This is a genomic window from Nesterenkonia sphaerica (assembly GCF_005771565.1).
GTDB lineage: Bacteria > Actinomycetota > Actinomycetes > Actinomycetales > Micrococcaceae > Nesterenkonia > Nesterenkonia sphaerica.
The window spans coordinates 1-45,445 of record NZ_VAWA01000017.1 but is presented as its reverse complement, the minus strand read 5'-3'; the positions used below and the strand labels follow the sequence as shown (position 1 = coordinate 45,445).

48 protein-coding genes and 1 tRNA gene are annotated in these 45,445 nt (G+C 64.0%); 28 read left to right on the top strand and 21 right to left on the bottom strand.

Annotation, left to right across the window (positions count from 1 at the left end):
- Nucleotides 1-91: 91 nt before the first annotated feature.
- The 4 genes from FEF27_RS11145 to FEF27_RS11130 are packed head-to-tail and all read right to left on the bottom strand — an operon-like array spanning nt 92 to nt 4,326.
- Nucleotides 92-1,228, bottom strand: a complete 1,137-nt coding sequence (locus tag FEF27_RS11145) for a bifunctional 2-methylcitrate synthase/citrate synthase (protein WP_138170956.1) — start codon at nt 1,226-1,228, stop codon at nt 92-94.
- On the bottom strand, nt 1,225-2,151 hold the full coding sequence (gene prpB / locus FEF27_RS11140; RefSeq protein WP_138170955.1) for a methylisocitrate lyase: 927 nt from the start codon (nt 2,149-2,151) through the stop codon (nt 1,225-1,227). The genes FEF27_RS11145 and prpB overlap by 4 nt, the downstream gene beginning before the upstream one ends.
- Nucleotides 2,151-3,668: an MmgE/PrpD family protein gene (locus tag FEF27_RS11135; RefSeq protein ID WP_138170954.1), complete on the bottom strand. Its 1,518-nt coding sequence runs from the start codon at nt 3,666-3,668 to the stop codon at nt 2,151-2,153. Before FEF27_RS11135 ends, prpB begins: the two co-directional genes overlap by 1 nt.
- Nucleotides 3,669-3,684: 16 nt before the next feature.
- Nucleotides 3,685-4,326 carry a GntR family transcriptional regulator gene (locus tag FEF27_RS11130; RefSeq protein WP_138170953.1) on the bottom strand — a complete coding sequence of 214 codons (642 nt, stop codon included), beginning with the start codon at nt 4,324-4,326 and terminating at the stop codon, nt 3,685-3,687.
- Between the two features lie 159 nt (nt 4,327-4,485).
- Between FEF27_RS11130 and FEF27_RS11125 the strand changes: the two genes are divergently transcribed.
- The 8 genes from FEF27_RS11125 to der all read left to right on the top strand — a co-directional run bounded on the left by FEF27_RS11125 (nt 4,486) and on the right by der (nt 13,205).
- On the top strand, nt 4,486-6,405 hold the full coding sequence (locus FEF27_RS11125; protein ID WP_138170952.1) for an acetate--CoA ligase: 1,920 nt from the start codon (nt 4,486-4,488) through the stop codon (nt 6,403-6,405).
- A 94-nt stretch (nt 6,406-6,499) separates the two neighbouring features.
- Nucleotides 6,500-7,387, top strand: a complete 888-nt coding sequence (locus FEF27_RS11120; RefSeq protein ID WP_138170951.1) for a ParA family protein — start codon at nt 6,500-6,502, stop codon at nt 7,385-7,387.
- A 2-nt stretch (nt 7,388-7,389) separates the two neighbouring features.
- A complete protein-coding gene (locus FEF27_RS11115) occupies nt 7,390-8,220 on the top strand; it encodes a segregation and condensation protein A (RefSeq protein WP_243729210.1) in 831 nt (276 codons plus the stop codon).
- A complete protein-coding gene (gene scpB / locus FEF27_RS11110) occupies nt 8,213-8,830 on the top strand; it encodes an SMC-Scp complex subunit ScpB (RefSeq protein WP_138170949.1) in 618 nt (205 codons plus the stop codon). Before FEF27_RS11115 ends, scpB begins: the two co-directional genes overlap by 8 nt.
- Before the next feature lie 71 nt (nt 8,831-8,901).
- Nucleotides 8,902-9,837: a pseudouridine synthase gene (locus FEF27_RS11105; RefSeq protein ID WP_243729209.1), complete on the top strand. Its 936-nt coding sequence runs from the start codon at nt 8,902-8,904 to the stop codon at nt 9,835-9,837.
- Entirely contained in the window at nt 9,830-10,960 is a 1,131-nt protein-coding gene (locus tag FEF27_RS11100) for a prephenate dehydrogenase (RefSeq protein WP_138170947.1), read from the top strand. Before FEF27_RS11105 ends, FEF27_RS11100 begins: the two co-directional genes overlap by 8 nt.
- Nucleotides 10,957-11,673 carry a (d)CMP kinase gene (gene cmk, locus FEF27_RS11095; protein WP_243729208.1) on the top strand — a complete coding sequence of 239 codons (717 nt, stop codon included), beginning with the start codon at nt 10,957-10,959 and terminating at the stop codon, nt 11,671-11,673. Before FEF27_RS11100 ends, cmk begins: the two co-directional genes overlap by 4 nt.
- Nucleotides 11,673-13,205: a ribosome biogenesis GTPase Der gene (der, locus tag FEF27_RS11090; RefSeq protein ID WP_138170943.1), complete on the top strand. Its 1,533-nt coding sequence runs from the start codon at nt 11,673-11,675 to the stop codon at nt 13,203-13,205. Before cmk ends, der begins: the two co-directional genes overlap by 1 nt.
- Before the next feature lie 5 nt (nt 13,206-13,210).
- Here der and FEF27_RS13375 read toward each other — a convergent pair whose 3' ends face one another.
- A complete protein-coding gene (locus FEF27_RS13375) occupies nt 13,211-14,488 on the bottom strand; it encodes a serine hydrolase (RefSeq protein ID WP_166430007.1) in 1,278 nt (425 codons plus the stop codon).
- Between the two features lie 157 nt (nt 14,489-14,645).
- On the opposite strand from FEF27_RS13375, the gene FEF27_RS11080 reads away from it, so the two are divergent.
- A tRNA-Pro gene (locus tag FEF27_RS11080) sits at nt 14,646-14,722 on the top strand.
- Between the two features lie 73 nt (nt 14,723-14,795).
- On the opposite strand, the gene FEF27_RS11075 is transcribed toward FEF27_RS11080, so the two are convergent.
- Together FEF27_RS11075 and FEF27_RS11070 are read right to left on the bottom strand one after the other, a co-directional pair.
- On the bottom strand, nt 14,796-16,046 hold the full coding sequence (locus FEF27_RS11075; protein WP_166430006.1) for a tyrosine-type recombinase/integrase: 1,251 nt from the start codon (nt 16,044-16,046) through the stop codon (nt 14,796-14,798).
- Complete coding sequence (locus FEF27_RS11070; protein WP_166430005.1) at nt 16,039-16,779, bottom strand: helix-turn-helix transcriptional regulator; 741 nt, start codon at nt 16,777-16,779, stop codon at nt 16,039-16,041. The genes FEF27_RS11075 and FEF27_RS11070 overlap by 8 nt, the downstream gene beginning before the upstream one ends.
- 146 nt (nt 16,780-16,925) lie before the next feature.
- Here FEF27_RS11070 and FEF27_RS11065 point away from each other — a divergent pair, with 146 nt between their 5' ends.
- From FEF27_RS11065 to FEF27_RS11005, 13 genes are all read left to right on the top strand, one after another.
- Nucleotides 16,926-17,165 (top strand): helix-turn-helix transcriptional regulator, encoded by a 240-nt coding sequence (locus FEF27_RS11065; protein ID WP_138170938.1) that lies wholly within the window; start codon nt 16,926-16,928, stop codon nt 17,163-17,165.
- Nucleotides 17,162-18,061 (top strand): hypothetical protein, encoded by a 900-nt coding sequence (locus tag FEF27_RS11060; protein ID WP_138170936.1) that lies wholly within the window; start codon nt 17,162-17,164, stop codon nt 18,059-18,061. The genes FEF27_RS11065 and FEF27_RS11060 overlap by 4 nt, the downstream gene beginning before the upstream one ends.
- Nucleotides 18,054-18,278, top strand: coding sequence for a hypothetical protein (locus tag FEF27_RS11055; RefSeq protein ID WP_138170935.1), 225 nt, complete (start codon nt 18,054-18,056; stop codon nt 18,276-18,278). The genes FEF27_RS11060 and FEF27_RS11055 overlap by 8 nt, the downstream gene beginning before the upstream one ends.
- A 16-nt stretch (nt 18,279-18,294) precedes the next feature.
- A complete protein-coding gene (locus tag FEF27_RS11050; protein ID WP_138170934.1) occupies nt 18,295-18,585 on the top strand; it encodes a hypothetical protein in 291 nt (96 codons plus the stop codon).
- Between the two features lie 104 nt (nt 18,586-18,689).
- Nucleotides 18,690-19,124, top strand: coding sequence for a hypothetical protein (locus FEF27_RS11045; protein WP_138170932.1), 435 nt, complete (start codon nt 18,690-18,692; stop codon nt 19,122-19,124).
- A complete protein-coding gene (locus tag FEF27_RS11040) occupies nt 19,121-20,491 on the top strand; it encodes an ATP-binding protein (protein WP_138170930.1) in 1,371 nt (456 codons plus the stop codon). The genes FEF27_RS11045 and FEF27_RS11040 overlap by 4 nt, the downstream gene beginning before the upstream one ends.
- 656 nt (nt 20,492-21,147) lie before the next feature.
- On the top strand, nt 21,148-21,963 hold the full coding sequence (locus FEF27_RS11035) for an Rv1352/Rv1906c domain-containing protein (protein WP_166430004.1): 816 nt from the start codon (nt 21,148-21,150) through the stop codon (nt 21,961-21,963).
- Between the two features lie 448 nt (nt 21,964-22,411).
- Nucleotides 22,412-23,077 carry an HGGxSTG domain-containing protein gene (locus FEF27_RS11030; protein WP_138170926.1) on the top strand — a complete coding sequence of 222 codons (666 nt, stop codon included), beginning with the start codon at nt 22,412-22,414 and terminating at the stop codon, nt 23,075-23,077.
- A 41-nt stretch (nt 23,078-23,118) separates the two neighbouring features.
- Entirely contained in the window at nt 23,119-26,916 is a 3,798-nt protein-coding gene (locus FEF27_RS11025; protein WP_138170924.1) for a tape measure protein, read from the top strand.
- A gap of 99 nt (nt 26,917-27,015) precedes the next feature.
- Entirely contained in the window at nt 27,016-27,465 is a 450-nt protein-coding gene (locus tag FEF27_RS11020) for a hypothetical protein (protein WP_138170923.1), read from the top strand.
- Between the two features lie 25 nt (nt 27,466-27,490).
- A complete protein-coding gene (locus FEF27_RS11015) occupies nt 27,491-28,120 on the top strand; it encodes a hypothetical protein (RefSeq protein WP_138170921.1) in 630 nt (209 codons plus the stop codon).
- A gap of 656 nt (nt 28,121-28,776) precedes the next feature.
- Nucleotides 28,777-29,250, top strand: coding sequence for a helix-turn-helix domain-containing protein (locus FEF27_RS11010; protein WP_166430003.1), 474 nt, complete (start codon nt 28,777-28,779; stop codon nt 29,248-29,250).
- 3 nt (nt 29,251-29,253) lie between these two features.
- Nucleotides 29,254-29,712, top strand: a complete 459-nt coding sequence (locus FEF27_RS11005) for a hypothetical protein (protein WP_138170918.1) — start codon at nt 29,254-29,256, stop codon at nt 29,710-29,712.
- A 45-nt stretch (nt 29,713-29,757) separates the two neighbouring features.
- Here FEF27_RS11005 and FEF27_RS11000 read toward each other — a convergent pair whose 3' ends face one another.
- Complete coding sequence (locus tag FEF27_RS11000) at nt 29,758-29,904, bottom strand: hypothetical protein (protein WP_208009818.1); 147 nt, start codon at nt 29,902-29,904, stop codon at nt 29,758-29,760.
- Nucleotides 29,894-30,367 (bottom strand): hypothetical protein, encoded by a 474-nt coding sequence (locus FEF27_RS13370; RefSeq protein ID WP_166430002.1) that lies wholly within the window; start codon nt 30,365-30,367, stop codon nt 29,894-29,896. The genes FEF27_RS11000 and FEF27_RS13370 overlap by 11 nt, the downstream gene beginning before the upstream one ends.
- Before the next feature lie 93 nt (nt 30,368-30,460).
- On the opposite strand from FEF27_RS13370, the gene FEF27_RS13365 reads away from it, so the two are divergent.
- The gene (locus FEF27_RS13365) at nt 30,461-30,634 is read left to right on the top strand and encodes a hypothetical protein (protein ID WP_166430001.1); all 174 of its coding nucleotides are present in this window, start codon (nt 30,461-30,463) and stop codon (nt 30,632-30,634) included.
- Nucleotides 30,635-31,017: 383 nt separating this feature from the next.
- Here FEF27_RS13365 and FEF27_RS10990 read toward each other — a convergent pair whose 3' ends face one another.
- The 6 genes from FEF27_RS10990 to FEF27_RS10965 form a co-directional block, all read right to left on the bottom strand.
- Complete coding sequence (locus FEF27_RS10990) at nt 31,018-31,359, bottom strand: DUF2283 domain-containing protein (protein WP_138170915.1); 342 nt, start codon at nt 31,357-31,359, stop codon at nt 31,018-31,020.
- Nucleotides 31,360-31,437: 78 nt separating this feature from the next.
- Nucleotides 31,438-31,686 (bottom strand): DUF4258 domain-containing protein, encoded by a 249-nt coding sequence (locus tag FEF27_RS13870; RefSeq protein WP_138170913.1) that lies wholly within the window; start codon nt 31,684-31,686, stop codon nt 31,438-31,440.
- Nucleotides 31,686-32,123, bottom strand: coding sequence for a DUF6941 family protein (locus FEF27_RS10980; RefSeq protein WP_138170911.1), 438 nt, complete (start codon nt 32,121-32,123; stop codon nt 31,686-31,688). The genes FEF27_RS13870 and FEF27_RS10980 overlap by 1 nt, the downstream gene beginning before the upstream one ends.
- A 1,040-nt stretch (nt 32,124-33,163) precedes the next feature.
- Nucleotides 33,164-34,222: a TerC family protein gene (locus FEF27_RS10975; protein ID WP_138170909.1), complete on the bottom strand. Its 1,059-nt coding sequence runs from the start codon at nt 34,220-34,222 to the stop codon at nt 33,164-33,166.
- Nucleotides 34,223-34,429: 207 nt separating this feature from the next.
- Nucleotides 34,430-35,095, bottom strand: coding sequence for an SDR family oxidoreductase (locus FEF27_RS10970; protein ID WP_243729207.1), 666 nt, complete (start codon nt 35,093-35,095; stop codon nt 34,430-34,432).
- A 55-nt stretch (nt 35,096-35,150) separates the two neighbouring features.
- Nucleotides 35,151-35,390, bottom strand: a complete 240-nt coding sequence (locus tag FEF27_RS10965) for a DUF6480 family protein (protein ID WP_138170906.1) — start codon at nt 35,388-35,390, stop codon at nt 35,151-35,153.
- Nucleotides 35,391-35,507: 117 nt separating this feature from the next.
- Here FEF27_RS10965 and FEF27_RS10960 point away from each other — a divergent pair, with 117 nt between their 5' ends.
- On the top strand, nt 35,508-36,242 hold the full coding sequence (locus tag FEF27_RS10960; RefSeq protein WP_138170904.1) for an SOS response-associated peptidase: 735 nt from the start codon (nt 35,508-35,510) through the stop codon (nt 36,240-36,242).
- Between the two features lie 22 nt (nt 36,243-36,264).
- On the opposite strand, the gene FEF27_RS10955 is transcribed toward FEF27_RS10960, so the two are convergent.
- On the bottom strand, nt 36,265-36,993 hold the full coding sequence (locus tag FEF27_RS10955) for a GAF and ANTAR domain-containing protein (protein ID WP_138170903.1): 729 nt from the start codon (nt 36,991-36,993) through the stop codon (nt 36,265-36,267).
- Between the two features lie 187 nt (nt 36,994-37,180).
- On the opposite strand from FEF27_RS10955, the gene FEF27_RS10950 reads away from it, so the two are divergent.
- Nucleotides 37,181-37,483, top strand: a complete 303-nt coding sequence (locus FEF27_RS10950) for an STAS domain-containing protein (protein WP_138170902.1) — start codon at nt 37,181-37,183, stop codon at nt 37,481-37,483.
- On the top strand, nt 37,480-37,893 hold the full coding sequence (locus FEF27_RS10945) for a CBS domain-containing protein (RefSeq protein WP_138170901.1): 414 nt from the start codon (nt 37,480-37,482) through the stop codon (nt 37,891-37,893). Before FEF27_RS10950 ends, FEF27_RS10945 begins: the two co-directional genes overlap by 4 nt.
- On the opposite strand, the gene FEF27_RS10940 is transcribed toward FEF27_RS10945, so the two are convergent.
- The 4 genes from FEF27_RS10940 to FEF27_RS10925 are packed head-to-tail and all read right to left on the bottom strand — an operon-like array spanning nt 37,884 to nt 41,834.
- On the bottom strand, nt 37,884-38,993 hold the full coding sequence (locus tag FEF27_RS10940) for a cysteine desulfurase family protein (RefSeq protein WP_138170900.1): 1,110 nt from the start codon (nt 38,991-38,993) through the stop codon (nt 37,884-37,886). The genes FEF27_RS10945 and FEF27_RS10940 overlap by 10 nt on opposite strands.
- Complete coding sequence (nadC, locus tag FEF27_RS10935; protein WP_138170899.1) at nt 38,990-39,865, bottom strand: carboxylating nicotinate-nucleotide diphosphorylase; 876 nt, start codon at nt 39,863-39,865, stop codon at nt 38,990-38,992. The genes FEF27_RS10940 and nadC overlap by 4 nt, the downstream gene beginning before the upstream one ends.
- Complete coding sequence (gene nadA / locus FEF27_RS10930; RefSeq protein WP_138170898.1) at nt 39,862-41,136, bottom strand: quinolinate synthase NadA; 1,275 nt, start codon at nt 41,134-41,136, stop codon at nt 39,862-39,864. The genes nadC and nadA overlap by 4 nt, the downstream gene beginning before the upstream one ends.
- On the bottom strand, nt 41,133-41,834 hold the full coding sequence (locus FEF27_RS10925) for an NUDIX hydrolase (RefSeq protein ID WP_138170897.1): 702 nt from the start codon (nt 41,832-41,834) through the stop codon (nt 41,133-41,135). The genes nadA and FEF27_RS10925 overlap by 4 nt, the downstream gene beginning before the upstream one ends.
- Nucleotides 41,835-41,953: 119 nt before the next feature.
- Here FEF27_RS10925 and FEF27_RS10920 point away from each other — a divergent pair, with 119 nt between their 5' ends.
- Nucleotides 41,954-42,922, top strand: coding sequence for a 2-hydroxyacid dehydrogenase (locus FEF27_RS10920; protein ID WP_138170896.1), 969 nt, complete (start codon nt 41,954-41,956; stop codon nt 42,920-42,922).
- On the opposite strand, the gene tgt is transcribed toward FEF27_RS10920, so the two are convergent.
- Nucleotides 42,923-44,200 carry a tRNA guanosine(34) transglycosylase Tgt gene (gene tgt / locus FEF27_RS10915; protein ID WP_208009816.1) on the bottom strand — a complete coding sequence of 426 codons (1,278 nt, stop codon included), beginning with the start codon at nt 44,198-44,200 and terminating at the stop codon, nt 42,923-42,925. It lies immediately after the preceding gene.
- A 38-nt stretch (nt 44,201-44,238) separates the two neighbouring features.
- Here tgt and FEF27_RS10910 point away from each other — a divergent pair, with 38 nt between their 5' ends.
- Nucleotides 44,239-45,273, top strand: a complete 1,035-nt coding sequence (locus FEF27_RS10910) for a YeiH family protein (protein WP_166430000.1) — start codon at nt 44,239-44,241, stop codon at nt 45,271-45,273.
- Nucleotides 45,274-45,445: the final 172 nt, after the last annotated feature.

Genomic DNA, 45,445 nt, shown 5'->3' with positions numbered 1-45,445 from the left:
GGATCACTGCGCCCCACCCTGACCTGGAACCCCACCCCCGTCACCATCCGCTACTAAGCAGGAGGGCGAACCAGGGCTGCGCGGCGTACTGTCAGAGGTGACGCTCTTCCGGACCGTTGTATTCGCTCAGTGGACGGATCAGGGAGTTATTCGCGCGCTGCTCCATGATGTGAGCGGTCCACCCGGTAATCCGGGAGGCAATGAACAGTGGAGTGAACATCTCGGTGTCGAATCCCATGAGGTGATAGGTGGGGCCGGCCGGATAGTCGAGGTTAGGTTTGATGCCTTTGGCCTCGTCCATGGCGGTTTCCAAGCCGTCGTAGAGTCCCATCAGCTCGCCCCGGCCGTAGTACTCGACCATCGCATCCAGCGCCTTCTTCATCGTGGGCACCCGGGAGTCGCCGTTCTTGTACACCCGGTGCCCGAAGCCCATGACCTTGCGCTTCTCGGCGAGCGCGTTCTCCATCCACGCCTTGGAACGGGCAGCAGCCTCTTCGCGGGTCTCCTCGGGGCGGATGCCGATCTCCTCAAAGGTGTGCATCACCGCCTCATTGGCACCGCCATGCAGGGGGCCCTTCAGCGCCCCGATAGCAGCAGTGACTGCCGAGTGGAGGTCCGACAGGGTGGACGTCACCACCCGAGCGGTAAAGGTGGAGGCGTTGAAGGAGTGCTCGGCGTACAGGACCATAGACACCCGGAATGCGTCCACCACCTCCGGCGGAGCCTCCTCGCCGAAAGTCATCCACAGGAAATTCTGTGAATAGTCCAAATCGTCCCGGGGCTCCACCAGCTCCTGGCCACGTCGGCGACGCTGGTCATAGGCCACTACCGCTGGGAACGCAGCAAAAAGCTTCTTAGCCTTCAGCAGCTCAGTGGGCCTGTCGGACTCCTCCGAGTGAGGATCATTGGCACCCAAGACCGACACTGCAGTGCGACCGACGTCCATGGGATGACAGTCTTTCGGGAGCAGGTCGATGGCGGCACGGACATTGTCCGCCAGCCCCCGGTGGCTGCGTTCGAAGTCGACGAATTCCTTGAGCTCCTGCTCGCTGGGCAGCTCGCCGTTCCACAGCAGCAGCGCCACGGCTTCGAAGTCCAGCTCGGCGGCCAGCTGCTGGACCGGATAGCCCTGATAGAGCAGGGAATTGGTCTCCGGGTTCACTTTGGAGACCGCAGTGTGGTCGGCCACCACGCCGGCTAAGCCTTTGTAGACGGTGTTCTGAGTCATCGTTGCGCTCCTTGGTTAGTAAAACGGTCCGGCACGTCGAAGTCGAAGACCCCGGCATCGAAACTGCTGTAGGCCTCATAGTCCACCAGCTCATAGAGCCGGGCGCGAGTCATCATCTCCGGCACTGCGGACTCTTGGGTCCCCGCAGCGGAGATGGTGTCCAGCGTACGTTCTATCGCACCCATTGCAGAGCGCAGCGATGTCACCGGGTAGATGATCAGCGCCACTCCGGCGGACGCCAACTGCTCGCGGGTGAACAGCTCGGACTTGCCGAACTCTGTCATGTTTGCCAGCACCGGCACATCCACTGCTTGGCACATGACCTCAAACTCACGAAGATCCTTCATCGCTTCCGGGAAGATCGCGTCGGCCCCGGCAGCGACCAGCGCCTGGGCGCGCTCAACCGCCGCATCCAACCCTTCGACGGCACGAAGATCGGTTCGCGCCATAATCAGGAAGTTCGCATCACGCCTGGCCTCGGCGGCCGCGCGGATACGCTTGGTGGCCGTTTCGGTGTCCACTGTGGACTTGCCGTCCAAGTGACCGCAGCGTTTGGGGTTGACCTGATCTTCAATATGGCAACCGGCTAAGCCCGCATTCTCCAACTCGTGGATAGTTCGGGCCACGTTCATCGGTTCGCCGAAACCGGTGTCAGCATCGGCGATGGTGGGCAGATCAGACATCCGGGCGATCTGCCCAGCCCGCTGAGCGACCTCGGTCAACGTGGTCAGGCCAATATCGGGCAAGCCCAGCTCGTTGGCCAGCACTGCCCCGGAAACATAGAGGCCGTCGAAGCCTTTCTCCTGAATCAGGGGTGCGCTCAGGGGAGTGAAAGTCCCCGGAAACTGCCGGGCGGCTCCGGGAGTAAGGATCTGGCGCAGGTGGGCCCGCTTCTGCTCCGGCGTGGTCTTTGCGTACAGCATCAGAACAGGCCCTTGGGGGAGGCGGAGAGGTCGACGACGCCGTCAGCAGCCTCAATGTTGAGACCCACCAGCTCATCCGCAGAAAGCTGGGGCAGCCGCTGGGCGGTGTCCAGGAAGCGTTCCGCCTCGGCGTCGTCGATGATCCCGGCAGCCAGGGAGCGGAACTTGGCGACGTACTGCTCACGAGCGAAGGGACGAGCCCCCAGCGGATGAGCATCCGCCACGGCGATCTCGTCGGTGATGGTGCGCCCGTCGGTCAGCCTAATCTCCACCGAACCGCCGAAGGCCTTCTCCGAGATGTCCAGTGAGTGGTACCGGCGAGTCCACTCCGGGTCCTCCTCCGTGGTGACCTTGTGCCACAGTTCCACAGTGTCCGGCCGCCCGGCACGCTCCGGAGCGTAGGAGTCACCGTGGTGCCAGCTGCCGTCCTGCAGCGCGACTGTGAAGATATAAGGAATCGAGTGGTCCAGCGTCTCCCGGGACGCGGTGGGATCGTACTTCTGCGGGTCGTTGGCCCCTGAACCGATGACGTAATGGGTGTGGTGGCTGGTCCGGATCAGCACCGAGTCCACGTTCGCCGGGTCAGTGACCTCGGGGTGCTCATGGTGGAGCTTCCGAGCCAGATCGATCCACGCCTGCGCCTGGTACTCGGCGGAGTGTTCCTTGGTGTAGGTGTCCAAGATGGCGCGCTTGGCCTCACCGGGGGCGGGCAGCGGGACCGTGTACTCGGCGTCGGGGCCGTCCAGAATCCATGCGATGACACCGTCCTCACCTTCGTAGATCGGCACCGGTGAGGTCTGCCCGCGCATCGCGCGGTCCACTGCCTCCACCGCCATCTTGCCTGCAAAGGCCGGGGCATGGGCCTTCCAGGTGGAGATCTCGCCCTTGCGGGACTGGCGAGTGGCGGTCGTGGTGTGCAGCGCCTGTCCCACCGCCTGGAAGATGGTCTCGGCGTTGAGCCCCAGCAGGGTGCCGATGCCGGCCGCCGCAGAGGGGCCCAGGTGGGCCACGTGGTCGATCTTGTGCTTGTGCAGACAGATGGCCTTCACCAGGTCCACCTGGATCTCATAACCGGTGGCCAGACCGCGGATGACATCGGCGCCGGTGCGTCCAGTGTGCTGGGCCACAGCGAGGATGGCGGGGATGTTGTCGCCCGGGTGGGAGTAGTCGGCGGCGAGGAAGGTGTCGTGGAAGTCCAGCTCACGCACGGCCACGCCGTTGGCCCACGCAGCCCACTCGGGGGACGACTTCTGGCTTATGCCGAAGATGGAGGCGCCGGTGCCGTTGGCGGAGACCGGGTGGTCCAGCGCCTGTGCGCGGGCCGAGACGATCGGGGCGCGGGTCAGCGACGCCACGGCCACCGCGGCGTTGTCGATGACCCGGTTGATCACCATCTCGGCGACGTCGTCCTCCACAGCTACCTCGTCCACGGCGACCTGGGCGATCTTGTAGGCCAGCTGGTCTTCGCGCGCAAGATTGGCTTTGCTCGGGTGGACTCGTACGGTGTGCTGGATCATCTGCTGGGGTGTCCTCTCATGGTGACGGTACCGGTTCGGCTTGTCGGAGTTCGGAAATATAGGCAAGGCTCCGGCGCAGGTGCAGGCTGGTGGCCGCCTCGGCCATCTGCGGATCGCCGGAAGCGATTCCAAGGCAGATATCCCGGTGCTCTGCGGCCGACTCGGCCAGCCTTTCTGGACGGTCCTTGGCCAGCCGGCGCACCCGAATCAGGTGCACACGGAGATTGGCCATCATCGTGCTCAGGTAGGGGTTGTCCAACGAGCCGTCGATAGCCTCATCCATCCGGGCGGCCAGCTGGTAGTGATTGTCTGCCTCAGGCGCGCGCTGCGCCTGCCGGAACTCCTCGGCCAGGGCCGTGAAAACCTCCGGGGCGCCGCGCTGGGCAGCTAAGCCCGCCGCCTGCGTCTCCAGCGGGATGCGCACTTCAAAGAGTCGGTCCACATCCTCAAGCGAGATATCGCTGACGACGGTTCCACGTCCCGGCTGCTGTACGGCGAGTCCCGCGGCGATCAGCCGGGAGAACGCCTCCCTAATAGGAGTGCGGGAGACACCCAGCCGCTCCGACTGGCCCACCTCGCCCAGGACCGTGCCGGGGGCCAAGCGGCCCTCCAGAATGTCCTCCTGGAGCGCAGTGTAGGCAGTATCACTTGCTCGCATACCAGCAGTGTATACAAATTCTGCGTATTTGGGCACCGTATTGCTGTCTGGGGGAGGGATTATTGTGGTTGCGCCTCAGTCTTGTATACAGCAGGCGCGGTCGGGGCTACACTACTAGTGACTGACGCCACACCATTGCCGCTGCGCGAAGGAGCTTCCATGTCCGCCACGCAATCCTCCAATTCCTACCGCGATACCTACCGCAAGTCGATCACGGCGCCGGAAGATTTCTGGCTGGATGCCGCCGCAGGTTTGGAGTGGGACACCTTTCCCGGCACGGCCGTCGACGACTCTGCCGCACCCCTGTATCGGTGGTTCCCGGACGGGAAGCTGAACATCACCCACAATGCGCTGGACCGGCACGTCGCAGCCGGCCGCGGGGACCAGACCGCGCTGATCTATGACTCCGCAGTCACCGAGGATTCGCGCACCTATACCTACACTCAGCTGCTCGACGAGGTCTCCCGCGCCGCCGGTGCCCTGAAGACACTCGGGGTCAGCTCCGGGGACCGGGTACTGATTTATATGCCCATGATTCCGCAGGCAGTGATTGCCATGCTGGCCTGCGCACGCCTGGGAGCGGTGCACTCGGTGGTCTTCGGAGGCTTTGCCGCTCGGGAGATTGCCGCCAGGATCGACGACGCCGCCCCGGACACTGTGCTCACCGCCACCGGCGGTATCGAACCGACTCGCCGGATCGAATATCTGCCCAAGGTGGCAGAAGCCCTGCAGCGGGCACACCACCGCGTCCGTGACGTCGTCGTCGTTCACCGTGAGGGATTCGAGACCAGTGCGGCTGAGGCAGCGGAGCAGACCGAGGCGACCTGGCACGATTGGGCGTCACTGACCACCCAGGCCGGCCCCAGCGACGCAGTCAGCGTCGCGGCCACCCACCCGCTCTATGTCCTCTACACCTCAGGGACCACGGGGAAGCCCAAGGGCGTGGTGCGTGATCAGGGCGGGACCGCGGTGGCGCTGCACTGGTCCATGCGCGCGATCTTCGACGTCGGGCCGGGGCAGACACTGCTGACCGCCTCCGACGTCGGCTGGGTAGTGGGCCATTCCTACATCGTGTATGCACCGCTGCTGGCGGGGGCGACCAGCGTGCTCTATGAGGGGAAGCCCATCGGCACTCCTGACGCCGGGGCCTTCTGGCGTATGGTGCAGCAGCATGGCATCTCCTCACTGTTCACCGCGCCCACCGCATTGCGGGCGATCCGGAAAGCAGACCCTGAGGCCTCCAAAGTCGCTGAGTATGACATCTCCAGCCTCAAGTACCTCTTCTCCGCGGGGGAGCGATTGGACCCGGAGACCCAGCGGTGGATCGGTGAGGCGCTGCAGGTGCCGGTGATCGACAACTGGTGGCAGACCGAGACCGGCTGGCCCATTGCTGCGAACCCGGTGGGCATCGAGCAGCTCCCAGTGAAAGCCGGCTCCGCCACCCTGCCCATGGTGGGCTACGACATTGCGGTGCTTGACCCGCTGGGGGAGCCGCTGCCAGCCGGCCAGGAGGGCAATATCGCCATCAAGCTCCCGCTTCCGCCGGGCACCCTGTACTCGCTGTGGGGCGACGACGCCCGCTACGTGGAGTCCTACCTCAGCGCGTTTGAGGGCTACTACGCCACCGGAGACTCCGGATATGTGGATCAGCACGGGTACATCTTTGTCATGGGCCGCACCGATGATGTCATCAACGTCTCGGGGCACCGGCTCTCCACTGGGGAGATTGAGGCGGCAGTCGCTGAGCACCCCGCAGTCGCAGAATGTGCGGTCATAGGTCTGGCTGACGAGCTCAAGGGTCAGCGCCCGGCCGGGTTCCTGGTGCTGAAATCCGGGGCGACGATCACTGAGGACCAGCTGCGCCAGGAGCTGGTGGCACACGTGAGATCGAGCATCGGTCCGGTGGCCGACTTCAAGGAGGTGGCCGTGGTGCCCGCGCTTCCGAAGACCCGGTCCGGAAAGATCCTGCGCAAGACCATGCGGCAGATCGCTGACGGTAAGGACTACACCGTGCCGTCCACCATTGAGGACGCCGGGGTCATCGAGGACCTGCTGCCGGTGCTGCGGAGGAACCTGTAGGGGTTGAACCTGCGCCTTGCCCGAAACGGCTCAGGCGGTAATCTGGTCTGGACATCGACACCCCGTCGCAGCAGACCACACCGGAGGGCCGCACGTGAACGCCGACCAGCCGCGAACGCTCTTCACCATTCAGGGTGAGGCGATCATCGGCCCCACCGGCCGCCCCAAGCATGAGTTCGCGGACCCGGAGCCGCTGGACGGTCACGGCCCAGCCCGCATCATCGCCATGGTCAACCAGAAGGGCGGAGTGGGCAAGACCACCTCGGCGATCAACCTGGCCGCCGCGCTCTCCGAATACGGACGCCGAGTCCTCATGGTGGACTTCGACCCCCAGGGGGCACTCTCGGCCGGCTTTGGCGCCAATCCGCACGATCTGGAGACCACCGTCTACAACGTGATGATGGAGAAGGACGTCACCATCCACGACGCCCTGGTCTCCACCCACGTGCCGGGAGTGGACCTGCTGCCGGCCAACATCGACCTCTCCGCCGCTGAGGTGCAGCTGGTTACCGAGGTGGGCCGTGAGCAGATACTGCAGCGTGCCCTGCGCCCGGTCCGCAATGATTACGACGTCATCATCATCGACTGCCAACCCTCCTTGGGACTGCTGACGGTCAACGCACTCACTGCCGCCCACGGGGTGCTGATTCCGCTGGTGGCAGAGTTCTTCGCCCTGCGCGCGGTGGCCCTGCTGAAAGACACCATTGAGAAGGTCCAGGACCGCATCAACCCGGATCTTGAGATCGACGGGGTGCTGGTGACCATGGTGGACCTGCGCACCACCCACTCCAAGGAAGTCATCCAACGGATTGTGGAGGCCTTCGGGGACAAAGTGTTCGAGACGGTCATCAAACGGTCGGTGAAGTTCCCCGACGCGACCGTCGCCGCCGAACCCATCACCAGCTATGCAGCCAAGCACGACGGCGCGAAGGCGTACCGTCAGCTTGCCCGCGAGCTCATCAGCCGAGGATGCTCCCCGTAGGCATGCTGTCGGCTGAGGCTGAGACCACCTCCGGCTTCCAGGTGCGTCTGGACGGTTTCGACGGACCGTTCGACCTCCTGCTGGGGCTGATCGCTCAGCGCCGGATGGACATCACCGCGGTGGCCCTGGCTGAGGTCACCGATGAGTTCCTCACCTACGTGCGCACCCTCGAGCCGGAGAAGGCCCTGGACGAATCGTCCAACTTCGTCTTCGTGGCCGCCACCCTGCTGGATATGAAGCTGGTGCAGCTGCTGCCCGGCTCTGAGGTGGAGTCCGACGAGGACATCGCCGTCCTGGAAGCCCGCGACCTGCTCTTCGCGCGCCTGCTGCAGTACAAAGCCTTCAAGCAGATTGCCGAACAGATGGCCGCTGCCGCCGCCGAGAACGCCGGGCGGTTCCCCCGCCGGCCGGGCACCCACCCCGAAATGGCCCACCTGCTGCCGGAACTGCAGTGGAGGACCACCGCGGAGCAGCTCAAGGAGCTTGCTGAGCGCGCCCTGCTGCGCCAACAGCTGGAACCTGACCATGTGGTCATGGAGCACCTGCACACCCAGCAGGTGAACATCCAAGAGGAGATGGCCAGCATGGCCGAACAGCTCCGCAGCGCCGGGGCCTGCACCTTCGGAGAGCTGGTCACCGCAGCGCCGAGCCGGCTCGTGGTGGTTGTGCGCTTCCTGGGGCTGTTGGAGCTCTTCCGTGACCGCACGGTGGAGTTTGATCAGCAGGCGCCGCTGGGTGAGCTGACCGTCACCTGGTCCGGGGGAGCCCACGACGACGCCGCACACGCCATCGCCCGGGCCGGGGCGGAATGGGGCGGGTCCGGTCATGACTGAGGCTCAGAATCCGGCGCTGGAGGAGGCCGACTCGCACCAGCTGGTCTCCCATGAGCAGCACCTCGCCGCTGTGGAGGCGGTGCTGATGGTCACCGAGGAGCCCGTCACCGCGAAGCAGCTGGCAGCCGCGGTGGACGTCTCGGAACACCGGATGGTGGCCCTGCTGGATCAACTCCGGGCAGAAGCCGACGGCGCCGCCGGGGGCAGGCAGCGCGGCTATGAGCTGCGGGAGGTGGCAGGCGGCTGGCGGTACTACTCCCGTGCCCGCTACGCCGAACAAGTCTCAGCGTTTGTGCTCGGCGACCAGACCGCCCGGCTCTCGGCCGCAGCACTGGAGACGCTGGCCGTGATCGCCTACAGGCAGCCAGTGGCCCGCTCTGCGGTGGCCGCCATCCGTGGAGTCAATGTCGACGGAGTGGTGCGCACTCTGGTGCAGCGGGGACTGTTGGACACCGCCGGGCACGACCCGGTCACCGGGGCGACCCTGTATGTGACCACCGCCCAGCTGCTGGAACGCTTGGGCCTGGACTCCCTGGCGGACCTTCCGCAGCTCTCACCTCACCTGCCCGGAGTCGAAGACCTCCAGGAGCACGAGCACCCGGGGATGTGATCGCTCGGTGACCAGCTGGCTGACAGGGGCAGCGGCAGGCCGGGGGCGCGCCGGGCGGTAGGATGGCCGGCATGACTTTTTCGGGGAAACCTGGCCGGAAGGCCCCGGCGCAGCGTGCCGCCCGCGCAGCGCGCACCCCCAAACCGGGATCCGGCGGCGGACCCTTCGCCCACGCCACACCGGAGCGGCTGATCTCGGCCGAGGCCAAGCCGGTGAAGATCCGCGCCGATGAGGCCGAGTCGAACTTCCGCTCGGTGCATCAGGAGAGCGGGACACGCCTGCAGAAGATCCTGGCCCAGGCGGGGGTGGCCTCCCGCCGCGTGTGCGAGGACCTCATCAGCGAAGGCCGGGTCACGGTGGACGGCAAAGTGATCATCGAACCCGGGGTGCGGGTTGACCCGAGCAGTGTGACGATTCACGTGGACGGGGTGCGGGTGACCCTGGACGTGCAGCACCGGTATGTGATGTTCAACAAGCCGGCGAAGGTCATGACCACCATGCACGACCCGCAGGGCCGGCGCTGCGTAGGGGACTATCTGGACCAGAGCATGCGCGATGCCAGACTGGTCCACGTGGGTCGGCTGGACTATGACACCGAGGGCCTGCTGCTGCTGACCAATGACGGCGACCTCACCCATAAGCTCACCCACCCCCGGTATGAGGTGCCGAAGACGTACCTGGTCGAAGTTCAGGGCCAGCTGCCGGTGAAGACCGCCAAGGTGCTCCAGGCCGGCATTGAGCTCGATGACGGTCCCATCGCCGCCGACCGCTGCTGGGTCATGGGCTCCACCGGCTCACGCACGATGGTGGAAGTGACCCTGCATTCGGGGCGGAACCGGATTGTCCGGCGTATGTTTGATCACGTGGGCTTCCCCGTGACGCGCCTGGTGCGCACGGCGATCGGCAAGATCGTCATCGGCGACCAGCCGCAGGGCACCCTGCGGGATCTGGAGACGCAGGAGATCGGCCATCTGCAGGACCTGGCGGGAAGTGCCGCAGATGGCTGAGCGGCGCGCCACAGTGCTAGTCCGCGGCACCGGGCTGCTGGGCACCAGCATCGGTCTCGGGCTGCGCTCCGCCGGACACCAGGTGTGGCTCTCGGACCCCTCACCCACAGCCCAGCGCATCGCTGAAGACGTCGGGGCTGGCACCTCATGGTCCCCGGAGCACACTGCGGAGCTGGTGGTCATCGCCTCACCGCCGGAGGTCACCGCCGAGGAGGTGGCGCAGGCCCTGCAGGCACACCCGCGCAGTGTGGTGATGGACATCGCCTCGGTGAAGGCGGCCGTGCTGCGGGACCTCTTGCAGTGGGCGCAGCAGGAGGATCATCCGCTGACCAGTGAGGACCTGCGCAGATACGTCGGGACCCACCCGATGGCAGGGCGGGAGAAGTCCGGCCCGGTCGCTGCCCGTGGGGAGCTGTTCACCTCCATGCCCTGGGTGATCTGCCCAGCGGTGGATCCGTCCACCCAGGAGCAGATCTCCGACCCGGAGGCGGTGGAAGCGGTCACCGCCCTGGCCCGGAGGCTGGGCGCCAGCGCGCATCAGATGAGTGCGGTCCAGCATGACGAATCCGTCGCGCTGATCTCCCACCTGCCGCAGATTGCGGCCTCGCTGGTGGCTTCTCGGCTGCAGGAGGCTGCGCCCGGGGCGCTCGCGCTCTCCGGCAACGGGCTGCGCGATGTCACGCGGATCGCCGCCAGTGACCCGAACCTGTGGGTGCAGATCCTCAGCGCCAATGCCCGCCCTGTAGTGGAGCTGCTCTACGGAGTGCGTGACGACGTCGAACGGCTGATCAGCACCTTGGAGGACCCAGCGGCACCGGGGGGCCAGGCGGATATCGCCCAACTCATCGCCGAGGGCAACGCCGGTGTAGCCAGAGTCCCGGGCAAACACGGTGCCCCGCCGCAGTCGTTCGCGCAGCTGACTGTTATTGTGGACGACCGACCTGGGCAGATCGCCGCTGTCCTCAATGACGTCGCAGATGTCGGAGTCAACGTTGAAGACCTGCACATGGCGCATTCGGCTGGCCACCAAGTCGGTATGGTGGAACTGTCGGTGCTGCCCGCCCGCCGCAATGAACTGGCTGAGGCGCTGACGACTATGGGATGGAAGGTAGTTCTTTCGTGAGTACACATACTGATGAGGTGCCTCCCGAGGCGCCCCACGCCGCAGACCGCCTGGTGGTGGCTGTGGACGGGCCCTCCGGCTCCGGCAAGTCCAGCGTCTGCCGGGCAGCCGCAGCCGCACTTGGCGCCGCGTACCTCGACACCGGCGCCATGTACCGCGCCGCGACCTGGTACTGCCTGCGCGAAGAGGTGGATCTCGGAGACCCGGAGGCCGTGGCTGTTGCCGTCGCCGAGCTGCCACTGACGATCTCCACCAACCCCGACCACCAGGTGGTCACCGTCGGTGAGGCCGACGTCACCGCAGCCATCCGCGAGGCCACCATTTCAGAGAAGGTCTCTCAGGTCGCCACCAACCCTGAGGCGCGTGCGGTGCTGATCGCCGCTCAGCGCAGGATCATTGACCGGGCCGGATTCATCGTGGCCGAAGGCCGCGACATCACTACGGTGGTTGCCCCGGATGCGCAGGTCCGGGTGCTGCTGACCGCCTCCGCGGAAGCCCGGCTGAAGCGCCGAGGGGCGCAGCTGGGCGGAACCCAGGACCCCGAGGCGCTGCGGCGCCAGGTGCTGGACCGCGATACCAAGGACTCAGCGGCGTCGAACTTCACTGAGGCCGCTGATGGGGTCGCCGTTCTGGACTCCTCCGATCTGAGTTTCGAAGAGACCGTCGAGTCGCTGACCAGCCGGGTCCTGCTCGCCCAGGGAGCCAGGTCCTGATGGCGCAGGATCCACAGGGCGCCGGCGAGGACTATGTCTCCTCCGGCGACGAGGAGCGGCTCGCCCAGCGGCTGGCCGCAATTACCGATGACGAGGCCGAGGCTCGGGCCGCCTCGCTGCGAGCCGGGCTGGCTGAGTATGAGCTGGAGCCCGACGACGCGGCGCTGTTGGATGTGGACGACGAGGCTGCCGAGGCCCGTCCCTATGTGCCCGCCCCGCCGGTGCTGGCGATCATTGGACGCCCCAATGTGGGCAAGTCCACCCTGGTCAACCGGATCATCCGGTCCCGGGAAGCCGTGGTGGAGGACGTCCCGGGGGTCACCCGCGACCGCGTCTCCTACCCGGCGGAGTGGAACGGGCGCGACTTCACCCTGGTGGACACAGGCGGTTGGGAGGCTGACGCGAAGGGCCTGCACAAGCGGGTGGCCGAGCAGGCCGAATTGGCCGTGGACGAGGCGGATGCGGTGGTCTTCGTCCTTGACGGTCTGGTCGGTGCGACCGCCGTGGATGAGGCCGTGGTGAAGATGCTGCGCCGGAAGAAGAAGCCGGTGCTGCTGGTGGCCAATAAGATCGACTCCAGCGCCCAGATGTCTGAGGTGTACCCGCTGTGGAACTTGGGTATGGGCGAGCCGTACCCGGTCTCGGCGCTGCACGGCACCGGTACCGGTGATCTGCTCGACGCCGCACTGGAGCACCTGCCGGAGACGGCCCAGCACGGGGGAATGGTGCCCCTGGGTGGACCCCGGCGTGTCGCCCTGGTGGGTAGGCCCAATGTGGGGAAGTCCTCGCTGCTGAACAAGCTGGCCGGTGCCGACCGGGTGGTGGTGGATAACGTCGCGGGCACCACACGGGACCCGGTCGATGAGCTCATTGAGCTCGGCGGTGAACAGTGGACGTTCGTGGACACCGCCGGGATCCGGCGGCGTCAGCACATGGCCTCCGGTTCAGAGTACTATGCGATGTTGCGCACCCAGCGGGCCCTGGAGCGGGCTGAGGTGGCGGTGATTCTGCTGTCGGTGGAGGAGCCGGTCAGTGAGCAGGATGTGCGGATTGTGCAGATGGCCCTGGACTCCGGCCGTGCCGTGGTGCTGGCGTTCAACAAATGGGACTTGCTCGACGATGAGCGCCGTTACTACCTGGAACGTGAGATCGAGCGAGACCTGGCGCATATTTCATGGGCGCCGCGGGTGAATGTTTCCGCGCTCACCGGCTGGCACAAGGACCGGCTGGCCCCCGCTCTGCAGAAGTCACTGGCTAACTGGGAGCAGCGAATTCCTACAGGGCGGCTCAACGCCTTTCTCGGTGAGCTTGTGGCGGCGCATCCGCACCCGGTGCGCGGCGGTAAGCAGCCGCGGATTCTGTTCGGCACCCAGCCCTCGACTCGGCCGCCGACGTTTGTGCTGTTCACCACCGGGTTCTTGGATCCGGGCTACCGACGGTTCATCATCCGGCGGCTGCGCGAGACCTTTGACTTCAGCGGCACCCCTATTGAGGTGCAGATGCGCGTGCGGGAGAAGCGTAAGCGCCGCTGAGCGGCTCAGCCGTAGAGGGCGGATTCGATGTCGCGGGTGATGCCAGCCAGGGCGTGCCAGTTGGAGCCCTGGCTCAGGATCGTCAGCACGTAAGTCCCCGAAGGGTGGTGCACGATCGCCGTGTCGTGCAGATTGCCGTTGATGAACCCGGGCTTGTTCAGCACCCGTCCCGCGGAGCCGGCAGGAATGCCTTCCCGGTGGATATTGGCGGCCAGCGCATTGCGCAGCCGTTCGTGCCCGGCCTCGCTCATGGACATTGAACCGGTGGCCAGGCTGGTCATAAACCTGGTGAGGTCTGCAGCGTTGGTCCGGATACCGCCTTCGCCGCCGGAGGTGCTGGTCGCGCCCACGGCCGCGGCATCGGCGTAGATCTTGCTCCAGCCGATGGCGGGGCCGATGGCTTCGGGGCAGGGGTTGTCGCTGAGGACGATCATGTCGTTGAAGCATTGGGCGAGGTCTTTGTCACCGTGGGCGGTGTCGTCCCAGCTGAGCTCGCCGGCTTCGACCTCGCGAATGAGGCTGTAGCCCACCAGCAGTTTGTAGGTGCTGGCCGTGACGAAGGAATCTGCGCCCCCCGTGGAGGCGCTGCGGGATTGGCCGCCCACCTCCTGCAGGCTAATCGAGATCGTGCCTGGATAGGCGCTGGCTATCTGGCGCAGGAACGCGTCCAGGTCGCCGTCGAAGCTCACCTCCGAGGACTCCGCAGGAGGTTCCGGTTCCGGGGTGGGCGTCTCTGGTTCAGGCTCGGGTTCCGGGTCCGGCTCGGGCTCTGGCAGTCCTTCCTGTGGCTCCTCCTCGGCGGAGGGCTCGTCCTCCTCGGGCTCGCTGCTCTGCGTCGGGGGCTCCGCTTCCGGGGTGGGCTCGCGCTCAGCCTCTTCCTCGGCGGTTTCGTAGGCCCTGGTGAGAGCCTCGGACCACTGCTGCAGTTCGGCGCGGGAAGACGTAGCTCCTTCTGACTCAGCATCCTCGCCGGTTTCCGGGGTTTCCTCCATGCCGTCGGCGCGTGGCTCTTCAGCGCGGGAGTCGTCGGTGTCTGTTTCGGCTGCTGCGGGGTAATGGAAGGTCAGCTGCTGCGCCACGGCCGCGGCGGCGTCGCGCATAGTTGTGTCGGCGGTGTTCTTCACCCTCTGCGGCAGGTGGTAGGTGTCACTGGCCGGGGCGAGGCTGGAGGTCTCGGGGGCGTGGAAGTTCGGTGCGCAGCCGGACACCAATAGCGCCGCAGTGACTGCGGCGACCGAAAGCCGTCCGTGCACACCCGCAAAATGGGGAAGGCGCGAGTGCATAAGAGGTACCGTATCCACGGCTGTGCCCGTGACTTGGGATTTCAACGGCCATGGGGAGTTACGGTTTCATCACAGACCGCGGTCCGAACTGCTCCGCTGATCATGTAGACTATTCCGGTGCTTCGGCCAGCTCCGCTGGACTCTACAAGCACAGTTACGGGCTATAGCGCAGCTTGGTAGCGCGTCCGTCTGGGGGACGGAAGGTCGTGGGTTCAAATCCCGCTAGCCCGACCAGCATCACAGACCCTCTACAAGCCCACCAACACAGGGAAGTAGAGGGTTTCTCTATGCTTGGCGGCGAGCGCCGCTAAGAGGCTGGCTGAGACGCCGGTACGAAATGGGTACGAACGGGTTTTGGCTGGGCCGGTTTTGGCTTGAGTTTCCCGAGGCTCTCGCCGAGCGCTTCAAGGTCGTCGTCGAACAGGTGTGAGTACACATCCAGGGTGATGGACGCGCTGGCGTGCCCCATGGCTCTCTGCAGCGCTTTCACGTTCGCCCCGGCCCGGACTGCCAGTGAGGCGTAGGTGTGCCGCAGGTCGTGCACCACACGCGGACTGTCGGGGTCGTAGAGGTCGCAGTCGACCAGCGCAGGAGTGAAGACCCGGTTGCGCCAGTTATCGGCCCGGACCGTGCCACCGCGGGGACCCACGAAGATGTCTTGCTTGCCGGTGCGTGCTTCCACAAGTGGGAGCAGTTCGCCCATGAGCTGGGCGGGGATCGGCACCCAGCGGGATTCGTGAGACTTCGGTGTGGACTCTATGGTGCGGCCGTGCTCATCCTGGCCGTAAGTGCGCCTGATGTGGATCCGGCGCCGGTTGAAGTCCACTGCGCTCGCAGTCAGGCCCAGCGCTTCGCCAACCCTGATCCCGGTGAAGCACAGTGTGAGCAGCAGTGCCCGGTCCACCTGCACTACGCCACTCTCGGGCTGGCCATCATCGTCTTTGATGGTCATGGCGTCGGCGAGCGCATAGACCTCTTCTATCGTCAGGGGGTACTGGTCGCGGGGCCTGCCCTTCGACGGGAGCTTCACTGTGACCATGGGGTCGAAGGCGATCCGACGGTCAGCGACGGCATCTTTCAGCACGGCATGCAACAGCATGGCGGCATCCCGTGCCCACTTCGAGCTGACCGGTTTCCGGTCATTCTCGCCGCGCATCATGGCGGCGATCCAGGCTCGCACGTCTGAGGCTTCTACGGCGCGGACTGGCACGTGCTGCCAGCGGGGGAGCACCTGTGTCTTCGCCAGGGACCGTTTTGTGCCCAGGGTCTTGGGTTTCCCCACGAAGGCGTCTAAGTGGTGCTCGACGAGTTCACCGACGGTGACCTTTCCGTGCTCGGGATTGACGTAGGTGTGCGTCTTCAGGGATGCGGTGACGTCGGCGAGGTGCGCTTTGGCTTCCTCTTTCGTGCCGAACATCGCGGTGTGTTCCTGGCCGAGATTATCGACCCAGAAGGCTCGCCACCTCTTACCCCGCTTGTGTCGCTGGGACGGGGTCTTGTCACGCTTGTACCAAAGGTCTTGAATGTGCGTGGTGCCTGGAACGTATCGCTTAGCCATCGGTGGCTCCCGCGCTCGCGGACGGCTCTTCGCCGGCGAATGTCGGGAGGTTGCCATGTGCCTCGTGGAGGCGCAGGAGGTCAGACCCCCACCAGTGGGATTTCACGTCCTCAGGGTTGCGCTGGGCGTACCGCAGCACGGCGTGGACTTTGTCGTCCGGGATCAGGTGATCTTCAAGAGTGTCACCGCTTGAGCCAGCCAGTTCCGCTGCATCTTCGGTGGCCCCTGGTGGCAGGTACTTGTGAAGACCGTGTCGCTGGAAAGCCCACTCGCAGAGCGCATACATGGCCGCTTTGACTGGCCCTGTCCTGTCGTTCACGTCGGCGAGTGCGGCCCGGTATCGCCCTGCTACTTCCGCGCCCATGACGTGCTCGTCAATGGAAGGCAGGACCTCGTGAAATTCGGAGATGGTCTCTAGCAGTTTCGTGCCTGACCGATGAGCGCTCTGCCACGGTGCGAACGTGTCCCAGCCTCTTTCCTCGACCTGTGAGAGGGGCGAAGGGGTGCGAAGCAATCCATCAAGGTCAGTTTCCAGTGCTTGGGCAATCATGAACGCTTCCCCGACCTTCACAGCGCGTTTACCCACCTCGATCTGTGCGATGGCGTGCTTACTCAAATGCACATCATCGGCTTTGAGCGTGTCTGAGAGCTTCTGCTGGGACATGCCTAGGTGTTGGCGCCGTAATTTCAGCTTCTCCGGGAACGCCTGATCGAGTTTCGTGGCATAGGACATGCTTGGACTGTAGCGAACACGCAACCACGACACAAGTATATGTGGATGATTGACACCGTTGCGGAGTGAAGTTAGAGTCATGAGTAGCGATAATCCATCCATATCGCCGCAAGAGTTGGAAGATAACTACAAGAAAGGCTCACCGCATGGTTACCGCCACCAGCACCCCCAGCGGGCACGACGCCGCTGGATCAGCTCAGGGCTTCCCGGAACTGCTGAGCTTCCCAGACCTGGAGCAGATGACCGGCATCCCTCAGTCCACGTGGCGCTGGATGCGGCACAAGGGCACGGGTCCAAAAACGATCAAGATTGGGCGCCGCGTCTATGTCGATAAGTCCGACGCTCTTGACTGGCTCAACTCCCACCGGGAGGAAACCGCCGCATGAGCACCACCGCAACCACCCAGCCAACAGAGCAGCGGCCCGGACTCCACCGCCAAGCAGATATCCGGACCGCTGAGAACGACCACCCAAGAAAGGCAGCGCTCATGACCAACGATACGCCTGTGCCCGCAGGGTTCGCACCGACCGGCCTCACCGTCGCCGACCTCGAAACCCTCGCCTCACATATCGGGGTGAAGGTCGAAGATCACCCCGAGCTTCCCGAAGGGTACTGGGGTGGATATAACGCGAATACCCGAACCATCGACCTGCTGGCCGGTCTGGCGCACGTACAGCGCCGCGACACCCTCGCCGTGATGCTCGCTCACGCCAGGCTCACAGACAACAGCCCCGGTGGTTACACCAGCGAGGAAGCCCACACGATGGCCGCTCGGATGATCATCACAACCGAAGACTGGGAAGTGATCGGCCCCGTCTGGGAGGAATGCCAGAAGCACGACCCGCAGCGCGTCTTCCGGCTCTGCCGCGTGCTGCCGAGCACGGCACGGGACTACGCCAGAGTCGCTGGACAGTGGCACCCAGAGGGCTGCATCGACTGGGATGGCCTCTGCGGACGTGACGACGATGACGACATCCATTCCTTCGCCCCGACCCGGTTCGAGATTGCCGACACGACCATCAGGGTCTCTCCGTCCTTGAATGGCACCCTCGGGGGACAAGAGCGGCTGGATCCAGGCATGGGGCTGGAGATTGACCTGCCATGGGCGCTTCGTGATTGCAGCGGCGGCTTCCACGCCACCCCAGAGCAGGCTCGCCAGTTGGCCGCGTTCCTCATCGCCCAGGCTGACCGTGTCGACGCCTGGACCGCAGACCACGGCCACCTGTTCGACCGCGAGCGCGAACTGGCCACCGTCGGGGCAGGAGGTGACCGTGATGGGTGAGCGGATGCCAGAGGCGCAAGCCCAGGCCCTGCAGGAGGCCACTGTCAGCATCACCGGCTGGGATGCGGCCATGGTCGAACGGATCGCAGCCCACACCGGCTACACCGTGGAGAACCTCAAGAGCGCGGCAGTCAGCACAGGGTTGCACCGCATCGCCGACGTCAACGGGGTTCCCAAGCTCATCGTTGACCACCCCTGGGCCCGGCCAGACCGGTGAAGGGCGAGTTGAGGGCATGACTACTCCGATGTCGCTAGAAGCGCCAGGAGAGGCCAAGGCCAGCTGGCTCGCTGACGCCAGGGAAAGCATCGAAGCCCTGGCGCGGCGAGCGCGGACCTACGACACCACCTTCACCGCCGACGACTTGCGGCGGCTCGTCGGGGAGCCCGCTCACCCGAACTGGGTCGGCGGCGCGTTCAGCAGCGCTCGCAGGCTCGGGATCATCACACCGGCCGGTTACACCACCAGCAGCACGCGCTCTCGCCACAGGGGCGTGATCCGTAAGTGGAAGGCCGCAGGGAAATGACAGCACCGCCGGGGCCACGCAGGGGCTCTCCCGGCGCCGGGTACGACTGACAGGACTAGAAGCGCTCCACACGGTAAAGCAGCGCAGGAAGGGACGACAGGCCCATGAGCAGGCAGCAGCAGGACAGGAACAGGGGCGGCCACAATGTGGTGTTCACCGCTGGCACGAGGCCGGGGTGCCGTGAAGCTGAGGTGATCCGCGCCTACTGGATCCGAGGTCTTGGGTTCGACGAGAACTTCATGCCACGGTTCCACCTGGGCGTAGAGGTCCGGTGCCCCTGGTGCGCCAGGACCCACACCCACGGGGTGAGCCTCAAGAGCAGACGTGAACACCGCATAGCGCACTGCGCCGGCCGATACGCAGACACCCACGGCACCCAGGAGTATTACATCGTCGGGATTGAGCACGTAGAAATCCCCCCGGATCCGCGCCTCAGGATAACCGAGCTGCGCAGGCTCAACGGTGACCCATTAGCCGGATTCTCTCGCAGCGAGCGTGAGCGAGCCCGCCAGATCATGGAGCGAGGAAACGCCGCATGATCGACTTCACCCACAGCATCCGCAACATCGTCGACAGACTCCCCGAGCCCGTCCAGGAGAGGTTCTGGGAGTCACACCGGGCGATCATGAAGGCCAGCCAAGATTCCCCACACGCCAGATATGCACGGGACTTCCTGGTGCCCTACGCAGCAGCGGACGCGCTCGCAGCGACCATCGAGGGCGAGCCGATAGCCGTCGACATACCCAAGCTGACCGACCTCCCCGAGAAGATCGAACGGTCCCAGCTTGATGAAGAGATCGCCTCTCAGCGGCGCCGCAAGCAAGCCCGTGAGGCGCTCGCAGCCGAAGACGCCAGGGATGTGCCACTCCCTGCATTGCCGACCCTGGATGCGTTCATTGAAGAGCACCTCGACGATCAGACTCCGTACCTGATAGATGGGCTGTGGCCAGCAATGTCACGGGTACTGTTCACCGCCGCCCCGAAGTTCGGAAAGACCTCGACGGTGGCGAACCTGCTCAGGTCGCTGGCAGACGGGGACCCCTTCCTCGGTCGGTTCGCAGTGGAGAAGGAACCCCCGGCGGTGCTGCTGATCGATACCGAAATGACAGCTTCCACACTCGCCCGGTGGCTCGACGGTCAACAGATCACCAACACCGAACTGATCCGGCCCATTACTCTCCAAGGCCACCTCTCCAGCTTCAACATCCTCGAACCCGAGACACGGGAGCGCTGGGCCCGACACCTGGAGGCTGGGCCCGGACAGGTGGTCATCCTCGACAACCTGCGGCCCATGCTGGACGCGCTCGGCCTGGACGAGAACCGAGAGGCTGGAAGATTCCTCACCGCCTGGGACGAGCTCATGGCGGACATGGGCGCGGCCGAGTCGATGATCGTTCACCACACCGGGCACAACGGCGAGCGCGCCCGCGGTGACAGCGCCCTGAGAGCCTCCAACGCGGCCATGTGGCAGGGCGTGCTCGGCAAGGCCGACGACATGACTAGCGATCGGTACTTCTCCGCCTACGGTCGGGACGTCAACGTGCCCGAGGCGAGGGTTGAAAGAGACGACCGGGGGCGGCTCGTCATCGCCGGAGGCAGCCGCAAACGGGACCGGCTCACAGCAGAGGCCCAGGCCGCCGCGATCACCGTGCTCACCCATCTTCAAGAACACCCCAGCGCGGAGCTGTCTAAGCGAAAGATCCAGGATGCACTGAAGGAAGACCACACCAGGGCTGCAATCCAGGCAGGCATCAATTGGGCTCTCGAGCAGGGTTACATCGTCACGCGGGCCGGGGGCAAGAACGCCACGCTGCACGACCTCACCCCCACGGGAGTGGTCTGGCTGGGAAAGATGGGGGCGAAAGGCACCCTCGAACCAGAGTTGAGTCAGCATGCTGTGTTCTAACACCTCCCCAGCACCGCCCCGAGACTGCGCCGGGACACCAAAAGCCCCGCCTTTACAGGGAAGTAGGGGGATCCAAGACCAGCCTATCGGGATGCGCGTCGAGCGCTCCGGAGTGCGCCGGCGCACTGGGGTTTTTGGGAGGGTCTTTGGCGCACTCAAATACAGCCAGTGCGCCGGGAAGATTTGGCGCACTCAAAAGCCCGTCATTACAGGGATGCAGAGCCATATCAGCCAGTGCGCCAGAGTGCGCCAAAAGTGCGCCGGGGCGGTAGTGCGCCAGTGCGCCGCGCCCCTTATAAGGGGCGGCGCGCTCGGCACGCTCTGGCTCACACGGCAGTCAAGGCATTCACAGACAGAGAAAGAGAGCAGGAGAAGCACCGTGATAATTCCACACCTGAACCCAGACAAGAGTGACCGCGTGATGAAGATCCGAACGGGGGGAGCCGAGCAGCAACCCCGGTTGGCCGTGAGGCGACATCAGACCGGATTCCCTACCGAGACCTCGGAGACCGGCCCGCGTGGGCACGGTGGAGGGCGAAGAGCGAAGAGGCGACCCCCTGAGGCCTGCGAAGCCGTCAAGGAATTGTCGTCCTCACCTCCCGTTCGGCGCTCGCTGGTTATAGGCTGGCGTCATGCGTAGGGCTATCCTGGCGACGATGGCAGCCACGCTCGCTGGCGCCCTGGCTGGATGTGGCGAGACCGAAGATGATGCGCCTGCTCAGCCAGCGACCGAAGCGGCGGAGACGACCGCGTCTCCAGTCGCTGAGACTTCCTCGCCAGCACCGGAGGCCACAACCGCGAGCGCGTCGCCTGCCTCGGTCAGTCCCGCTGAAGACCTCAGCATCTCCTGTCGCGAGATGGACACAGAAGAAACCGAACCTTCTGACTTGGGGTCCTATGAGAGCTTTGAAGCCGCCTGGGAGGGCTTCGACGCCCGGGACGATGTCCGGTGCGAGGCGAGCTATAACTCCAGCTTTGGCTCCTACGACCTGACCGAGACAGAACGCGAAGCACTCGAGACTGCGAACTACGACAAGGAAGAGTCACTGCGCGTTCTGTACGGAATCTGCGCCACTCCCTTGCTGGGTGACAACAGCACCCGATCTGGGGGCCTGCCGTGGAGCGAGGGCCAACAGGAGGAAGTCCAGGGCGCACTGGTGCTATGCCCAGACCATCCTGACCGCGGAGAGGTCGAAGAGCGGATCGCTGAGGTCAATGAGGCAAGAGAGCCTCAAGAGCCGGATGGCAGCTTCGGCAGCGGCTCTTACCGAGTGGGCGAGGACATGCCGCCGGGCTTCTATGTCACAGAGTCTGAATCAGGGTTCGATGGGTGCTACTGGGAGCGCCTGGACGCCGCTGGGAACATCGTTGAGAACAACCTCATGCGGAGCGGGTTCCGTGCTGAGGTAGACATCGCCGAAACTGACCACTCGTTCTTCACGGACCGTTGCGGCACCTGGGAGAAGCAATAGGCGGCCCTTGGGTCCGATTGCGGGTTGCTCCCGTGGCACGGCAACACTGACGCTGGCTCACCGGTAGTCCGGGACCCCGGCAACGCCAGACCCTCGGCGCTCGCAGTCCCTGCACTCGCTGACGACCTGCAAGGGTTGAATCCACACGCCAGGCCCGAAAGCCACCCTTCTGGCGCACCGCAGACGGCTTGAGCCTCGCCGCCCTGTCTACACAGAGAAGCGCCCCTCCGGGGGACAGGGGGGCCCGGAGGGGCGCTGAAGGTCAGAAACGACCCGGCGAGAGCAGCACCCTCAGTCTACCTTCCGACTTGGCCGAACTCTACTATTTACGGGTCAATTCGTTGTGGGAAGGCTACAATGAAACTTGACCTCCTTCCCCAGAGGGGAAGGCATCACACCAGGGGCAGGTCACCACATGCAAGAGCCAGCAGCAGACAGGGAGAGCGAGATGTCAGAGGACAGAAAAATCTGCGGGGCGAGAAACCGCACCACCGGGGAGCCCTGCCAGCGCTCGCCGATGATGGACTCCACGCGATGCCGCACCCACGGCGGAAGATCCCCGCAGTCACAGAAGGCCGCCAGCGAGCGCCGAGAGCGCCGCAACGCACTACGCCAGCTCTCCATCCTTGGAGAAGTCCCAGAAGCGAACGTGGACCCCACCCAGGCCCTACTGGAGCTCGTCACCCAGAAGCACGCACAGGTGCACGCGCTCAGGCAGATCGTCTCTGAGCTTGAAGCCCACGAGGGGGAATCCCACGATGGCGAGGTCGACCTGCGGCGGCACCCGATGGTGTGGGGACTCACCAGCCACGAGAAAGGCTCAGGCGTCCACGGGCCCATCGACAAGGAAACCGAGCAGGCTGGGGCCAGCATCTGGCTGAAGCTCCTACAGGAGGCTGAAGACCAGCTCGCCCGGTACACCACCGCAGCCCTGAAGGCTGGTGTAGAACAGCGCCAGTTGGACGTCACAGAGCGGCAGGCTGCCACGTTCTACAGCGCCATCAACCGGATCCTGGACTCGCTCGAGCTCACCACCGAGCAGCAGGCACGGGTTCCCTCTGTGGTTCCTGGCGTGCTGCGCCAGTTCGCCGCCAGCCACGCGGCGATGAACTAGGCGAGGTGTTCCGATGACGCGCTCAGGAGGCAGGGGAGACCATGGCTGACCGGACTGTGACCGTCGTTCTCTCCGCGGACATCAGCGGCTACATCCGGTCCATGGACCAGGCCGCCCAGGCTACCGACCGTGCGGCTACCTCGGCCGACAAGCTGGACCAGTCTGCCTCTCGAGCCTCGCAGGCCGCCCAGGCTTCCTCGCAGGGCTTCCAACAGGCCAGTAGCGCCGCTGACAGCGCCAGCGGCTCCATGGAAAACCTGGGTTCGGCTACGCAGGCGGCCAGCACCGGTGCCAGCGCCTCCTCTGAGGCGCTCTTCCGACTCTCCGGGGGGATCTCAGGCACCGCCTCGGAGGCTGACCGAATGAGCGGCGCGTTCACTCAGGCCACCACCACCACCGGCACATTCGCCAACGGGCTTCAAGGGCTCGGATCATCGTTCGCCGCGGGCCTGTCCTACACCGAAGGGTTCAGCGGGGCACTGCTGTCCCTGGGAGGCGCCGCAGTCACCGCCGGGGAACACTTCGGCACCTTCGGCCGGGAAATCTCACGCATCAACCAGGAGAACCGCGGGTTCGCCGCAGGGCTGGCCATCACTGGCGGTGGCATCGCAGCAGTGATGACCTCGGTGATTAACACCGGCATCGCCTACAACACGCTGCAGCAGGTCGCAGGGCGCGCCATGGAGACCATGACCGGCTCAGCTGAGGCCGCCGCGAATCAGATGGACCGGCTCCACGAGTTCGCTGACACGTCCCCCTTCGCCCGTGACGTGTGGATCGAGGCGCAGCAGCAGCTGATGGCCTTCGGTATGGAGGCCGAAAACGTGGTCCCCACCATGGAGGGCATCCAGAACGCGGTGGCCGCCATCGGTGGCGGTGACCAAGAGGTCATGCGACTGGTCGAGATCCTCGGTCAGGTACAGGGCCAGGGGCGCATTACAGGCCGAGAGCTCCAGCGCATGGGCCAGATGGGTATCAACGCCGCCGACATCATCGGCGAAGCCATGGGCGTCTCCGGCAATGAGATTCGTGAGCAGATCACCGCCGGCGCACTGGACGCTGAAACCGCGATCAGCGCGCTGACTGAGGGCATGAACACCCGCTTCGCTGGTGCCGCTGAGGGTCTGCGGGACACCATGACGGGCGCCCTGGACCGCATCCGTGCCCGCATCCGTGACCTGGGCGGGATCATCGCCACACCACTGGTGAACCCCAACGGGGGAGGCTTTCTGGTTGGGGCAATCAATATGGCAGCAGACTTTGGGTCAGCACTGCTGGAAATTAACCCTCTCATCCTGCAGCTCTCCGGGCTCGGGCTCACTGCAGCCGCCGGGATAGTCGCCATGGGTGGCGCTTGGGGTCTGGCAAGAACACAAATCCTTGCGTTCGCCACAGGGGCGAAACAGGCGCTGGTTGCCACAGCGAACCTCACACGTGGCCTGTTCACCACTCTGGGAGGCCTGCGCACCCTGGCTGTGAGTGTCGGTGCGGTGGCCGCCGCGTGGGGCGCTTGGACGATCATCAAGCGCATCGGCGGCGACGTGGACGACTTCACCGGGTCCATCGGATCCATGGAGCAGGCCCTTGTGCGGCTGGCAGAAGGCCAGCGGGGCGCCACTGATTCGTTGGTCGACTTCGACCGGTGGTCCCTGTTCGGCGACAGTGTAGAAGGCCTCAGCGGGGCTATGGAGCGCCTCACTGACCCGTCGCTTAACAATCGACTTCGGGAGATGGGGGCGGACTTCCTCGGCCTCGCCAACGACATGACCGTCTCGTCTGAGGCTGTGGACAGGTTCGACCAGGCGCTCGTCTCGGCGTTCGAAGCTGGAAACTATGATCAGGCTGCCGCTGGCATGCGCGAAGTGGCCCAAATGGCGGACCAGCTCGGATGGTCTGCTGAAGACCTGGCAAACCGGTATCCGCGGATCATCTCCGCTCTTGAAGAATCGGCGAGCGCCTCCGGTGTGGTGATTGACGCCCAGGCTCTCTTGGCTGACGGGGTAAACGCTGCAGCGCTCGCGGCGCTCGCCGCTGGCGAGGACTGGGAGGTCATTTCCGGGCTGCTCGAAGAGGGCGCGGACGCCACCTACAACGCCGCGAGCGCCTTCGATGAGGCGGCCGGCTCCGTCTCTGCCTTCAGTGACGCCTACGCAGGAGTCGCCGATGCCGTGGATGAGGCCACCGGTTCACTGGGCGAGCTGGTCGAGAACCTCATGGCCGTGGGCGAGATGAACATGGACGCTGAGGCAAAGGTCCACTCCCACGCTGACGCGGTCCGCGAGATGAACGACCTGTTCGCAGAAGAAGAGACGCGCCTGGCGGACCTAAAGGTCGCTCTCGAAGAGGGCACCATCTCCCAGGCCGAGTACGACGCCCAACTCGGCGACACTCTCATCACCCTGGATGAGAGTACACAGGCGGGCAGTGACTACGCCGGGATGATGCGCGACATGGTCATGGACGTGCATTCCGCAGCCGAAGGCATGGCGATCCTCGGCGCGAGCGAAGAAGCCCTATCAGAGCACCTCAATAGCGGCATTGAAGACATCATCGCCTGGCGGATGGCCGCCGGAGAGTCCCGCGAGCAGGCCGAAGAGTGGATCCGGACGATGCTGGGGATCCCGGACAACATCGACATCGAAACCCACATGGATCGCACCGCCCAGCTCATCGCCGAAGAGACCGCCCGGACGATCAACGAGATCCCCACCTGGGTAGAAATTCTGGTCGGCGCTGACGATGAAGAGGCCCAGGCCGCCCTGACCGCCCTGGAGACCGGCGACTATGAGGCCCTGGTCGAGATCATCGGTGATGACGAGCGAGCCCGCGAGGTGGCCATGGCGTTCGTCAACGGTGATTGGGAGACCTTGATCGCGCTGCTGGGTGAGGATGAGCCGGTGCGCTCGCTGATGCGGGACTTCACGAATAACCCGTGGAGCACCGATGTCGATTTCAACGGCAACGACACCCCTGCCCGGTCCGGGATGGGCCTGTTCATCGACACCCCTTGGAATACCCCGATTCGATTCGACGGCGAGGACTCCCCTGCCCGTTCCAGTATGGGCCGGTTCACCGGCACACCGTGGGCCACTGACGTGGACTTCAACGGCAACGACGGACCGGTCCGCGCCGACATGGGCCTGTTCATCAACACCCCCTGGAACACCACTGTGACAGCGAACGCCGCCACCTTCCTCGCCGAAGCGGCGCTGAACCGGCTGGCACGCACTCGCACGGCGACCATCAGAGTCGGCGTCGTGGGCGGTGGGGTCGGCTCAGTGGTCGGCAGTGTCCTGGGCCGCAGAGCCGCTGGCGGCCGGGTAGGGATGGGGCTCGGTAGCTTCGCCTCCGGAGGTAGGCCCGGTGCAGGGCTCCCGCGACGCTCCACTGGGGGGCGGCTCCCCGCCACGGGCCTGGGCACTGACCAAATCCTCGGCATCTCTTCCCTGACAGGCCAGCCCACCGCCTTTGTGGATGATCGGGAATGGGTGGTCAATCGCAAATCCTCCGACCGGTACGACGACCTACTCCATGCCATCAACCAGGACCGGCCGGCCGCAATCCAGGCCGCAGCAGCCTCCATTCCTAAGCTCGCAGTCGGCGGCCGGAGCGGGCCGGGGATGTTCGCCCGAGAGTTCCCAGCCTCCAGTGTTCGCGCCCACTCCGGGGGTGGGTCCATCGACTATGACCGGCTGGCTCGAGCAATGGCCTCCGGTCCCCGTGTGGCGCTCTACCAGACCAACCACAACCCTGTCCGCGAGACCGACATCGAGGCCACCCTGCGCGGACTCGATCAGATCTCCATTTGGGATACCAGCGCACCAGGGGGTGACCGGTGAATACCGCCCAGCATGGACCCCGGGGGACAGCACACAGACCGGAGACCACAGAGCCCAAGGCGCTCGCAGACTGACCACCACGAGAGACAGGGGATCACCATGCACCACATCGACTTCACCCGCTGGAAGCCAAACGAGCCACCCACAATCGACGAGGTAGCCCGCCTGTGGGATCGCGTGGACAAAGCGTCTGCGGCGCGGATCCGGGCCGGGAAGAACCGCAACCTGGAGATGTTCTGTCACCACCGCATCGACATTCCGGACCCGTTCGAGAGGCAGGGCGAACGGTACGTGATGGCGGTGAACGTGTTCTGGGACGACCCCGGCGAGGCGGCGAGCGCCTGGCCAGTAGGCACCTGCGCTTTTCAGGTGACCTATGAGGACTTTCTGCGAGGCCAGGGGCCCATCATCGGCACCTACGTCAATCAGCGAGGCATGCACCTGGAGGAAGTCCTCACCATGGGGCACCTGATCTCCATAGGCGTCCTTCCGAGCTTCACCGGCATTGAATGGCTGCCCAAAGAACACGCTGAGCCCATCGAGCAGTAACCCCCACCACCGGATAGGAAACCCCATGACAGAGAACCTCACCACCGAGACCCACACTCAGGCCGAGGCCGCGACCGAAGACCCGCCCACCTTCGACCTGAACAGGTGGCTGGGCGAGGGCAAACGCCATACTCGCACCCTCACCGTCTACCTGGATCCAGGCCTCCTGGGAGAGGCTCAGGAGCTGCAGGAGCGCATCAAGGCCCACAACAAGGGTGCAAGCCTTCAGGACCCCCAGGAGGCCGCCCAGCAGGCCGCAGAGCTCCAGGAGCAGCAAGCGGAGCTGGAAGCCAGGATCCGGGCCTCCAAGGCTGAGGTAACCGTTGAGGCGCTCAGCGACACCGACGCCGAAGCCTTCGCTGCCGAGTACGCCCAGGTCGAGAAGAACAGCACTCGCCAGTGGGACCAGTCCATCGTCGGCACCTGCATAGCGCTGGCCAAGCTGGGAACCATCGGCGGCGAGCGCCTCACTGCTGACCAGTGGCACAAGCTCTCCCAGGGCCCACTAGCAGGGGGCCAATGGGCGCGGATCAAGCAGACCATACTCCTGGCCTCGCAGGAGACCCCAGACCGGCTCACCACCCGCCGCATCGTCACGCCCGAAGGGGCGCCGGAGGGCGGCGGCGAGGCCTCCGAGGCAGCCTCCCAGGAGTAAGAGCTCCAGCCTCATACGACCCCGTGGAGGGTGACCTATAGTACGTTCCACGATGCCGTAGCCGTTGCACCGTACATGAACAGACGCCCCACTTGGACTTTGGTCTGGGTGGGGTGCTGTTTGTGTGTCTGACGAAGTTACGCGTCTCGGCGAGAAGGCGCCCCACATTGCGCGCCTCCGACTGTGGAGGTCAATGTATGGTGGCAAGTATGAAGTAGGTCACAGTAGGTTGCGCGCACGTGCTATGTTTGATGGGAGCAGTTAAGTTATGACTGCACTAGGGGCTTGGAAGCGAGTCTATGAAGACAGTGATACCGAGTGGCTGTGCGTGCGAGAGTCAGGACGTTCCGATGCCGATAAGTATGTATCGAAACTTCCCGAGAAGTCGCGCACTCGTCTCCAGAGGTGGTTGGAAATGCATAAAAACGGCCACCGCATAAAGTCTCAAGAGAACATCAAAACACTGAAGGTCTTAGGGGATATTGTTGTGCTTGAGCTTAAGCCGCAACCGTATCGAATTTACGTTGTAGAGAAAGCCGGCTGTTGGCACTTAACGCATGGCACCAAGAAGCCGAGCAATAACCAAGTGCCTCGGGAGATTGAAAAAGCAGTTTCCATCTATCGGGACTGTGAGCGTAGGGCGAAGGGACACGGTCATGGGACTCTTTGATCAGGACATGAAAGATCCGCAGTACAGGCGTACCTATGCTCAAGAAGCGGCGATGGTCGATTCCAGCGAACTCATTGCTGACGCATTGGAGCGATCCGGGATTACTCGCACGGCTCTAGCGAAAGCCCTGAATGTTTCCAAGAGCGAGGTGTCCAATCGGCTCCGAGGGGAGCGGAACATTACTGTTCGCAAGCTCGCCGACACGCTTCACGCGCTTGGCTTCGAGCTCATCCTGAGTTCCCGGCCCGTTGAAGCCCGCCAAGATTCGCCGGCAGCCGGTGCCGAACTTCCAACGGCCCGTATGCAGACTGAGGAGTTTGGACGTTGGAAGTTCGTAGGGTTTCGCCATGATCATGATCATGACCCCTCAGCGGAGCGCGTTCAAGAATTGGGGCTGTTACATACTCATGGCCGGGCGGTCAGCGTGGATCTTGTCAAGAATGAAATGGCAAAGAGCTGAGTGATGGGCAACACTTCAAGAAATTTCTACGCTCGTAAAGTCGAGGTCTTTTCCGTGGAGAGCTTCCGCGGGGGGAAAGCCCATGATCCCGTGTGGGCTTTCACCTACGGCGACCGTGAAGTCGATGGGGATAGGTACTGCATGGCCTCTCTGCATGCGGCGACCGATACGTCCGTCGTAACCGTCGCTCTGGGCGTTGCGCTGAGTGAGCTTAGCGAACCCGTTGCGGATGACGCTGTTGCCGAAAGCATTATTTCAGACACTACCTTACTCCAGCCGCTATTCGAGCGGGCTAGGAGCACTGCGAGAGCCGCCCTGGGAATAATCGACAAGGTGCAGGATCTGGGGGATATGCCGGAGCTAGACATTGCGTCGGACGAAGAGCGCGAGGTTCAGCGCGAGGAGTATCGACGCCGCCGAAAGGCTGACAGAGCTGAAGCTGACAAGCAAGAAGATGGATAGGCCTTTCGGACTAGCCTCATACTTAGGAGCAAGACCGTTGCTCAGCTAGCCGCCCCGCTGCGCCTCGTACATCCGCTCGATGTACTCCTCCAGCTTCGCGTCTTCGATCCGCCATTGGCCGCGGCCGCCAATCTGGATCCCCTCGAGGTCACCGTTGCGGAGCAGGGGTCGGTAGACCGACCTACGAGTCATCCTCCCATTCAAGCGTGAGGTTCAGCCCATTGTTGGGGTGGTAGCTCCATGACGCTGAGAATTCATCCCACCGCGCATCCTGACGACCCTGCAGGGATGTTGTTGAGCCAATGTGGTCTTGCACATGCTGGGGGACAGATAGCTCATCTTCCACGCAAAACCAGACGATGCCAGCAGCCGTCCCGGCGGCACTCAGGTGGTCGCCGAGTTTTTGATACGCACCGTTCACAGTCATCACTTCATAAGTTTCGTCGTAGGTAAGCGCTTCATCCCACTCAGGGTCATTGCATTCCTCATATGCGTTGTGCAGTGGGCTGACGTAGTCCCGGTAAGCATCGGCCGATAGGATTTGTCCGCCGAAGCGCTCATGTACCCACTCTGCGCTGTCCTCACCTTTTACTGAGAAGGCCCAGGTCTGGTGCGCGACATGCCGGCGTTCCTCGCCAGCGTGAAGCTTGAGCACCTCTTGGAGTTCTTCCGGGACGTCAGCCTCTCGGCGAGGCGGGTCGGTCCACGTGTAGATAGAGACACCAGAGCTGCATCGGACAGCATCCCCGTGGTCATCGAAAGACGTTTCAGTCTGGGGCTCATTGCACTCCCCACCCTCGGACTCGTACGCCTCGACAAGCTCGTCCGCGGATTCATAGTGGTCATCTTCGGTGACACCACCGCAGGCCGTGAGGAACAAGCCGGTGGCGCTGAGGCCTGCAAGCGCTCTTTTCATCTGTGACCTTCTATCTGCTGCCCCTCAGCAGCCGGTGATCAGCAGGGGAGCGGACCCCCGCCCCGACGCCCTCACGCCAGGTCTCCAGGGTAGCTCAGGGCACCTACACCGGCTATGGCGAGCGCGGCCCCCGGCAGTCTCAGACCTGCACGACCCCGCAGAGGGCGATCTACAGACCCCTCAAATTTCTGCTCAAAAGCGGAACACGCTCACACCCCATTTGACCTGCGCCTGGTGGGGTGGTGACACTCGGGAAGTACGATTGAGACCGTGACCAACCGTCAGGTAACGCTTTCGCTTGCGGGTCTTGACACTGCTCTGGCGAGGTTCGAAAAGCTCGACGAAGGGCTCAGGAATGAACTCGGATAGGGCACCTCGGTTGCCCTTACTCAGGCTTCTACGAGATCGCGAGTACCCCAAGTAGTTCTTGGGCGGTAGACGCCGTCCGTGCCCGTCGTAGGCTGTGCTTTCATCAGGCTCTCCAAGTCCTTGGCCGCGGCGTGAACAGCGCGCCATGTGCCAGCGCTCCAAGCGTACTCAGACGCCATTTCGCTCACGGGGAGTTCGTGCAGCCTAGCGAGAACCTCGAGTCCGACAACATCTCCATCTTCGGCCAAATCCACCAGAATAACGTCGCTGAACTCCACTGTCCGCATAGCCGGTTTGTCCACGACATAGGCATACCCCACCTGCAGCTCGGTATCAAAGAATGCCGATCCGTGCGTGTGCATCGTTCCTCCTAGTTGATGAGCAACAGTGAGCGAATCACGCTGTGCTACAGGTTTCCACTATAGACCTTATTGGTCGCTTTAATCCCGCCAGTATGCCGTAATGATCGTCAACCGACCGCCTGGAGGCAGGTCTTCGACCGCGGGGCGCGTAATTATGGCGAGGCGCCTCCCCGAGGCGTTTCGCCCTTCGTACACCCATTTTCCTCCCCCCTCCCTTGAGGGGTATCTGACCCGGTTGTGCTCGCGCAGCGTGAACAGGATGTCGCTTTCGGCGATCGCCCGCTCCTGCATTCGGCGCCTGCCGTGGGGGCTGAACTTTAGCAGCATCAGCGGTCACCTGACGCTGCACCTTGCCGGTCTAGATCAACGTCAAAGAAGAGCTTCCTGACAGACCTGTTATTGGCGAATATCTCGACTTTGTGAAGACCCTCGTTTTCAACTTCCGCCGGAATGCCCACGGCGAAAGTCAAGCCGACTCGATCACGGTAAGAGTCGGGCGCTGTAGCAGGATTAAAGGTATTGCCTAGACGAATGGTTTCGTCGTCGTCGGCCCGCCCAAAGGTGATGTCGACTTCAAATGGTTGGCCTTTTGCAGGCGCTCGAAAGCGCCCCGCGACATATACCGTGAAACTCATGGGCAGGAGGTCTGTCAGAACACGCGTGTAACTCGCGCCTACTGCCGTTATCGCGCCTCTCTCGGTGCGTGCGTATTCCGCGAGGTATGCGTAGTCCAGCTCGGGCTCTTCCAGCTGCGTTTCACTCATTCAAGCCACCTTTCTATGAACGAGTATTGAGGACTTCAGGAACAGTCACGCAAACACTGCATCTCGGGTCACCTCGCGCATCCGCTCGAAGTGCTTGGCGAGCTACGCGTCGTCAGGATGCCCTGCCTGCCGTCGCCAGATAGTGTCGTGCCAGTTCGCCAGTTTGAGAGTACCGTACCGGGACAGTAGGCCTATCTCCCACGCTGTGAGCAGGGTAGCCTCTTGGCATGGAGCCTCCGCAGTTACTAGCGACACGGTGGCATGAGGATCTGTTTGCCGGGGACATGCACAGTGTTTGGGATCAGATGACACCGAATTTTCGCCGGGCGGTCGTGCGTCACTTGCTCGACTACGACAGGCTTCAAGGGCGCGACCCTGACGTGATAGTAGAAGAATTGGCTACAGGCGATCCGCACAGAGACGACGTGTCAGAAGTGATCGCTCTGGCGCGAGGGCCACTCGTGCGATCGTGCGGAATTGAGCCAGCACGTGTAGCACCAGGCGAGACTGTTCGATTCGAGGCACCGTTGTATGAGGTTGTCCGGCTGTACCGCGTTGATGATCTCGAACGTGACGAGCGCGGCATTCCAGTACTCAATGCGGATCAGACAGCAATGGCGCTAACTATCATTCTCGAATCGGATCCGGAAGGAACACGTAGTGTGGCAGGAGTCGGGGCCGTGCTCAATCCAGACGCGGAGACTTCTGTCTATTGGGAGCCCCCTCGGCTTGTATAGTCGCGCAATCCTTGCATGGTCATGCAACTCATCCCAAGCACTGCGTGACCGGAGCGCCCTGGGCTTGCCGGTACGAAAAATGTCCGAACCGGTCATGAATACCCCCGTCAACACCATCATTCTCAACAGTCCACAACCCTGCATCTACGGGGCGAAGCACGCGGCCCCATGCCAGCTTTGAGGACCATTTCGGACTGGGGGACGGAAGGTCGTGGGTTCAAATCCCGCTAGCCCGACCATCATCACGCCCCCTTACATCCCTACCATGGCCGGGATGTAAGGGGCCCTGCCGCGGCATTCGCACTATCCCACCTTGGACGTCAGTTCAGGCTCCTGAGGTGAATCCGCTGCCGCGCCTGACCTACTGGGGGCGCTGGGTGGCTCAACTCTGTCTGAGCTCCGCATACTGAGCAGCGACGCGACGACGGTGACCGCCAGGATTGCAGCAATCACTATCAACGAGGTGCCTGTGGGAATTTCCAGCACGGGAACACTCTCCCCGGAATTGATGAAAGCCAGATTGTTCTCATGCAAGGCGTGAAGAATCAGTTTGGTACCGATGAATCCTAGAACGGCGATGAGGCCATAGGAGAGGTAGGCCAGCCGGTCCAGAAGCCCGTTCAGCAGGAAGTACAGCTGCCGCAGGCCCAATAGGGAGAAGGCAGTCGCAGTGAAGACTATGTAGGGTTCGCTTGTGAGCCCGTAGATCGCGGGAACGGAGTCCAAAGCAAAGAGAACGTCAGTGCCGCCGATGACGACCATGACCAACACCATGGGGGTGAGCATGCGCCGGCCACGAATCACTGTGGTCAGTTTGTCGCCGTCGTAATCATCCGAGGTATTCAACACCCGGCGTGCGGTGCGCATGACAATGTTCTCAGCGTTGTCTGATCGCTTGTGTCCCCTGACCTCGTGGCGCAACATATTGGCGGCTGTGATCAGAAGTATGATCCCGAACGCGTAGAAAACGTCACTGAAGACATTCATGAGGCCGGCGCCGAGAAAGATCAACACCGTGCGTGCCATGAGAGCAAACGCGATGCCGAAAAGCAGGACCTTCTGCTGGTACTTCCGGGGGACGTTGAAACTGGAGATGATCACCAAGAACACGAAGAGGTTGTCGACCGACAGGGCTTTTTCGGTGAGGTATCCGGCGTAATACTCCACGGCGTGGTCGGAATCCCCCAAGATGACGAATACCAGCCCGAAGAGCAGCGCGATGCCCACATAGACCGCTGACCATACGGCAGATTCACGCAAGGTGGGTTCGTGGGCTTTGCGGACGTGTCCGAAGAAGTCAACGGCGAGCAGCGCCATGATGGACACGAGGGTGAGAGCCCACAGCAGGGGGGTGATCTCCATGAAGAGAACCTTTCGAGAGTGCGACAGGCGTCGTAGCGGTCGCAAGTCTCTCCGCCTGAGATTCAGATCTCAGACTGCTGGGCCCGGCGAAGCTCAGGGGCTTCGCGTGCTGACGAGCACAGCTCCGTGGGATACTCCCTTACACAGGTTATTGTACACCTGGGCACGCGCCCTCAAGGGGTCCCCTCATGACCTTTCCGCCGGGGACTACCAGGAGATTTCTCGGCGGGGCCGGACTTGAATCTCGGTCAGTTGGGTGTCATCCGATGCGGTGATCGCGGTGATGATGGCCCGCGCGACAGTCGCAGGCTGGATCAGCTCGGAACGGTCGACGTCGCCGGTGAATAAGGGCGTATCGGTGGGTCCCGGAAAAACCGAAGTCACCCGTACTCCGTGGTTCTCTTCATCTTTCCGGAGTCCATTGGCCAACGCCCGGAGGGCATGCTTGGTCGCCCCGTAGAGAGTATTGCGCGGCAGGGGAGTGACTCCTGCGCCAGAGTTCACGAACACCACAGTGCCTCGGTCTCGGCGCAGCTGCGGCAGGGCTTGGCGGACGAGTTCAGCTCCGGCCGTGACGTTGAGAGAGAATGCCGACGTCCAGTCCTCGTGTGTCGCTTCTTCGACAGTTCCGACTGGCACAATGCCTGCCGCATGGACCAGGGCGTCGACCCTTTCGGGGATCAGATCGGGGTAGGGGAAGCGGGTCAGATCTGCCGTAGCCGGTTCAACTCCCGGCGCTTCGGCTGCCAGGTCTTGCAGCCGCTGTTCGTTCCTGGCGACGGCGATCACGCGCCACCCGAGTTCCGCCAGCTGACGGGCGACCTCACGGCCGATGCCGCTGCTGGCTCCGGTGACCAGGGCCGTCCGACTCACAGCAGTCTCCATGTTCGCAGTCATAGTCTTCTGGGCGGCGAGAGAGATCCACCGCTTAGGCGATGATCCCCGCGATGTAGCCGACGAAGATCAGCAACAGGATGGCAACACCGATGCCTCCGACGATGATGAGGGGCTTGGAGCCCTTCGGTGACTTAGCCGGTGGGGCACCGTGGCTCTGGTCATCGCCGGTGCCGGCATCGGGAGGGGTGTCGCCGGGACGGACACTGTTGCCGGAGTCGAGGCCGGGGGACTCTTCGGGGCCCGGTCCGGGCTCGGGGTGACGTTCGCTCATAGGCACATCGTACTAGGTAGGACCGGGCTGATCAGCGGCTCAGCCGTTGGTGCCGTCGGGGGAGCGCCGTGCGGCCGAACCTGGCGTGATGGCTCGGCCCCGGCGTATGGTCTTTTTATGTGCGGCAGATACGTTCAAGCCCGTGCCGGAGCCGACCTCGCGGCGGAGCTCGGTGTGCACTTGGCCGAGGGTGTGGAGGTCCTGCCCTCCTGGAATGTCGCTCCCACCACCGATGTGCCGATCGTGGTGGAACGTCTCGAAGAAGACGAACTGCGCCGGGAGATTCACCTTGCACGGTGGGGACTGTTGCCTGGTTGGGCCAAAGATCCCAAGCAGTCGTACAAGACCTTCAACGCCCGCAGCGAGACCGCAGCTGAGAAACCAACGTTCCGTGCGGCTGTGCAGACTCGCAGGTGCGCGGTCCCCGCAGACGCCTATTACGAATGGTTCACTGAGGGAACCCGGAAGCGTCCCCATGTGGTCCGACCCAAGAACGGCCGGCCCATCACCTTTGCCGGACTGTACGAATGGTGGAAGGACCCCAGCGCTGACCACTGGGTCTTGTCCACCACCGTCCTCACCGGGCCCTCACCACAGCCCGGCCCCGGCGGGATTCTCGACGATCTGGCCGCACTGCATGACAGAATGCCGCTGCCGCTGGGCCCAAAGCACTTCAGTGACTGGTTGAGGCCCGACAAACTTGCCAAGGATGATGCCGCTCTACTGCTGCTTCAAGTGCGCGCTGAGGCTCTGGAGGTCGCGACCGGGTGGGAGATCTACGAAGTGGGGCGAGAGGTCGGAAACGTCCGGAACAACTCACCGGAGCTCCTCGCACCTTTAGCGCACCCTTGAGCTCCGCTCCGGCTGCGCCGCCCTAATCGAAGCTCGTAGAAGCAGCTGACTGCCCGACTGTGCCGATGACCTGTTCGGCGAGTTCACGCAGCTTCACATTCCGGTTGTTGGAGGCTTTCTTCAAGATTGCGACAGCCTCCTCCTGGGTGCACCTGTTCTGCCCCATGATGATGCCTACTGCGAGGTCAATGGTGGTTCGTGACTCCATGGCCAGCCGACGATCCTCAGCGGTCTCAGAATGCTCCGCAATCCGAAGCGCGATCGCCACTGTGGTGGAGGCTGTTTCCGCGAAGTCCAAGGCGATCTCGAAAGCCTCATCGGCAAAATCGCCCGGCTCATAGGAATAGAAGTTCATGGCCGCTCTGGCGGAGGCATTGATGGTCAGCGGCACCGCCAGCACGCTCAGCAAACCCTGCTGACGCAGTTCCTCCATATAGGGCGGCCAGCGTTTCTCATATCGGGCATCGGGAATCCTGATGATCTTTCCCGAACGTTGGGCCTCCAGACACGGGCCGTCACCAAAGCCGGTCTGGGTCTCTTCCATCTGTTGGGCTTCCGGAGACCCGCTGGCTACCACCAAGTTTCGCCGGGGACGCTCGAGAACAATCCCACACCGGACGCTGCGGCCGATAGACAGCCGCTGCTCAGCCATCCGCGCCAGGGAGTTCAACACCTGGACTATGTCGTGATCCTGCATCAGCAACTGACTCAGCTCAGTCGAGAAGTCACGCGTATCCTGGGCAGTTTCCACCTCAGCCTCCGTTCTCTCCTCCGTGCGTTGTGGAGAAAATTCTATGCTCTGGACTTTACGCTATGGCCCCGGTAGGTAGGCTTCGTCTGCCTCGAGGGCGTCTTCATTGCTCGGCGGTGGTCTGATAACGTGGATAATGCTCAAGCAGAGGGCTCTTGTCTCGGATTTTTCAAGGGTTGATGTATTCATGGAGCACTCATCACGGCTGGAGATCAGCCTCTCAGACATCAATGGTCCTCTGCGCCTGTCACTGTCTGGTGGACTCACACTGGAGAGTTCGAAGGCCCTCACCGCCGCTCTTGATCGGGGCATTCAGCCTGCCGCATCACCCGAGTTGGTCCTCGATCTTCAGGCCACTGAGGAGATCGAACCTGCTGGCTTGGCCGCATTGCAGCTGTATCTCACTCAGGTGCGGCAGCCGATGGGACTGCCGGAACCGGCGGTGGAGTTTCCTGCGCTGCCGTTGGAGGAAGAGACGGTGCTGCCATGAGGTATGTCAGTGATCTGATGTCACCGGTGACCAGCGTGGTCTCGGTCACCCACTCGTTGGCTGAGGCCGCGCAGTTGGTCAGCGGCGAGGACCAGGCCGTGTTGGTGCTGGGTCTGTCCAATCAGCCGCGGGGTCTGATTACCGAAGCCGATATCGCCCAGGTGGTGGCGCAGTTCCCCGAGACGTGGACGAAGAAGCGCTGCGCATGCATGATCCTCGAAGAGTTCGAATCAGTCCGACCCGATCACACGGTGGATGACGTGGTGGAGCTGTACCGGGCCGGAGGCGCCCGTCCCTTCGTGGTGCTCCAGGATGATGAGGCCATCGGTATCCTTTATCCCACCAGCGTCTTCGCCAACAGCTTGGAGGAGTCCTCCAGGGTGCCCGCGGAGCCTGACGCTCACCGCTGAGCCTGACGGATCGCCTCCACAGCGTGGTGTAGGTGCTGCTCAGGAAGATCAGCACCGAACGTGAACCGCACCGCGCTGTCAGCCTCCTCCGGGGACAGGCCCAGGGCGCTCAGCACAGGACTGGGCTCGGTCTCCCCAGAGGCGCAGGCGGACGTCGAGGAGCAGACCACTCCGCGCTGCTGAAGATCCAGCAGCAGAGACTCCCCGCTGCGCCCGGGGAATGTGAAGGAGGCATGCCCGGGCAGCCGCTGAGTGCGGTGGCCGGTCAGCCGCGCCGCTGGCACGTGGGACTCCACCGCAGCAATGAAATCATCACGACGACGTCGCCAGCTCTCCAGATCTGCTGCTGCGGCCCGCTCCAGTGCCACCGCCATCCCGACCGCGCCTGCGGCGTTCTCGGTGCCGGCCCGCCGGCCCCGCTGGTGACCGCCGCCGTGGATCAGTGGCTCGATAGGAGTCCGGCGATGCACGTAGAGCACTCCCACCCCCTTGGGCGTGCCGATCTTGTGGCCGGCCAGACTCAGTGCCTGTACCCCGAGTTCGGCCACCGGGAGCGGCATGGAGCCTGCGGCTTGGACCGCGTCGGTGTGCAACGGGACGCCGAAGTCTGCCGTGATGGCCGTCAGCGCGGTCAGGTCCTGGACGGTGCCCACCTCGCCATTGGCCAGCTGGACGCTGACCAGGGTGGTGTCTGGCCGCAGTAATCGTTGCAGCGACTCCGGAGAGACGAGGCCCTCGGAGTCCACCGGGATGCGCTCCACGGTGAATCCCATCCGGGTCAGCCATGCCGCTGATTCCACCACTGCCGGGTGTTCCACCGCGGAGATCAGCACATGGCGGCCCCGCGGTGCCGCCAGCGCGATCCCTTTGACCGCCGCGTTGTCTGACTCCGTCCCGCCGGAGGTGAAGACGACCTCAGCCGGCTGGGCGCCCAGATGCTCCGCCACCCTGCGGCGGGCATCAGTCAACCCCCGTTCGGCTTCCAGTCCGGGATCGTGCAGGCTGGCGGGGTTGGCGAAATGTGCGGTCATATATGGCCACATGGCCTCCAGCACCTCACGGCGCGGCGGCGCGGCGGCCGCCTCATCCAGGTAAATCACGGGCTGACCTCAAAGTCCAGTCCCAGGTCCAACGCCCGCGCGCTGTGGGTCAGGGCACCCACACTGATCACATCCACACCGGTGACTGCCATCGCTCCGACAGTCTCCAGGGAGACCCCGCCGGAGGCCTCCACCACGGCGCGGCCTGCGATCAGTTCTACCGCCTGCCTCATCTGATCCAGACCAAAGTTGTCCAGCAGGATAGTGTGGGCACCACCTTCCAGTGCTGGGAGCACCTGATCCATCCGGTCCACCTCCACCTCAATAAGTGCGGTATGCTGCAGCCGGGACTTTGCCTCCCGGACCGCCGCGGCCAAGCCAGTTCCTGCCGCAGCGACCGCGGCTAAGTGGTTGTCTTTGACCATCACCGCATCCGAGAGGCTGAAGCGGTGATTGTGCCCACCACCACAGCGCACCGCGTAGCGCTCCAGCGCTCGCAGCCCCGGGGTCGTCTTCCGGGTGTCGGTGATCCGCACCCCCGTACCGCGGACCGCCTCCACGAATGCCGCGGTGAGTGTGGCGATCCCGCTCATCCGCTGCACCAGGTTCAGTCCCACGCGCTCGCCGGTGAGGATGGCGCGGGCCGGTCCGGTGACCTCGGCCAGCAGATCCCCCGCCCCGAACCTGGAGCCCTCCGCACGGAGGAGCTTGACCGCGACGTCGCCGTCGAGGGTCTGCATGGCCCGGGCGAAGACCTCTCCGCCGGAGAGCACACCCGGCTCGCGCGCCCGCAGCTGTGCCTGTGCCTGCGCGTGCACTGGCACAAACGCTTCCGTGGTCAGGTCCCCGCACGGGACGTCCTCTGCCAGGGCCAGGTCAACGATCCGGTCCACCACAGCTGCGGGCACGGGGTTCGGCGGTGCTGGTCTCATTTGGGGGCGGCCGCCAGCATCCGGTCCAGGGCCAGCCGGGCCGGGGCTGCCACGTCCGGGCTGACGCTGATCCGGTTTGGTGACCGGCCTTCGACCAGCTCATCGAGCACCCAGGCCAGGTAGCCCGGATGGATCCGGTACATGGTGGAGCAGGGGCAGATCACCGGATCCAGGCAGAAAATGGTGCGGTCCGGGTATTCGGCGGCCAGCCGGTTCACCAGATTGATCTCCGTGCCGATGGCAATCACTTCGCCTGGTGCGCTGGCAGCCACGTACTTGCGGATAGCATCTGTGGAGCCGGCGGCGTCGGCGGCGTCCACCACCGGCATGGGGGACTCCGGATGCACAATGACCCGGCAGCCAGGGTAGTCAGCGCGTGCTTTGTCGATCTGGCTGACGGTGAACCGTTTGTGCACGGAGCAGAATCCGTGCCAGAGCAGAACCTTGGCCTGCTGGAGGTCCTCGGGGCTGTTCCCGCCCAGGGCGCGGCGCGGATTCCACATCGGCATCTGCTCCACCGGTATCCCCATGGCCTTGGCGGTGTTGCGCCCGAGGTGCTGGTCAGGGAAGAACAGCACCCGGTGGGCGCGCGCAAAGGCCCACTCCAGCACCGCAGTGGCATTGGAGGAGGTGCACACGATCCCCCCATGACGGCCGCAGAAGGCCTTCAGCGCTGCGGAGGAGTTCATGTAGGTCACCGGCAGGATCGGCAGTTTCCCATCCGGCCCTGGGGTGACGTTCTCCGGGTCCACACCGTAGACCTCGCAGATCTCCTCCCAGGCAGTCTGCACCGAGTCCTCATCAGCCATGTCAGCCATTGAGCAGCCGGCGGCGAGGTTCGGGAGGATCACCTGCTGCTCCGCTGCGGAGAGGATGTCGGCGGTCTCGGCCATGAAGTGCACGCCGCAGAAGACAATGTGCTCAGCCTCCGGCTTGGCCAGCGCCGCCTTGGCCAGCTGGTAGGAATCACCTAGGAAGTCGGCGTGCTGAACCACCTCGTCGCGCTGGTAGAAGTGGCCCAGAATCACCAGCCGCTCAGCCAGCGTCGCCTTAGCTGAGCGGATCCGTGCGTGCAGCTGCTCGGCCGGCATCTCCTGGTAGGCCCGCGGGAGCTGACCGGGGCGGGTGGTGGCATCCGGGATGGGGTCGGTTTCGGAGGAGCCGGGTCCGTAGCCGGGGAGTGCGTCGAACTCCCAGGGTCCGTCCGCCAGTTTCGGATTGCAGGATTTCGCGGGTGAGAGGCCGATCCGTTGCGGCACAGACACGGTCATGGGTTCTCCTCAATGGTGAGTGCGTAGCGGCTGCTCTGCGGTGCTGAGCGGTAGAGCTTCGGTGGGCGGTGGGCGGTGCCGGTCATCCGGCGGCCGGTGTCCTGCACCGTGCCCTGGGACAGGATCTGGCGCCGGAAGTTCGATGGGTCCAGCGCCCGGTTCAGAATCGCCTCGTAGACCCTGCGGAGGTCCGCTAAGGAGAACTCCTCTGGCAGGAAGGCGTGGGCGATGGGGGAGTAGGTGACCTTCGCCCGTAGTCGGTCCACCGCGTAGCGGACGATGAGGTCATGGTCGAATGCCAACGGTCCGGGGATCTCCTCCACCGGATGCCATTCCACGTTCTCGGCGTCGACCACCTGGAGATCCTCGTCCTGCCCGACCAGAGCCCAGTAGACGATGGAGACCACCCGTTCCGGCGCCTCCGGTGACCGATCCACATCACCGAAGGCGTAGAGCTGCTCCAGATGACGGGGCTGCACTTGGGTGGTGTGCTGCATGGTGTTGTTGGCCGCCTCGGCCAGGTCATGGGCGTTGTCCAGGGGCCCGCCGGGCAGCGCCCACCGGTTCTTGAACGGCTCCCGGATCCGGCGCACCAGCGGAAGCCACAGGGTGAGCTCTCCGGTCTCCGGGTCCGGACGCAGCGAAAAGATCACCGTGGAGACAGCAAGCACCAGGTGCTGCTCGGTTTCTGCGGACATCTCACCGTCTTCCAGGGATCGCAATCATTGGCTTGTGGTGTACGTGACACTATCTCCTGCTACTTGTGGTCAAGTCAACCTGAAGTGGGTGCGTGTGGCTTCCCTGTAGCCTGAGGGGCATGGGTCACATCTATCTCACCCGCCCGCTGGGCGACGTCGTCGAACAGTTCCGTCAGCAGCTGCCTGCGCAGCTGCGTGTGCACCACACCTCTGAGTTCCCGCCGGATCGCACGGAACTGTTGGAGGCAGTTCGCGGTGCCGGGGCCATCATCAGTTTGGTCACCGACCGGATTGATGCTGAGGTCCTCGACGCCGCCGGGGATCAGCTGAAGGTAGTGGCCAATGTGGCCGTCGGTTACGACAACATTGATCTGGACGCTGCCGCTGAGCGCAATGTGACCGTGACCAACACCCCCGGGGTCCTCGACGACGCCGTGGCGGATCTGACCCTGGCACTGCTGCTGGCCACCACCCGGCGGGTCGCCGAGGGTGACCGGTTCATCCGCACCGGGACCGAGTGGATCTGGAGTCCTGAAGGGTACGTGGGGCTCGACGTCTCTGCGGGGGCGACTCTGGGGATTGTAGGACTCGGCCGGATCGGTATGGCGGTGGCGAAACGGGCCCAGGCCTTCGGCATGAACATCGTTGCCACCGGCCGGCGGGCCCATGACGACGACGCCCGCAGCTTCGGGGTGCGTCCTGCCTCCTCGATGCACGAGTTGCTCAGGGTTGCCGACATTGTCAGCCTGCACTGTCCGCTGACTCCGGAGACCAAGCACCTGATCGGTGCCGAGCAGCTGGCGTCCATGAAACCCGGCAGCTACCTGATCAACACCGCCCGCGGACCCTTGGTGGACGAAGAGGCACTGGCCGATGCCCTGGACTCCGGACACCTCAGCGGCGCGGGCCTGGACGTGCACGAGTTTGAGCCGCAGACCAATTCCCGGTTGCGCACTATGGAGCAGGTGGTGATGCTGCCGCATATCGGCTCCGCCGGTGATGCCACCCGCAATGAGATGGCTGCCCTGGCCTTCCGCAATACGATCGCGGTGCTCAGCGGAGAGCAGCCCCTGACCCCGGTGGAGTGACTACGTCTTTCCCTGATACCGGGCGAGGGCGTCGTCGCGGAATTCTGCGAACCTGCCCTCGGTGATGGAGCTGCGGATATCGGCGACCAGCTTCACTGTGAAGTATTCATTATGGATAGTGCACAGGGTGGAGTAGAGCATCTCCTTGGCCTTGAACAGGTGGTGCAGATAGGCCTTGGTGTAGTGCTGGCACGTGTAGCATCCGCAGCCGTCCTGGATCGGTGAGAAGTCCTTCTTGTACTTCGCCTGGGGAATGTTGAAATACCCGTCCGGGGTGTAGACCCGGCCGTTTCGGGCCACCCGGGAGGGCTGGACGCAGTCGAAGGTGTCCGCACCGTTCTCCACGGCGGTGAAGAAGTCCTCCGGCTCTGAGATGCCCAGCAGGTGCCGGGGTTTGTTCTCCGGAAGTTCCTCGCTGACCCACCGCACAATGGTGCCCAGGTTCTCCTTCTCCAGGGCGCCACCGATGCCGAAACCGTCGAACTGCTGACCGTCGACCGTCATGCTCCCCAGGTCCCGGGCAGCCTTGCGGCGCAAGTCCTCGTACTGGGCGCCCTGGAGCACCCCAAAAAGTGCCTGATACGGCCGGTGGGAGCGCTCGGCGGTGAGATTCCGGTGCGCACGCAGGCACCGCTGGGCCCACAGCCGGGTGCGCTCCAGAGATTCTTCCTGGTAGTCGCGAGTGTTGAACAGGGTGGTCAGCTCGTCAAAGGCGAAGATGATGTCGGCGCCGATCTCATGCTGCAGCCGCATCGAGATCTCGGGCGAGAAGCGGTGCTCGGTGCCGTCAATGTGGGACTTGAAGGTCACGCCGTCATCGTCGACAAACGCCCGCCGCTCGTGCTCGGCGGCAATCGCCTCATCATTGGTGACCCGGCTGGAGTCCATCTGAATCACCTTCTTGAACCCCACGCCCAGGCTCATCACCTGGAACCCTCCGGAGTCGGTGAAGGTGGGTCCTGGCCAGTTCATGAAATTGCCCAGCCCCCCCGCGGCGTCGAGCACGTCGGTGCCGGGCTGGAGGTTCAGGTGATAGGCATTGGCCAGCACCGCCTGGGCGCCCAGCTCCGACATCTCTTCAGGCCGGACAGCCTTGACGGTGGCTTTGGTGGCCACCGGGATGAAGGCCGGTGTCTCGATGACCCCATGCGGGGTGGTGATGGCGCCGGTGCGGCCCAGCTGGCCCTCTACACGGTCGTGGACTTCGAACGCGAAGTCCCCCTGAGTATGGGCAGGGGGCAGGGGTGACGACACTGAGCCGGTTCCGGGGGCAAGCACCCGAAGATTCTACCGGTGTGTGCACATACACTGATCCGGTGCCACATTTTGACCCTGAGCGGTGGGCAGACCGCGGCTACGAGATCCTTCCCGGGGCGGTGCTGGCTTTTGTGGGCGCGGTGCTGGCTCACCGTGTCTTAGGGGAGTGGTTGCCGGTCTCCAGCCTGCTGATTGCCATTGCGATCGGCATCATGATCCGCACTCTTGGATGGGTGCCGGACTGGGGCGAGGTGGGACTGAAGTGGGCGGGAAAGTTTCCGCTGCGGTTGGGGATCGTGCTGCTGGGCCTGCAGCTTGCCCTGGGTGACATCTTCGACCTCGGCTGGGAAGTGCTGGTCATCGTGGTAGTGACGGTGAGTGTGACGTTCTTCGGCACGAGGCTGATTGGCCCTCTGTTCGGCGCGGATAGGACCACCTCCGCGCTGGTGGCCACCGGCACCGCGATCTGTGGTGCCTCCGCGGTGGCGGCGGGGTCCGCGGTGCTGGACCGTGGCGATGGGCGAGACCGTCAGGCTCGGCACATCGCAGGTCCCACAGCGACCGCCCTGGCGGTGGTGACGGTATGGGGGACTATCGCGATGGTCGTCCTGCCTGCGTTGGCTGCGGTGCTGGGCATGGGGCAGCGCAGTGCTGGCGTGTGGATCGGCGCGAGCGTCCACGAGGTGGGCCAGGTGGTCGCTGCCGGGGGCATCGTGGGAGCGACCGCGCTGACCGTGGCCACTGTGGTGAAGCTCGCGCGCGTGCTGTTGCTGGCCCCCGCCGTGGTGGCGCTGCGCCTGGGCGACGCCGGCGGTGGCAGCGCTACGGGGAAGCGCCCGCCGGTCATGCCGTGGTTCGTAGTGGGCTTCTTGGCTGCGGTGGCGGTGAATTCGGTGACTGAAGTTCCTGCTGAGACGGCGGCCTTCATCACCCAGGTGACCACCATGCTCATCACCTTCGCGATGGTCGGACTCGGTGCCGGAGTGGATTTGAAGCAGCTGCTGCGCACCGGTGCACCCGCGTTGCTGCTGGGCGGGGCGGGAAGTGTGCTCGCTGCGGGGACCGCTTTCGGCGGCGTCGTCGTCCTTTTGTGAGGGAGTGTTCGCAATCTATAGAGCCACAGGATGTGGCCGGGCGCCTGGGGTAGAGCAAGGCACTCGACTGCCCCATTCCGAATGATGACTAACGGAGTTCCGAGAAATAATCCTCGTCGATTGAGTAGACCAAGTAGCTTTCCGGGCTTGTCAAGTAGTTTGTGTACGGGGG

Bases quoted from the DNA above. Each gene is read 5' to 3' on its own strand.
- FEF27_RS10925 (WP_138170897.1), bottom strand. From the start codon at position 41,834: ATGTCCGCAGAAACCGAGCAGCACCTGGTGCTTGCTGTCTCCACGGTG.
- FEF27_RS11100 (WP_138170947.1), top strand. From the start codon at position 9,830: ATGGCTGAGCGGCGCGCCACAGTGCTAGTCCGCGGCACCGGGCTGCTG.
- FEF27_RS11035 (WP_166430004.1), top strand. From the start codon at position 21,148: ATGGCAGCCACGCTCGCTGGCGCCCTGGCTGGATGTGGCGAGACCGAA.
- FEF27_RS10965 (WP_138170906.1), bottom strand. From the start codon at position 35,390: ATGAGCGAACGTCACCCCGAGCCCGGACCGGGCCCCGAAGAGTCCCCC.
- FEF27_RS11040 (WP_138170930.1), top strand. From the start codon at position 19,121: ATGATCGACTTCACCCACAGCATCCGCAACATCGTCGACAGACTCCCC.
- prpB (WP_138170955.1), bottom strand. From the start codon at position 2,151: ATGCTGTACGCAAAGACCACGCCGGAGCAGAAGCGGGCCCACCTGCGC.
- FEF27_RS11005 (WP_138170918.1), top strand. From the start codon at position 29,254: ATGGGCAACACTTCAAGAAATTTCTACGCTCGTAAAGTCGAGGTCTTT.
- FEF27_RS13375 (WP_166430007.1), bottom strand. From the start codon at position 14,488: ATGCACTCGCGCCTTCCCCATTTTGCGGGTGTGCACGGACGGCTTTCG.
- FEF27_RS11030 (WP_138170926.1), top strand. From the start codon at position 22,412: ATGTCAGAGGACAGAAAAATCTGCGGGGCGAGAAACCGCACCACCGGG.
- FEF27_RS11060 (WP_138170936.1), top strand. From the start codon at position 17,162: ATGAGCACCACCGCAACCACCCAGCCAACAGAGCAGCGGCCCGGACTC.
- FEF27_RS11045 (WP_138170932.1), top strand. From the start codon at position 18,690: ATGAGCAGGCAGCAGCAGGACAGGAACAGGGGCGGCCACAATGTGGTG.
- FEF27_RS11115 (WP_243729210.1), top strand. From the start codon at position 7,390: ATGCTGTCGGCTGAGGCTGAGACCACCTCCGGCTTCCAGGTGCGTCTG.
- FEF27_RS10990 (WP_138170915.1), bottom strand. From the start codon at position 31,359: ATGCACACGCACGGATCGGCATTCTTTGATACCGAGCTGCAGGTGGGG.
- FEF27_RS10950 (WP_138170902.1), top strand. From the start codon at position 37,181: ATGGAGCACTCATCACGGCTGGAGATCAGCCTCTCAGACATCAATGGT.
- FEF27_RS13870 (WP_138170913.1), bottom strand. From the start codon at position 31,686: ATGCTGCTAAAGTTCAGCCCCCACGGCAGGCGCCGAATGCAGGAGCGG.
- scpB (WP_138170949.1), top strand. From the start codon at position 8,213: ATGACTGAGGCTCAGAATCCGGCGCTGGAGGAGGCCGACTCGCACCAG.
- FEF27_RS10920 (WP_138170896.1), top strand. From the start codon at position 41,954: ATGGGTCACATCTATCTCACCCGCCCGCTGGGCGACGTCGTCGAACAG.
- FEF27_RS11075 (WP_166430006.1), bottom strand. From the start codon at position 16,046: ATGGCTAAGCGATACGTTCCAGGCACCACGCACATTCAAGACCTTTGG.
- FEF27_RS11015 (WP_138170921.1), top strand. From the start codon at position 27,491: ATGACAGAGAACCTCACCACCGAGACCCACACTCAGGCCGAGGCCGCG.
- FEF27_RS11010 (WP_166430003.1), top strand. From the start codon at position 28,777: ATGGGACTCTTTGATCAGGACATGAAAGATCCGCAGTACAGGCGTACC.
- FEF27_RS10945 (WP_138170901.1), top strand. From the start codon at position 37,480: ATGAGGTATGTCAGTGATCTGATGTCACCGGTGACCAGCGTGGTCTCG.
- FEF27_RS11125 (WP_138170952.1), top strand. From the start codon at position 4,486: ATGTCCGCCACGCAATCCTCCAATTCCTACCGCGATACCTACCGCAAG.
- FEF27_RS11050 (WP_138170934.1), top strand. From the start codon at position 18,295: ATGACTACTCCGATGTCGCTAGAAGCGCCAGGAGAGGCCAAGGCCAGC.
- FEF27_RS11130 (WP_138170953.1), bottom strand. From the start codon at position 4,326: ATGCGAGCAAGTGATACTGCCTACACTGCGCTCCAGGAGGACATTCTG.
- FEF27_RS11105 (WP_243729209.1), top strand. From the start codon at position 8,902: ATGACTTTTTCGGGGAAACCTGGCCGGAAGGCCCCGGCGCAGCGTGCC.
- der (WP_138170943.1), top strand. From the start codon at position 11,673: ATGGCGCAGGATCCACAGGGCGCCGGCGAGGACTATGTCTCCTCCGGC.
- nadC (WP_138170899.1), bottom strand. From the start codon at position 39,865: ATGAGACCAGCACCGCCGAACCCCGTGCCCGCAGCTGTGGTGGACCGG.
- FEF27_RS10975 (WP_138170909.1), bottom strand. From the start codon at position 34,222: ATGGAGATCACCCCCCTGCTGTGGGCTCTCACCCTCGTGTCCATCATG.
- FEF27_RS10960 (WP_138170904.1), top strand. From the start codon at position 35,508: ATGTGCGGCAGATACGTTCAAGCCCGTGCCGGAGCCGACCTCGCGGCG.
- FEF27_RS11065 (WP_138170938.1), top strand. From the start codon at position 16,926: ATGGTTACCGCCACCAGCACCCCCAGCGGGCACGACGCCGCTGGATCA.
- FEF27_RS11135 (WP_138170954.1), bottom strand. From the start codon at position 3,668: ATGATCCAGCACACCGTACGAGTCCACCCGAGCAAAGCCAATCTTGCG.
- FEF27_RS11145 (WP_138170956.1), bottom strand. From the start codon at position 1,228: ATGACTCAGAACACCGTCTACAAAGGCTTAGCCGGCGTGGTGGCCGAC.
- FEF27_RS11025 (WP_138170924.1), top strand. From the start codon at position 23,119: ATGGCTGACCGGACTGTGACCGTCGTTCTCTCCGCGGACATCAGCGGC.
- FEF27_RS11070 (WP_166430005.1), bottom strand. From the start codon at position 16,779: ATGTCCTATGCCACGAAACTCGATCAGGCGTTCCCGGAGAAGCTGAAA.
- nadA (WP_138170898.1), bottom strand. From the start codon at position 41,136: ATGACCGTGTCTGTGCCGCAACGGATCGGCCTCTCACCCGCGAAATCC.
- FEF27_RS11020 (WP_138170923.1), top strand. From the start codon at position 27,016: ATGCACCACATCGACTTCACCCGCTGGAAGCCAAACGAGCCACCCACA.
- FEF27_RS11000 (WP_208009818.1), bottom strand. From the start codon at position 29,904: ATGACTCGTAGGTCGGTCTACCGACCCCTGCTCCGCAACGGTGACCTC.
- FEF27_RS11055 (WP_138170935.1), top strand. From the start codon at position 18,054: ATGGGTGAGCGGATGCCAGAGGCGCAAGCCCAGGCCCTGCAGGAGGCC.
- FEF27_RS10980 (WP_138170911.1), bottom strand. From the start codon at position 32,123: ATGAGTGAAACGCAGCTGGAAGAGCCCGAGCTGGACTACGCATACCTC.